The 57206-nt window shown below is 36.4% G+C and carries 60 protein-coding genes (1 of these 60 running past the window's edge); 45 read left to right on the forward strand and 15 right to left on the reverse strand.

The genetic code is table 11. The annotated features are described in order from the left end of the window. Together CCAL5182_RS04290 and CCAL5182_RS04295 are read right to left on the reverse strand one after the other, a co-directional pair. Positions 1 to 198, reverse strand: a 198-nt coding sequence (locus tag CCAL5182_RS04290) for a hypothetical protein (RefSeq protein WP_336610344.1), incomplete at its 3' end; no start/stop codon positions are given. Then, on the reverse strand, positions 198 to 419 hold the full coding sequence (locus CCAL5182_RS04295; RefSeq protein ID WP_059430464.1) for a hypothetical protein: 222 nt from the start codon (positions 417 to 419) through the stop codon (positions 198 to 200). The genes CCAL5182_RS04295 and CCAL5182_RS04290, both read right to left, overlap by 1 nt. 112 nt (positions 420 to 531) lie before the next feature. On the opposite strand from CCAL5182_RS04295, the gene CCAL5182_RS04300 reads away from it, so the two are divergent. After that, entirely contained in the window at positions 532 to 1101 is a 570-nt protein-coding gene (locus tag CCAL5182_RS04300) for a hypothetical protein (protein WP_336610345.1), read from the forward strand. Here the strand turns inward: CCAL5182_RS04300 and CCAL5182_RS04305 are convergent. Further along, positions 1090 to 1476 carry a hypothetical protein gene (locus tag CCAL5182_RS04305; RefSeq protein WP_336610346.1) on the reverse strand — a complete coding sequence of 129 codons (387 nt, stop codon included), beginning with the start codon at positions 1474 to 1476 and terminating at the stop codon, positions 1090 to 1092. The genes CCAL5182_RS04300 and CCAL5182_RS04305 overlap by 12 nt on opposite strands. 175 nt (positions 1477 to 1651) lie before the next feature. Here CCAL5182_RS04305 and CCAL5182_RS04310 point away from each other — a divergent pair, with 175 nt between their 5' ends. From CCAL5182_RS04310 to CCAL5182_RS04335, 6 genes are all read left to right on the forward strand, one after another. Beyond that, complete coding sequence (locus CCAL5182_RS04310; protein ID WP_336610347.1) at positions 1652 to 2293, forward strand: XRE family transcriptional regulator; 642 nt, start codon at positions 1652 to 1654, stop codon at positions 2291 to 2293. A gap of 577 nt (positions 2294 to 2870) precedes the next feature. After that, positions 2871 to 3842 carry an agmatine deiminase family protein gene (locus CCAL5182_RS04315; RefSeq protein WP_336610348.1) on the forward strand — a complete coding sequence of 324 codons (972 nt, stop codon included), beginning with the start codon at positions 2871 to 2873 and terminating at the stop codon, positions 3840 to 3842. Further along, positions 3839 to 4738, forward strand: a complete 900-nt coding sequence (locus CCAL5182_RS04320) for a cation diffusion facilitator family transporter (protein WP_169935549.1) — start codon at positions 3839 to 3841, stop codon at positions 4736 to 4738. The genes CCAL5182_RS04315 and CCAL5182_RS04320 overlap by 4 nt, the downstream gene beginning before the upstream one ends. Before the next feature lie 20 nt (positions 4739 to 4758). Further along, on the forward strand, positions 4759 to 5631 hold the full coding sequence (locus CCAL5182_RS04325) for a carbon-nitrogen hydrolase (protein WP_336610349.1): 873 nt from the start codon (positions 4759 to 4761) through the stop codon (positions 5629 to 5631). Positions 5632 to 5827: 196 nt separating this feature from the next. Further along, positions 5828 to 6766 carry a TAXI family TRAP transporter solute-binding subunit gene (locus CCAL5182_RS04330; RefSeq protein WP_336610350.1) on the forward strand — a complete coding sequence of 313 codons (939 nt, stop codon included), beginning with the start codon at positions 5828 to 5830 and terminating at the stop codon, positions 6764 to 6766. A 138-nt stretch (positions 6767 to 6904) separates the two neighbouring features. Continuing rightward, entirely contained in the window at positions 6905 to 8971 is a 2067-nt protein-coding gene (locus CCAL5182_RS04335; RefSeq protein WP_336610351.1) for a TRAP transporter permease, read from the forward strand. A gap of 60 nt (positions 8972 to 9031) precedes the next feature. On the opposite strand, the gene CCAL5182_RS04340 is transcribed toward CCAL5182_RS04335, so the two are convergent. Together CCAL5182_RS04340 and CCAL5182_RS04345 are read right to left on the reverse strand one after the other, a co-directional pair. Further along, positions 9032 to 9682, reverse strand: a complete 651-nt coding sequence (locus tag CCAL5182_RS04340; protein WP_170000016.1) for a M48 family metallopeptidase — start codon at positions 9680 to 9682, stop codon at positions 9032 to 9034. Continuing rightward, positions 9658 to 10977 carry an MATE family efflux transporter gene (locus tag CCAL5182_RS04345; RefSeq protein ID WP_336610352.1) on the reverse strand — a complete coding sequence of 440 codons (1320 nt, stop codon included), beginning with the start codon at positions 10975 to 10977 and terminating at the stop codon, positions 9658 to 9660. The genes CCAL5182_RS04340 and CCAL5182_RS04345 overlap by 25 nt, the downstream gene beginning before the upstream one ends. A gap of 217 nt (positions 10978 to 11194) precedes the next feature. Here CCAL5182_RS04345 and CCAL5182_RS04350 point away from each other — a divergent pair, with 217 nt between their 5' ends. Together CCAL5182_RS04350 and abc-f are read left to right on the forward strand one after the other, a co-directional pair. After that, entirely contained in the window at positions 11195 to 12508 is a 1314-nt protein-coding gene (locus tag CCAL5182_RS04350) for a sodium-dependent transporter (RefSeq protein WP_336610353.1), read from the forward strand. Between the two features lie 8 nt (positions 12509 to 12516). Beyond that, positions 12517 to 14457 carry a ribosomal protection-like ABC-F family protein gene (gene abc-f / locus CCAL5182_RS04355; protein ID WP_336610354.1) on the forward strand — a complete coding sequence of 647 codons (1941 nt, stop codon included), beginning with the start codon at positions 12517 to 12519 and terminating at the stop codon, positions 14455 to 14457. Positions 14458 to 14508: 51 nt separating this feature from the next. Here abc-f and CCAL5182_RS04360 read toward each other — a convergent pair whose 3' ends face one another. Then, complete coding sequence (locus CCAL5182_RS04360; RefSeq protein WP_169935565.1) at positions 14509 to 14847, reverse strand: hypothetical protein; 339 nt, start codon at positions 14845 to 14847, stop codon at positions 14509 to 14511. A gap of 184 nt (positions 14848 to 15031) precedes the next feature. Here CCAL5182_RS04360 and CCAL5182_RS04365 point away from each other — a divergent pair, with 184 nt between their 5' ends. From CCAL5182_RS04365 to CCAL5182_RS04410, 10 genes are all read left to right on the forward strand, one after another. Further along, on the forward strand, positions 15032 to 16501 hold the full coding sequence (locus CCAL5182_RS04365) for an NAD(P)/FAD-dependent oxidoreductase (protein ID WP_336610355.1): 1470 nt from the start codon (positions 15032 to 15034) through the stop codon (positions 16499 to 16501). Between the two features lie 24 nt (positions 16502 to 16525). Further along, on the forward strand, positions 16526 to 17734 hold the full coding sequence (locus CCAL5182_RS04370) for a rhodanese-like domain-containing protein (protein WP_336610356.1): 1209 nt from the start codon (positions 16526 to 16528) through the stop codon (positions 17732 to 17734). Positions 17735 to 17868: 134 nt separating this feature from the next. Beyond that, positions 17869 to 19815, forward strand: a complete 1947-nt coding sequence (locus tag CCAL5182_RS04375; RefSeq protein WP_336610357.1) for a BCCT family transporter — start codon at positions 17869 to 17871, stop codon at positions 19813 to 19815. Positions 19816 to 19935: 120 nt separating this feature from the next. After that, positions 19936 to 21312, forward strand: coding sequence for a sodium-dependent transporter (locus CCAL5182_RS04380; RefSeq protein WP_169971578.1), 1377 nt, complete (start codon positions 19936 to 19938; stop codon positions 21310 to 21312). Positions 21313 to 21317: 5 nt separating this feature from the next. Next, positions 21318 to 22517: a M48 family metallopeptidase gene (locus tag CCAL5182_RS04385; RefSeq protein WP_336610358.1), complete on the forward strand. Its 1200-nt coding sequence runs from the start codon at positions 21318 to 21320 to the stop codon at positions 22515 to 22517. Further along, positions 22507 to 23337: a peptide chain release factor N(5)-glutamine methyltransferase gene (gene prmC, locus CCAL5182_RS04390; protein ID WP_336610359.1), complete on the forward strand. Its 831-nt coding sequence runs from the start codon at positions 22507 to 22509 to the stop codon at positions 23335 to 23337. Before CCAL5182_RS04385 ends, prmC begins: the two co-directional genes overlap by 11 nt. After that, positions 23334 to 23810, forward strand: coding sequence for a DUF4149 domain-containing protein (locus CCAL5182_RS04395; RefSeq protein WP_336610360.1), 477 nt, complete (start codon positions 23334 to 23336; stop codon positions 23808 to 23810). The genes prmC and CCAL5182_RS04395 overlap by 4 nt, the downstream gene beginning before the upstream one ends. Further along, positions 23807 to 24589 carry a threonine/serine ThrE exporter family protein gene (locus CCAL5182_RS04400; RefSeq protein WP_169935579.1) on the forward strand — a complete coding sequence of 261 codons (783 nt, stop codon included), beginning with the start codon at positions 23807 to 23809 and terminating at the stop codon, positions 24587 to 24589. The genes CCAL5182_RS04395 and CCAL5182_RS04400 overlap by 4 nt, the downstream gene beginning before the upstream one ends. A 16-nt stretch (positions 24590 to 24605) precedes the next feature. Beyond that, positions 24606 to 25106: a threonine/serine exporter family protein gene (locus CCAL5182_RS04405; protein ID WP_194239002.1), complete on the forward strand. Its 501-nt coding sequence runs from the start codon at positions 24606 to 24608 to the stop codon at positions 25104 to 25106. A 515-nt stretch (positions 25107 to 25621) separates the two neighbouring features. Beyond that, entirely contained in the window at positions 25622 to 25882 is a 261-nt protein-coding gene (locus CCAL5182_RS04410) for a DUF4172 domain-containing protein (protein WP_336610361.1), read from the forward strand. A 169-nt stretch (positions 25883 to 26051) separates the two neighbouring features. Here the strand turns inward: CCAL5182_RS04410 and CCAL5182_RS04415 are convergent, their stop codons facing one another. Beyond that, positions 26052 to 26225, reverse strand: a complete 174-nt coding sequence (locus tag CCAL5182_RS04415; protein ID WP_171993356.1) for a hypothetical protein — start codon at positions 26223 to 26225, stop codon at positions 26052 to 26054. 461 nt (positions 26226 to 26686) lie between these two features. On the opposite strand from CCAL5182_RS04415, the gene CCAL5182_RS04420 reads away from it, so the two are divergent. Continuing rightward, the gene (locus CCAL5182_RS04420) at positions 26687 to 26959 is read left to right on the forward strand and encodes a helix-turn-helix domain-containing protein (RefSeq protein WP_336610362.1); all 273 of its coding nucleotides are present in this window, start codon (positions 26687 to 26689) and stop codon (positions 26957 to 26959) included. Between the two features lie 33 nt (positions 26960 to 26992). On the opposite strand, the gene CCAL5182_RS04425 is transcribed toward CCAL5182_RS04420, so the two are convergent. From CCAL5182_RS04425 to CCAL5182_RS04440, 4 genes are all read right to left on the reverse strand, one after another. Then, a complete protein-coding gene (locus CCAL5182_RS04425; protein WP_336610363.1) occupies positions 26993 to 27421 on the reverse strand; it encodes a hypothetical protein in 429 nt (142 codons plus the stop codon). Positions 27422 to 27531: 110 nt separating this feature from the next. Then, positions 27532 to 28404 carry a hypothetical protein gene (locus CCAL5182_RS04430; protein WP_336610364.1) on the reverse strand — a complete coding sequence of 291 codons (873 nt, stop codon included), beginning with the start codon at positions 28402 to 28404 and terminating at the stop codon, positions 27532 to 27534. A 1-nt stretch (position 28405) separates the two neighbouring features. Next, on the reverse strand, positions 28406 to 28873 hold the full coding sequence (locus CCAL5182_RS04435; protein ID WP_336610365.1) for a Panacea domain-containing protein: 468 nt from the start codon (positions 28871 to 28873) through the stop codon (positions 28406 to 28408). A 447-nt stretch (positions 28874 to 29320) separates the two neighbouring features. Then, a complete protein-coding gene (locus tag CCAL5182_RS04440) occupies positions 29321 to 29986 on the reverse strand; it encodes a S24 family peptidase (RefSeq protein WP_336610366.1) in 666 nt (221 codons plus the stop codon). A 343-nt stretch (positions 29987 to 30329) separates the two neighbouring features. On the opposite strand from CCAL5182_RS04440, the gene CCAL5182_RS04445 reads away from it, so the two are divergent. Further along, the gene (locus CCAL5182_RS04445) at positions 30330 to 30542 is read left to right on the forward strand and encodes a hypothetical protein (RefSeq protein WP_336610367.1); all 213 of its coding nucleotides are present in this window, start codon (positions 30330 to 30332) and stop codon (positions 30540 to 30542) included. Here CCAL5182_RS04445 and CCAL5182_RS04450 read toward each other — a convergent pair. Beyond that, positions 30511 to 30693 carry a hypothetical protein gene (locus tag CCAL5182_RS04450; protein WP_336610368.1) on the reverse strand — a complete coding sequence of 61 codons (183 nt, stop codon included), beginning with the start codon at positions 30691 to 30693 and terminating at the stop codon, positions 30511 to 30513. The genes CCAL5182_RS04445 and CCAL5182_RS04450 overlap by 32 nt on opposite strands. A gap of 183 nt (positions 30694 to 30876) precedes the next feature. On the opposite strand from CCAL5182_RS04450, the gene CCAL5182_RS04455 reads away from it, so the two are divergent. Both CCAL5182_RS04455 and CCAL5182_RS04460 read left to right on the forward strand, forming a co-directional pair. Next, positions 30877 to 31146, forward strand: coding sequence for a hypothetical protein (locus tag CCAL5182_RS04455; protein WP_336610369.1), 270 nt, complete (start codon positions 30877 to 30879; stop codon positions 31144 to 31146). Further along, positions 31146 to 31631 carry a replication initiator protein A gene (locus CCAL5182_RS04460; protein ID WP_336610370.1) on the forward strand — a complete coding sequence of 162 codons (486 nt, stop codon included), beginning with the start codon at positions 31146 to 31148 and terminating at the stop codon, positions 31629 to 31631. Before CCAL5182_RS04455 ends, CCAL5182_RS04460 begins: the two co-directional genes overlap by 1 nt. Positions 31632 to 31979: 348 nt before the next feature. On the opposite strand, the gene CCAL5182_RS04465 is transcribed toward CCAL5182_RS04460, so the two are convergent. Then, positions 31980 to 32657 carry a helix-turn-helix domain-containing protein gene (locus CCAL5182_RS04465; protein ID WP_041135298.1) on the reverse strand — a complete coding sequence of 226 codons (678 nt, stop codon included), beginning with the start codon at positions 32655 to 32657 and terminating at the stop codon, positions 31980 to 31982. Positions 32658 to 32849: 192 nt separating this feature from the next. On the opposite strand from CCAL5182_RS04465, the gene CCAL5182_RS04470 reads away from it, so the two are divergent. The 3 genes from CCAL5182_RS04470 to CCAL5182_RS04480 are packed head-to-tail and all read left to right on the forward strand — an operon-like array spanning position 32850 to position 34232. Then, the gene (locus CCAL5182_RS04470) at positions 32850 to 33299 is read left to right on the forward strand and encodes a hypothetical protein (protein WP_336610371.1); all 450 of its coding nucleotides are present in this window, start codon (positions 32850 to 32852) and stop codon (positions 33297 to 33299) included. Then, a complete protein-coding gene (locus CCAL5182_RS04475; RefSeq protein ID WP_336610372.1) occupies positions 33280 to 33804 on the forward strand; it encodes a tyrosine-type recombinase/integrase in 525 nt (174 codons plus the stop codon). The genes CCAL5182_RS04470 and CCAL5182_RS04475 overlap by 20 nt, the downstream gene beginning before the upstream one ends. 11 nt (positions 33805 to 33815) lie before the next feature. Further along, positions 33816 to 34232 carry a YbgC/FadM family acyl-CoA thioesterase gene (locus tag CCAL5182_RS04480; protein ID WP_336610373.1) on the forward strand — a complete coding sequence of 139 codons (417 nt, stop codon included), beginning with the start codon at positions 33816 to 33818 and terminating at the stop codon, positions 34230 to 34232. On the opposite strand, the gene CCAL5182_RS04485 is transcribed toward CCAL5182_RS04480, so the two are convergent. Both CCAL5182_RS04485 and CCAL5182_RS04490 read right to left on the reverse strand, forming a co-directional pair. Beyond that, a complete protein-coding gene (locus CCAL5182_RS04485; protein ID WP_336610374.1) occupies positions 34163 to 35395 on the reverse strand; it encodes a hypothetical protein in 1233 nt (410 codons plus the stop codon). The two genes, CCAL5182_RS04480 and CCAL5182_RS04485, sit on opposite strands and share 70 nt — an antisense overlap. Beyond that, entirely contained in the window at positions 35392 to 36063 is a 672-nt protein-coding gene (locus CCAL5182_RS04490; RefSeq protein WP_169971620.1) for a uracil-DNA glycosylase, read from the reverse strand. The genes CCAL5182_RS04485 and CCAL5182_RS04490 overlap by 4 nt, the downstream gene beginning before the upstream one ends. A 122-nt stretch (positions 36064 to 36185) precedes the next feature. Here CCAL5182_RS04490 and rpmH point away from each other — a divergent pair, with 122 nt between their 5' ends. The 19 genes from rpmH to CCAL5182_RS04585 all read left to right on the forward strand — a co-directional run. Beyond that, entirely contained in the window at positions 36186 to 36320 is a 135-nt protein-coding gene (gene rpmH, locus CCAL5182_RS04495) for a 50S ribosomal protein L34 (protein WP_002940373.1), read from the forward strand. Next, the gene (rnpA, locus tag CCAL5182_RS04500; protein WP_169936029.1) at positions 36308 to 36643 is read left to right on the forward strand and encodes a ribonuclease P protein component; all 336 of its coding nucleotides are present in this window, start codon (positions 36308 to 36310) and stop codon (positions 36641 to 36643) included. The genes rpmH and rnpA overlap by 13 nt, the downstream gene beginning before the upstream one ends. After that, on the forward strand, positions 36640 to 36981 hold the full coding sequence (gene yidD, locus CCAL5182_RS04505; protein WP_169935588.1) for a membrane protein insertion efficiency factor YidD: 342 nt from the start codon (positions 36640 to 36642) through the stop codon (positions 36979 to 36981). The genes rnpA and yidD overlap by 4 nt, the downstream gene beginning before the upstream one ends. Before the next feature lies 1 nt (position 36982). Then, the gene (gene yidC / locus CCAL5182_RS04510) at positions 36983 to 38539 is read left to right on the forward strand and encodes a membrane protein insertase YidC (protein ID WP_336610375.1); all 1557 of its coding nucleotides are present in this window, start codon (positions 36983 to 36985) and stop codon (positions 38537 to 38539) included. Next, complete coding sequence (locus CCAL5182_RS04515; protein ID WP_169935593.1) at positions 38539 to 39606, forward strand: Jag N-terminal domain-containing protein; 1068 nt, start codon at positions 38539 to 38541, stop codon at positions 39604 to 39606. The genes yidC and CCAL5182_RS04515 overlap by 1 nt, the downstream gene beginning before the upstream one ends. Then, entirely contained in the window at positions 39587 to 40924 is a 1338-nt protein-coding gene (gene mnmE / locus CCAL5182_RS04520) for a tRNA uridine-5-carboxymethylaminomethyl(34) synthesis GTPase MnmE (RefSeq protein WP_336610376.1), read from the forward strand. The genes CCAL5182_RS04515 and mnmE overlap by 20 nt, the downstream gene beginning before the upstream one ends. A 20-nt stretch (positions 40925 to 40944) precedes the next feature. Next, entirely contained in the window at positions 40945 to 41523 is a 579-nt protein-coding gene (locus tag CCAL5182_RS04525) for an NAD(P)H-dependent oxidoreductase (protein WP_336610377.1), read from the forward strand. 23 nt (positions 41524 to 41546) lie between these two features. Beyond that, positions 41547 to 42008 (forward strand): hypothetical protein, encoded by a 462-nt coding sequence (locus CCAL5182_RS04530; protein ID WP_336610378.1) that lies wholly within the window; start codon positions 41547 to 41549, stop codon positions 42006 to 42008. A gap of 105 nt (positions 42009 to 42113) precedes the next feature. Continuing rightward, entirely contained in the window at positions 42114 to 44309 is a 2196-nt protein-coding gene (purL, locus tag CCAL5182_RS04535; protein WP_169935601.1) for a phosphoribosylformylglycinamidine synthase subunit PurL, read from the forward strand. Between the two features lie 17 nt (positions 44310 to 44326). After that, a complete protein-coding gene (gene purH / locus CCAL5182_RS04540; protein WP_336610379.1) occupies positions 44327 to 45859 on the forward strand; it encodes a bifunctional phosphoribosylaminoimidazolecarboxamide formyltransferase/IMP cyclohydrolase in 1533 nt (510 codons plus the stop codon). Between the two features lie 181 nt (positions 45860 to 46040). Further along, positions 46041 to 46730, forward strand: coding sequence for a response regulator transcription factor (locus CCAL5182_RS04545; RefSeq protein WP_336610380.1), 690 nt, complete (start codon positions 46041 to 46043; stop codon positions 46728 to 46730). Beyond that, positions 46720 to 48144: a c-type heme family protein gene (locus CCAL5182_RS04550; RefSeq protein WP_169936031.1), complete on the forward strand. Its 1425-nt coding sequence runs from the start codon at positions 46720 to 46722 to the stop codon at positions 48142 to 48144. The genes CCAL5182_RS04545 and CCAL5182_RS04550 overlap by 11 nt, the downstream gene beginning before the upstream one ends. 104 nt (positions 48145 to 48248) lie before the next feature. Continuing rightward, positions 48249 to 50309 carry a cytochrome c3 family protein gene (locus CCAL5182_RS04555; RefSeq protein WP_169935607.1) on the forward strand — a complete coding sequence of 687 codons (2061 nt, stop codon included), beginning with the start codon at positions 48249 to 48251 and terminating at the stop codon, positions 50307 to 50309. A 63-nt stretch (positions 50310 to 50372) separates the two neighbouring features. After that, positions 50373 to 51143: an FKBP-type peptidyl-prolyl cis-trans isomerase gene (locus tag CCAL5182_RS04560; RefSeq protein WP_169971626.1), complete on the forward strand. Its 771-nt coding sequence runs from the start codon at positions 50373 to 50375 to the stop codon at positions 51141 to 51143. A gap of 27 nt (positions 51144 to 51170) precedes the next feature. Next, positions 51171 to 51845, forward strand: a complete 675-nt coding sequence (locus tag CCAL5182_RS04565) for a 4Fe-4S dicluster domain-containing protein (RefSeq protein WP_169971627.1) — start codon at positions 51171 to 51173, stop codon at positions 51843 to 51845. Position 51846: 1 nt separating this feature from the next. Continuing rightward, entirely contained in the window at positions 51847 to 52818 is a 972-nt protein-coding gene (gene nrfD / locus CCAL5182_RS04570) for an NrfD/PsrC family molybdoenzyme membrane anchor subunit (protein WP_169971628.1), read from the forward strand. 15 nt (positions 52819 to 52833) lie between these two features. Then, positions 52834 to 55506, forward strand: coding sequence for a cytochrome c biogenesis protein CcsA (ccsA, locus tag CCAL5182_RS04575; RefSeq protein ID WP_336610381.1), 2673 nt, complete (start codon positions 52834 to 52836; stop codon positions 55504 to 55506). Between the two features lie 11 nt (positions 55507 to 55517). Continuing rightward, entirely contained in the window at positions 55518 to 56351 is an 834-nt protein-coding gene (locus CCAL5182_RS04580; RefSeq protein ID WP_169971630.1) for a tetratricopeptide repeat protein, read from the forward strand. A gap of 10 nt (positions 56352 to 56361) precedes the next feature. Continuing rightward, positions 56362 to 57206 carry the 5' portion of a nitrous oxide reductase accessory protein NosL gene (locus CCAL5182_RS04585; RefSeq protein ID WP_228026724.1) on the forward strand. The gene runs 199 nt beyond the window's last position, so 845 of the gene's 1044 nt are visible here — the first part of the coding sequence; the start codon lies at positions 56362 to 56364; its stop codon lies off the right edge, out of view.

The following is a 57206-nucleotide window of genomic DNA, read 5'->3' on the forward strand; positions in this document are numbered from 1 at the left end:
TTTTTTAGCCCTTACGCAAGAGCTAATGTCGGCAATATCAACCTCAAATAGCAACATCGCACCGCCGCGACTTCTGGTGCCTGCACCATTTAAACGGATGAATGGGTATTTATCCGAACCCCTATTCGCAGAATTTGCCAAAGCTCGTGAATTCATATTAAAAATTTCAGCAGCCACGCCTGTTTTAACGTATAGCATTAGCTAGCCTTTTGACTCTCGTCGTCCTTAAAAGCACTAGGCATCTCATCTATGATGCCCTCGCTTAAAAGTGCCTCAAACACCTTTTTGCATTTTTCGGAATTCTTTGCTCCCACTACTTCGCCGCTTATGACGTAATAAGCCACGCGCTCGTTTAAGTCGTGCTTTTTTATCCACTGCCTGATACTTATGCAGTTATCGGTAAAGTATTGCTTTATCATTTTTTGCTCCTTTCTTTATTTATCATTGCTAATAAGACCCATAGTATTTTTTAAGCCCTTGTATGTAAAATTTGATAAGCAAACTTCAAAATTCACCGCAAGGACTTAAAAAATGCTATATTTCTGCTATAAAACTCACGGTCTTATAACTAATGGACATAAAGCGATAGATTTACAAAGCGATCTTGAAACGATGAAACATTTTAGACCTGATCTAGTAGATACCTATAAATATCTACACGGCAATATCATTAACTTAAATGCTTACGCTTCGTATTTTCAAAAAGCATACAAGATAGCCATTAACTACCACCCAAAATACCAGCTAATATCAGGCTCAACAGATTATGTCGGCATATTGGCTCACAGCAAAGACGGCAATATCGCCTCGCAGCTATCTTTATCGATAGAGATAAAAACTAAAGCCCTACTGATACCATTCTTAAATGAGGATTTTTTATTTATTCCTAAAATTCTCAAAGACAAGAAGATAAAGATAGAAAGCAAAAATAGCTTTCTATCCGATCCTGACGGCTCGCCGTTCTTAAAAAAGAACGTTCAAAATAGACTATTTTTTCCATTATTTAATGAAATCGATAGCCTTAACGCAAAACTGGACGAACTGGAAACTTTAGGAAAAATGCCTATGCTTTACGATGAACGCCGTAGGTTATCTTTTTGATAAAACTTCTTGGTAAAGGGCTCGTCTTGCAAATTCTCGTTTTTTGAGCTTTTTTGCTTTATCTTTTAAAATAGCATCAATAAACTTTTTAGGAATTTTCAAAGCTTTTAGATCTTCTTTTAGGTTTAAAAGCTCATTTTCAACGGCTTTATCTATGCGATCATAATCACGCTCGTCAAATTTGAAGTAATTAGATCCAATAGAGTAAAACTTATCAGCAAGCTTGCCTAGATCACTTAGGCGCGCACTTTTTATCTCAAGTCTAATACGAGCCAACTCCCTTTCAAACATTCTCTCAATATCTCTGCAGGTTGTCTCGGATTGACATGCCGGCTGGATATTAGAGCGAATTTCTTGTTTGTTACACTTTTTCATAGCGTCTCCTTTGGATAAGTCTTATTAACAATGATAAATAAAAGAACTATTTTTTCAAACCTTTGAAACTTTTAATCTTAAATGAGATATAATTTTTCGTAAGTTTGAAAGAATTATAGTGGATTTTTTCCACAAAGTCAATAGTTTAGTGTAAATTTCCCACAAAAGGTAAAATATGAATGCTGGTAGCAGGTTAAAAAAGATTAGAGAATATCTAGAAATCAGCTCTCAGGCTAAGTTTGCAGCAGAATTAGAGATTGAGCGTAGCAAGATTGCAGATATAGAAAGTGGCAGAACAAAAAATATATCATTTGATTTAATTGAAAAAATAGTGGATAAATTCCACATAAACGGCTGGTGGCTTTTTACTGGCAAGGGTAATATGATTGAAAAAAATATTCAAGAAAGCGATGCGTATGAAGTAGATGTTATTGATCTGAAAGCCAGTGCGGGATTTGGAATAATACCTTTTGAAGTCAAAGTTATAGGTAAATATATTTTAGATAAGATATTTTTTAAAACACCACCAGACATAGACAATGTAAAAATGATTCAGGTGGAAGGCGATAGTATGGAGCCAACTATTCAAGACGGCGCATTTGTTGTGATAGACGAAAGTAAAAATGATGCCATAGATGGTATATATGCTATTTTGCTTGACGATAAGGTATTTGTAAAACGCCTACAATTTAATTTAAATGGCACCATTACAATTATTAGTGATAATAGCAAATATCAAGATAAAATATACAATCCAAAAGAAAATCAATCATATTTCAAGGTTTTAGGTAAGAAAATGCTAACTATCCAAAAATAAATCAAAACTTAAAATGATGATTAATCAAAGAGTGATAATTTTTAAGTTTAAATGTGCGTTTATAACTATATTTCCTAATGATGATTAATTTTTTATCCCAAATATCGTAATCTTATCCAAATTAATCATCATTAAGTTTTATTAATCATCATTTTTTGTAAAATTTTGATGATTAATCGCCTAAATTTTAAAGCTATATTTTTATAATTTAATGTAGAGCTTTGTTATTTTTCTAAATTTTTCCGTCATTTTTCCAGTATTTAAAAGACTTTTAAATGGCGTTTATTTGGGCTTTATAAGCGTTTAAAGAAGTAGTGTTTTTCCATCACTTTCGGGACAAAACGGACGATTTGGGATTATAGGGATTTTTTATTTGAGAAATTTCTTGCATTACAACTGAGAGTGAAGCTCTTTAAATTACCTATTTTAGGCACTTTCATAAAATTATCACTCAAATTTTTTACTCTCATTTTCTTTACCCCCTCACAAAATTTATGATAAAATATCTGCTTTAATAACATAGTAAGTAAATTTTTGTGAGAATTTGTAATGTTGTCACATAAAAAGGAAATGATCAATGAAAGCTTATGCAGAATGGGAAAAACAAGAGAGTTTGCTTTTGTCTTTGCCGCATGAAAACAGCGACTGGGCGGAGTATCTGGAAGAAATTTTAAACTCATACGAAGAGCTTGTCGCAGCTGTTACGCCTTATCAAAAGTGTGTTTTAATCTGTCCTAATGATAAAATTTTAGATCGTTTTAGAAAGTTTCAAAACTGTGAGTTTTTGCGTATCGACACAAACGATACATGGATAAGAGATTACGGTATGATAGATGTTAAAAACGGCGATAAAATTTTAAGTTATAACTTTAAATTTAATGCTTGGGGCGGAAAATTTGATAGTAAAAAAGACGATCTTGTAAATAAAAGCCTAAATGCACATTTTGGCGGTATGATGCAAGATATAGACATGATACTTGAGGGTGGTAGCGTTGAATTTGACGGAGATAAAACGCTTTTGACGACTGAGCATTGCTTGTTGAATGACAATAGAAATAAAAATTTAAGTAAGGCGCAGATAGAAGAAAAACTTAGTGAATTATTTGGCTTAGAGCGTATAATTTGGCTAAAGCACGGCTTTATTAAAGGAGATGACACGGATCATCATATCGATACTTTAGCGCGTTTTATATCGCCAGATACGATAGCTTATGCTAGTTGCGATGATAAAAATGATGAGCATTACGAGGAGCTTAGTAGGATGAAGGCCGAGCTTGAAGCTACGGGGCTTAAGTTGCTCGCATTGCCGCTACCAAGTGCTAAATTTTACGACGGCAAAAGATTAGGTTGCACGTATACAAATTTTATATTTGTAAATAACGCGTTGATCGTGCCGACTTACGACGACAAAAACGACGAGTTGGTTTTAAGCTTACTTAGTAAAGCGTTGCCGAATTTAAAGATCGTCGGGGTAAATTCTTTGGTTTTTGTGCGCCAGAACGGCTCGCTTCACTGCTCTAGTCAAAATAGATTTGTAGGAAAAAGATGATGGACGCAAAAGACGATACAAAAATGTCTGTTAAAAAAACTCAACGAAATGCTGTTTTGATCGCCGGTTTTACGGCTTTTGTGTTGGCTGTTGTTAAATTTATAGCAGGTGTTTTTAGCGGTTCTGTTGCCGTGCTTAGCTCGGCGATCGACTCTATGCTTGACCTGCTTGTATCGGTCTTAAATTTTTTTGCAATTAGAAAATCCCAAGCCTCGCCAAACGCAAAATTTAACTTCGGCTATACAAAAGTAGAGGCATTGGCTGCATTGTTTGAGGGGATTTTTATCATTGGCATCGCGCTTTTTATCCTTTATGAAAGCATTATAAAGATAAGAGCGGACGAAGTTAGCATAAATGTTGATATTAGTATTTTGGTGATGTGTTTTTCGTTGGTTGTAACCGGCATTTTGGTAGCGTTTTTAAACAGAGTTGCAAAGCGAACCAATAACTTGATAATAAAAGCCGACGCGCTGCATTATAAGAGCGACCTTGTAACAAATTTAGCCGTTGTGGCAGCTCTTTTGATTATTAAATTTAGCGGATTTGTTATGATAGATGCTATTTTTGGTATTATAATTAGCGGTTATATAGCTGTGAGTGCGGTAAATTTAATGAAAGAAAGCGTAGGCGTGCTTTTAGACAAAGCACTTGATGAAAACGTAACAGATGCCATAAAAGAGATAATCTTGTCAAAACCGCAGGTTGCAGGCTTTCACGGGCTTACTAGCAGACAAAGCGCAAATATCTGCTACCTTGGGGTTCATTTGGTTTTTAACCGTGAAATTTCTCTCTTTGATGCTCATGAAATTTCAAATGAGATTGAAAGAGAGATAGCTCTTAAATTTAGCGAATTTGAATGGAATTTCACTACTCATCTTGACCCGTATGATGATTAAAATTAAAATAAAGGAAAATAATGAAAACAGCTTTGATCCAACAAAAATTTCACGGCTCAAAAGAAGAAACGATCAAAAAAACTTGTGACCTTATCAAAGAAGCAGCCAGCGGCGGCGCTAAATTAGTGGTGCTTCAGGAGCTTCACCAGACGCAATACTTTTGCCAAAGTGAAGATACGGCCTTTTTTGATCTTGCAAACGAGTGGGAGAGTGATGTTAAATTTTGGAGCGATGTAGCAAAACAAAACAACGTAGTTTTAGTAACTTCGCTATTTGAGAAGCGCACCGCCGGACTTTATCATAACACGGTTTTTGTGTTTGAGCGCGATGGAAGCATGGCTGGTAAATATAGAAAGATGCATATTCCCGATGATCCGCTTTTTTATGAGAAATTTTATTTCACGCCTGGAGACATTGGCTTTGAGCCGATACAAACAAGTGTTGGCAAACTAGGTGTTTTGGTGTGTTGGGATCAGTGGTATCCTGAGGCTGCAAGACTGATGGCTTTAAAGGGGGCTGAAATTTTAATTTATCCAACTGCGATCGGTTGGTTTGACGGTGATGGCGAAGATGAAAAGTCACGCCAGCTTGAAGCATGGGTAGCAGTGCAAAGGGGGCATGCCGTGGCAAACGGAGTGCCGGTAGTGGCTGTAAATCGCATTGGTTTTGAAACTGATAGCTCTGGAGTCGCAGACGGCATAAGATTTTGGGGTAATAGCTTTGTTTTTGGCTCACAAGGAGAGCAAATTTTTAGAGCCGATAGTGCCAGTGAGAAGTGTTTTTTAGTAGATATCGATATGAAAAGAAGCGAAGAAGTGCGTAGAATTTGGCCGTTCTTACGTGATCGCAGGGTAGAGTTCTATGGAAAATTAACAAAGAGATTTATCGACTAAGGGCGAAAAATATTTATAATTTTATAAATACAATAAAAAATAATATAAATTTTTTCTTAGTTATTAAAATTTTAAAGATAATTTCATTTTTACACATTTTTATAAAAAATGATAAATTTTTTACTAATTTCTTGCAAAAAAATTGTAAAAATGACAAAATAAGGTTGTCTATCGACAAAATCACAAAGGAGAAAATATGAAAAAAAGTTCATTGATACTTTCAGGCTTACTGCTTGCTTCTACTTTAGGCGCTAAAGAATTTGTAAGTATAGGCACTGGCGGCATGACAGGCACTTACTATCCTATAGGAGGCGCTATATGCAGACTTGTAAACAAAGATCCAAATATCAAATGTTCAGTTCAATCAACCGGCGGTTCTGTTTATAACGTTAATAACGTGCTTAAAAAAGAGCTTACATTTGGTTTTGTTCAAAGTGATGTGGTTTATGATAAATTTAACGGAACTGGCAAATTTGAAAAAATGGGTGATCAAAGATTGCGCTCGGTCGTATCTATATATCCTGAGCTTTTAGCGCTTGTTGTTACAAAGGATAGCGGTATAAAAAGCATTGAAGACTTAGCCGGTAAAAAATACAATGTAGGAAATCCTGGTAGTGGTAACGAAGTAACAACCCTAGCTGTGTTTAAAGCTAAGAAATTTGATGTTGCTAAGCTTGGATATCGTGGTGTTTTGACGGTGCAAGAGTGCCCTCATGCGCTAAAAGATAAAAAAATAGACGGCTATAGCTTTATGGTGGGACATCCTACAGCAAATATCACTGATGCGGCAAACTCAATGCCTATTGACATCTTGGATATTACTGGCGAAGACGTTGATAAGATGATAGCCGACTATCCGTATTTTGCAAAAGGTGTTATACCAAACGGTAGCTATGAAGGTATAAATAGAGATGTAAATAGCATAGGTGTTAAGGCTGTTTTGGTGGCTGATGAAAGTGCTAACAATGAGGCTGTTAGAGCTGTTGTTAAGTCAATACTTGATAATTTTGATGAGTATAAAACTTTACACCCTGCGCTAAAATCAGTAACAAAAGATAACTTAATCCAAGGTCTTTCAGCGCCTTTACACCCTGCGGCTGAGGCTGTATTTAAAGAAGCTGGGATTATAAAATAATTAAAATTTTCAGCAGATTTTTCTGCTGAAAATCACTTAAATTTTTAAAAAATCTATATTTTAAAACGCTAGCTAAGCAGTTAAAAATTTTTATTTTGATATAATCTAGGCTTTTTAAGATTTTAAGCAAGGAGAGGTATGGAGAATAAAACTCACGAGAACGAAGAGCAATTCGTTGAAGTCAAAACGAGAGAGATAAATAGTAATTTTTACAACTATTTTGTAGCTATTTTATGCTTTTCATGGTCTGTATTTCAGCTTTATATAGCGTATTTTCCTTTAAATACAAACATTGCAAGATCGGCACACCTTGCCTTTGCGATATCCCTTGTATTCTTACTTTATCCGGTTACTTTTCACAAAAAAGCACATACAAGCTTGCCATTTTATGATCTAATACTATGTGTTGTCGGTACCTTAGCCGTGCTTTATCCGGCTATTGAATTTTATAGTTTGGCTGAAAGACCGGGTGACTATTTACAAAGAGATGTAATTATCGCATTTATCGCGGTTATCGTGCTTATAGAAGCAGGCAGAAGAGTCATCGGTCCGGCACTTGGTATTATTTCGATTTTATTTTTATTGTATGATTATTTTGGGCGATATATGCCAGATATTATCGCGCATCAGGGTGCAAGTTTTGAGAAATTAGCCGGTCATATGTTTTTAACAACGGAGGGAATTTTTGGAGTTCCTATCGGTGTTAGTGTTAGTTTTATCTATCTTTTTGTGCTTTTTGGATCACTGCTTGAAAGAGCCGGAGCAGGGCAGTATTTTATAAATTTAGCCTTTTCTTTACTTGGTAAATTTAGAGGTGGTCCGGCAAAAGCTTCAGTTATAGCAAGTGGATTAACAGGCATGGTAAGCGGAAGCTCAACTGCAAACGTTGTGACTGTTGGAACTTTTACCATCCCACTTATGAAAAAAGCCGGTCTTAGTAGAACAAAAGCAGGCGCTATCGAAGTTGCGGCAGGAGTAAATGGTCAACTTATGCCTCCTATTATGGGTGCAGCTGCATTTATCATCGCTGAATTTTTAGGTATGACATATACAAATGTCATGATGGCGGCTGTTATACCAGCATTTGCATGTTATATCTCGTTATTTTTTATCGTGCATTTAGAAAGCTGTAAATTGGGATTAAAGGGGATAGAGCAAAGCGAATACCACTCAAGGCTTAAAATTTTCCTTAGCGGTATACATTATATCACGCCGATACTAGTCCTGCTTTATACGCTTTTGATTGCAAAAGAGTCTGCCATATCGGCAGCGTTTAATGCGATAGGATTTTTATTTTTGATAATGATATTTCAAGAGCCTGTAAAAAAACTAGCCCAAGGCGAAAAGATAAGCAAAGATGACGTTTTGGTCGGTTTTAGCGATATATTTTGGGCAATGGTTTCTGCGGCAAAAAGCATGACTACGATAGCTGTAGCAACAGGACTTGCGGGTATTATTGTCGGCTCTATATCGCTAACGGGACTTGGTCAAGTGCTTTCAGAGATAGTCGAGCAAGTCGCCGGAAATAATATAATCTTAATCCTACTTCTTACCGCTGTTATGTCGCTGGTGCTTGGTATGGGGCTTCCTACTACGGCAAACTACATAGTTGTTTCAAGCTTGGTCGCGCCTGTTATACTGCTTCTAGCGTATAAAAACGGCTTTTTAGTGCCGGCTATAGCTGCACATATGTTTGTGTTTTATTTTGGAATTTTAGCCGACGATACACCGCCTGTTGGTATCGCTGCATATGCGGCAGCAGGTATTGCCAAGGCAAATCCAGTCATAGTCGGACTTCAAGGATTTTTATATGATCTTAGAACTGCGATCTTGCCGTTTGCATTTTTCTTTAATAACAAACTTATGCTAATCGAAAGCGTAAACCCAGATGATCCGCTTGATACAAAAGGGATAGTTTGGATGAGTAATCCTTTTGAAATACTACTTGTTTTTGCAATGACAGTAATTGGTATGTTTGCATTTTCGAGTGTGTTGCAAGGGTATTTTGTGACAAAAGTCAGAATTTGGGAAAGGGTGCTTTTGGTATCAGTTGTGCCTTTGATGCTTGTGCCAAACATCTGTGCTAAATACTCTGTTGTGCCAAACGAATACGCCGCTTATGCGATAGGATTTGGTATATATATGTTTGTATTTGCTACTCAGTGGATGAAAAATAAACGAGAAAAATCCCTAGCCACTGCTTAAGATTAAATTCCCGATGTTTAGGTTTTAAATTTGAACATCGGTTTTTTTAATTTAAATTTCCTATACGATCTTGCCGTTTAGTCTTTTCTCTCTCTTTCTAAAGTCAGGCATTATACGCTCGATAAAGTTATAAAAACTCTTTTGATGATGCGGATATATAAGATGTGTTAGTTCGTGAAGAACGACGTATTTTATGAGCTCTTCGTCTTTTTCTATCAAATTTATATTTAAATTTATATATCCTTTGCGAGAGTTGCAACTCCCCCATCTAGTTTGCATATTTCTTACGGTGATGCGATTAACCTCACGATTTATAAGTGGCTTAAATTCCATTATAGCTTTGCTAAAAATTTCCTTTGCTCTGGTTTTTTTAAATTTTTCAAGCAAGTTTTTATCTTTTACTAAAATTTCATTGTCATCGATTACAGGTATCTTGTAAATTTCATCGAATTTTATTTTATAAATTTTGCCAAGCAGGATAAACTCACCATCTTTTGGCATGTTTTTTAAAATTCTCTCATGTGTATTTATAAGCCACTCTTTGTTTTTTTCTAAAAAATCTATGGCTTGTTTTTGAGTTGCACGAAATGGTAGCGTCATCGAAATTTGCGCGTTTTTAGCTACTCTTAAATGAGTGTTTTTAACGCGCGGTTTGAAATTTAGCTTGACTTGTAGGTTATAAAAATTTATACAAGCCGTTTTGACTGCCATTTTTTACTCTTCCAGCGCCAAGTATTAACAAGTCCTCTTAGCCATTCATCAGCCGTAAATCCTATCCAAACGCCAAGTATTCCCCAGCCAAGATAAATTCCTAAAAAATACCCAAGCGGAAGACTTACACCCCACATAAAAACTAAGCCCGTCATCAATGGAAATCTAGCATCGCCGCTAGCACGAAGAGCATTTACGATAACGATATTAAATGTCCTGCCGATCTCAAGCACGATAGATAGCGTAAAAAGTGGCAACATAACATCTTTTAACTCTTGTGTTAAATTTAACTCATGCATGATAAGGTCTTTTAACGCAAACATTATAAGCACAACAACAACGGTTGCAATAACGCCGTATCTTAATGCCCTAAAAGTACGGAGATAAGCCTCTTCAAACTGCTTAGCGCCAACCAAATGCCCGACTATAACTTCGTTTGCTATGCTTATGCTTGCCCCGCACAGAAGTATTAAAAGTGTTATTTGAAAGTAAATCGTTTGCACCGACAAACTTGCTTCTCCCATACTTGCAACAAAGCCAAAGGCGACCATGTATTGAGCCATCCAAAGCAGGTTTTCTCCGGCGCTTGGAAGCCCGACATGCAAAATTTTACGCAAGACGTTAAATGGTAAGCTAAATAGTCTTTTAATGAAAATTCTAACTTTTGCAAGGCGGATAAGCATAATGGCAAGCACGATAAGTCCGACAAATCGTCCTGCTATGGTTGATATAGCAACCCCGTATAGTCCGTAACTTGGCAAGCCAAACCAATCAAAAAGCATGATGGCGTTACCTGCAACGGTTATAATGTTCATTAAAAACGAAACAAACATAACCTCGGTAGCATATCCATAAACGCGCAAAATCGCAGCAAGCACCATGCCGATACCGTCAAACATGAGTGCAAAACCAAGCATATGTAAGTAGGTATAGCTTTCTTGTTGTAAATTTGCCGGGACTTTTAGAAGCTCTAAAATTTCATATCCGTAAAAAAAGATAAATGTCGCAGACAAAAGCCCTACGATAGAGTTAAATGTTATACTTGCGTGAATGACGCGTTTTACAAGTTTTTTGTTCTTAGCACCTAAGGCTTGTGCCACTACGATAGAGCAACCCACGCTTAAAAAGCCAAATATCGTCATAAATAGGTCCATGACTTGGTTTCCTGCGCCCATAGCTCCGACTAGATGAACGCTTACCTTTGTCACCATATATGTGTTTATGATGAGTGTTATAAAGTGCAAAAACATATCCAAAAATATAGGTATGGTAAGTTTTTTGAGAGATAAATTCATAAAATTTTCCTTATAAAAGTGCTGATTTTACCTAAAATGATAGAAATTTTAGTTTAAAACTTGTAAATTTTACACACTTTGGCTTTTGGACGCATTATTGTTTCTTACAAATAAAAGATATATACTTAAAACAATAAGTATGGGTAATCTTTAAAAAGGTATCTTACAAGATTTTTTAAGTATAATCATACAAAAACTAAATTTTAACGGATAAAAAATGGAAAAGAAAAATTTTACCTCTAGGTGGGCCTTTATTATCGCGTGTGTCGGCTCTGCCGTTGGCATGGCGAATGTCTGGGGCTTTCCGTATAAGGTCGGCGCAAACGGTGGTGGTGCTTTTTTGATCATCTATCTAATGTTTATCGCGCTTTTTTCTTATGTTGCGCTAAGTGCGGAGTATGCCATCGGCAGAAGGGCTAAGACGGGAACTCTTGGCTCATACGAATACGCCTTTGCAACAAGAGGACTCGGCGGAGTTGGTAAAATTTTAGGCTGGATACCGCTTGCAGGCTCTATGTGTATAGCTATCGGCTACGCGGTAATCATAGCTTATGTTTTAAAGGCTTTAACGCAAGCGCTTAGTGGCTCTTTAATGAGTGTTGATGCAAATACCTGGTTTGAGTCCTTCGCTCTTACGCCGTATTCGGTTGTGCCTTTTCATATTATCGTTGTGGTTGGCACTTTGCTTACGTTATTTTTTGGAGCAAAAAGTATCGAAAAAACAAACAAGATCATGATGCCGTTATTTTTTATACTTTTTACTATTTTGGCGGTGCGTGTTGCTATGCTTGATGGTGCTTTTGAGGGGTATAAATTTATATTTAAGGCTGATTTTTCAAAGCTTAGCGATCCTATGGTTTGGGTTGCGGCTATGGGACAGGCGTTTTTCTCGCTTTCCATTACGGGTTCTGGCATGATAGTTTATGGTGCGTATTTGCCAAAGACTGAAGACGTGGTTGACTCTGCAAGAAAGACGGCGATATTTGATACCATAGCGGCTACTGTGGCGGCATTTGTTATGATACCTGCCGTATTTGCCTACTCTATGGATCCTGCTGCTGGACCAAAACTTCTTTTTGTGACCTTGCCTAAAATTTTACAAGATATGCCAGGTGGGCAAAATTTTGCGATCATACTTTTTACGGCTGTTATTTTTGGCGGAATTTCATCTTTGCAAAACATGTTTGAGGCTGTAGCCGAGTCGATACTTCATAAATTTCCAAAACTAAAACGAACTCACGTGCTTGTAGCTCTTTGTGTTATATGTTTAGGAGTTGGTATAAACATGGAGATGATCTCAAGTTGGGGACCGTGGATGGATCTTGTTAGTATATATATCATTCCTATCGGTGCAGTTATCGGCGCTCTTTCTTGGTTTTGGGTGATAAAAAAAGAGGAGATAATGGACGAGATAAACACTGGAGCAGCCAAAAAGCACGGCGACTTATGGTATAACATCGGAAGATATGTTTATGTTCCTCTTGCCTTTGTGCTTTGCGTCATTGCCCTAAGTATGGGAATTTCATTTTAGGTTTAAAAATGGCGCTAATAGATCTTATCGAAGTTAGTAAAAAATTTGGTCCAAATGAAATTTTAAATGAAGTCAGCCTAAGTATAAACGAGCGCGAGAGAATCGCCATAATCGGCAAAAACGGCGGTGGTAAAAGCACATTGATGAAGATTATCTGTGGTGCTTATGATGTTGATAGCGGACGTGTTGTAACACAAAACAATATAAGCGTGCAAATGCTCTCTCAAGCCCCAAAATACGATGATGATTTAAGTGTTAAAGGTGTTTTAAATTTAGAGCTTAAAGAAATTTTTGAAGCACGTGAAGAGTATGCAAAAGTGGTTGAAATTCTCGCTCATGAGCCTGAAAATACCGCCATACACGCAAGAGCCGATGAGCTTATTAAATTTATAGAGAGTAAAGACGGCTGGGATATAGAGCGAAGCATAGAGCAAGTGCTTGTTCAATTTAGTCTAAAAGAGTATGAAAATCGCCTAGTAAACAGCCTAAGCGGAGGAGAGATCAGGCGTGTTGCACTGGGTGCACTTATCCTTAAAAAGCCTGATGTTTTACTGCTTGATGAGCCTACAAACCATCTTGATGTTTATATGGTTAGATTTTTAGAGGATATGCTTAAAAACTCAAAGCAAACCATTATATTTATAAGTCACGATCGCTATTTTATAGATGCTATCGCAACTAGAAGCATAGAGATAGAAGAGGCGAAAATAAGGTCATTTGACGGCGGATATGCGTATTATTTGGCTAAAAAACAAGAAATTTTAGAGAGTATGGCTAAAACCCATGAGACGCTTTTAAAAAATTTAAAAAGCGAAGAGGAGTGGCTAAGACGCGGTGTTAAAGCAAGGCTAAAGCGTAATGAAGGACGTAAAGAACGTGTGCTGGCTATGCGCGAAGAAGCCAAGAAAAACCCAGGCGTGATAAGACGCGTAAAGCTAGAACTGGAACGCGCAAGTAAAAATTTCAACCAAACCCACTCGACTAATCGTAAAAAAATGCTTTTTGAGGTAAAAGACCTGACGCTAAAAATGGGCGATAAAGAGCTGTTAAAGGACTTTAACGCAAGAATTCTTCAAGGTGAACGTATAGCGATAGTAGGGCGAAACGGAAGTGGTAAAAGCACGCTTTTAAAAGCTCTTTTGGGCAAAATCCCGCCATTTAAAGGCAAGATAGAGCGTGGAGAAGTGAGGGTTGGATACTTTGATCAAAATCGAAGCGAACTAAACGATGATAAAAATTTAATAGAAATTTTTTGCCCAAATGGCGGTGATCACGTGATGGTGCGCGGACGAAATATGCACGTTTACGGATATCTTAAAAATTTTTTATTTCCAAAAGAGTATCTTGATAAGCCAGTAGGTGTTTTAAGCGGTGGTGAAAAAAACCGCGTCGCACTTGCACTTCTTTTTACTAAAGAGTATGATATTTTGGTTCTTGACGAGCCGACAAATGACCTTGATATCGCTACTATAAACATCCTTGAAGAGTATCTGCAAAGCTTTATGGGAGCGATTATCTTTGTAAGTCATGACAGGTATTTTGTTGATAAAATTTCAAATAAACTTTGGGCATTTGAGGGTCAAAATATCGAGGTTGTGCATAATGAATACAGCGCGTATTTGGAGCTAAAAGATGAGCTTGGCGAGATAGATGAGTTTGAAAACGAGTTAATAAAAAACCAAACCACAACCGTTCAAAAGCAAAAAAGCGGATCAAAGTTAAGTTACAAACAAAATAAAATTTTAAATGAAAATCCGGCTTTGATAGAAAGTTTAGAGGCTAAAATTTTAGAGCTTGAAACAGCTTTAAGCGATCCGCAAATTTATCAAGAGATTGGTATTAATAAAATTTACGACGAACTTGAAAGTAAAAAAGCCGAGCTTGAAAAATTAGAAAATGAATATTTTGAAGTGCTTGAAATTTCAGAAAATTTAGAGAATTTAGTGTAGAAAGTAAAATTTTCACTCCTAAATTTTAAAATTCAGGAGTGAATAAGGTTTTTAGCAAGAAGGAACGTTGCCGCTATCTTTTGCGTAATGGATCACAAAGTCACAAATGTCAGGTTGAAATTTCTTAAATTGTGCTCCACTTAAAAAATCATTTGCACTTGGAAACTTCGATGACATCGCCTTTATAAAGCCTTCACCTTCGTTTTCACACATGCCTTTCCACTCTGCTATTGTGTGTTGTGCCGCAAAAGCATCACCTTTTATGCCTGTAGCATCTTTCATAAACTTAAGATATAGCTTTTGACCTCTTGCATAGTCGGCAAATGCCGTAGTACTGGCTATTGAAAGCCCCATCATTGCTATTAAAGCGCATGAGATTATTTTTTTCATTTCTACTCCTTTTGGTATGTTTAAAATTTTGTTTTAACACTGTAATCATAGCTTAATGTCAGTCTAAAATAATGTAACTTTGTTACAAAATAAATTTTTAGATGATGATACAATTGCTGTGTTCCTTAAAAGAACAATGTAACTTTAAAATTTAAAAATATGATTTTATATAAAGGAGTATTTTATGAGCCAAGACAAGATTATCAATGAAGTTCTTGATGAGCTTGAAAAAAATGGTTATAAGCTTTCTCGTAGAGAGGCAATGAAACTTATAGCTATCTCACCTTTAGCGGCGGGAGTGTTGTCAAATGCAGCTGCGCCTGTATCAGCCAAAGCTGCCTCTTCGGCTACTGGCAGGATAGTCATCGTTGGAGGCGGTTTGTCCGGTGTTGCGACTGCGGCAAAACTTTGCAAAAGACTAAGAAACCCAGATATAACCGTGATCGAGCCAAATCCTATATCTGTTTCATATCAGGCCGGTCAGACTCTTATAGCCGCAGGTGTATATAAGAAAGAAGATATTATTTATCAAACAAGTGACTTCATGCCAAAAGAGGTCAATTGGATACAAAAAGCAGCTAAAAATTTCGATCCTGAAAATAACAAAGTGATACTTGAAGACGGCACCGAGGTTGGTTACGACTATCTTGTGGTTGCTATGGGTGTTACTTTAAATTATGGAGCCATAAAAGGTCTTGAGGGTGAGATAACCACTCTTGGAAATTGCGACGAAGTGCGTAAAAAAGTCGGCAAAAACGGTGTTTATTCGCTTTATTTTGCAGAAGGTTCCGTTGATACTTATGATGGTATACAAGAGATAATAAAAAAGGCTAAAAATTTAAAAGGTAACGAAAAACTCCAACTTATCTTTACAGACTCACCTACTGCTGTAAAATGCGGTGGCGCACCTAAAAAGGTAATGTATATCGCAAACGATCTAATTAAAAAAGCAGGCGTAAGAGATAAGGTTGAAATTTTATTTTACACAAATAGCGACAAGCTTTTTGGAGTGCCCGAATATGCAAAAGCTATAGAAGAGCAGTTTAGCAAGCGCGATTTTAAATGGGAATTTAAAACACGTTTGGTAGCGGTAGATACTCAAAATCAAGTTGCAACTTTTGAAAAAACATGGGTCGAAAAAGGCGAGTGGGATAAAGACCTAGAAGAGTATGAGATGATAACCAAAAAGGAAACATTTGAGAAAAAATTTGACTTTTTACATGTTGTTCCACCTCAAAAAGCACCAGATGCTGTAGGTAAATCACCTCTTGGCTCGCCTGCTAGCTGGGTGCCGGCTAATAAAGAAACGCTTCAACATACAGCCTATCCGAATGTCTTTGCTATAGGTGACTGTGCTGCCGTGCCTCTTGGAAAAACCGGCGGAAGCTCTAGAAAACAGTATCACGTGCTTGTGGATAACCTAATCGCCGTAATGGAGAAAAAAGATAAGCTGCCTGCTAAATACGACGGATATACAGTTTGTCCGTTTATCACAAGTATCGGCACCGTAATGTTTGCCGAGTTTGACTGGTCTGGCAAGCCTGCGCCGTCTTTCCCTCTTGATCCGACTAAAGAGCGATGGAGTATGTGGTTGCTTAAGGTATATATGATGAAACCTATAATTTTCCACGGAATGCTACCTGGAAGAATTTAAACCATTTTTACAAAAGGAGAAACTATGCAATTGAAATTTATTAGCGCTATTGCGCTTACAACGGCTTTGATGTTTAGCGGTTGCGCTACGTCAAATACTTCTGCTGCAGCGGCACAAGCTATAGCTACAAAACCGTCCGACTCAGTTAAGTCGTTAATCGAAAAAGGCAAGCTTGAGGTTGTAGACTTTTCTTATGCAAGAAGCAAGCTTGGAAGCGGTATGAGGGGTAACTCGGAAGCGTTATTTATAGACGCAAGACCTGATAGACATTATAATGCAGGAACTATCCCGTCAAGTATCCAAATTCATGATACGGACTTTAAAGATCATGTAAAAAGGATAGACGGCACGCCAAAAGATAAAGAGATTATCGTTTTTTGTCAAGGTTGGGACTGTGCAAAAAGTCCAAAAGTAGCCATCATGCTTAAAGAGCTAGGCTATAAAAACGTAAAATTATACCAAGCAGGCTATCCTGAATGGTCTAAAAAAGACTATATCGAAGTTGGTACCCCAACTGTTAAAAATGCATTTGACGCCAACTCGGCATTTATGATAGATGCTAGACCTTATGCTAAATTTCTAGCAGAAAGCATCCCTGGAGCGATATCTATAACAGATACCGAGCTTGATAAACTTAGCGGTAGATTTCCAAGTGCCAAAGATACGCAGATTATTACGTTTTGCCAAGGTTATGACTGCAAAAAGTCACACATAGTAGCTCAAAAGCTAGTCTCTCTTGGTTATACTAAAGTTGCAAACTACTCAGCGGGAGTTCCTGCATGGAAAGAAGCGGGGCTAAAAACAACTAAAGGTGGAAGCGAAGCCGCAGCAAGCGGAGCCGTTACAAAACTTAGCACACCGTTTATGGGGCCGATCAAAAAAGGGCTTGATATGGGTTCTGTTGACGGCGAATGGTTTTTGGCAAATTATAAAAAATTACCGGCAGGCGTAACTATAGTTGACGTAAGAAGAAGCGATGAGAGAGCGACAGGTTTTGTTCCTGGTTCACTTCATATATCTATTGAAGAAAATGACGAAAAGACATTTTTATCAAAACTTCCTGACACTTATGTAATCTTTCACTGCGCAGCCGGCGGTCGTGCTTTAGAAGCACAGTCTAAGGCTAAAAAAGGTGGCTTTACAAAAGGTGTTTATATAGATGCAGCTGTAAAATGCAAAGGTAGCGAATGCACTTTTACGCCTAACGAGCCACTCGATCCAAGTGATTGGTAAGTGATATCTAGCCGTGTTTTACGGCTAGAGCTTTGTTTATTTGTAAATTTTTTAATGAGAGTTTGCTCTTGTTTGTTTTTAGACATTTACTTTTTTGTGTTATTTTTGATACAAATACAGTTTAAAGGTGACAAATGAGAGTAAAAAAGAGTAAATTTAATCCAAAAGTATTTTATCCTTCGATCATAGTTATATTTTTAATAACAATTTTCTCGCTTATTTTTCCTGAAAGTTCAAAACAAATTTTTAAAGGTGCGCAGGATTTAGTAGCTGATAAATTTGGTTGGTTTTATGTTTTATCTATCGCAATTATAGTCTTAAGCGTATTTGTGCTTGGATTTTCGCGTTTTGGAGAGATAAAGCTAGGTGCGGATCACTCCATACCGGAATACACAAATATCTCATGGTTTGCCATGCTTTTTGCAGCAGGCATGGGGATAGGGCTTGTATTTTTTGGAGTAGGTGAACCGCTTATGCACTTTTTAACTCCTCCCATTGGAGAGGGTAAAAGCGTTGAAGCAGCAAGGCTTGCTATGAATATCACGTTTTTTCATTGGGGTATAAGTGCTTGGTCTGTATATGCTATAGTTGCACTGATCTTGGCGTTTTTTGCGTATAGACACAACTTACCGCTTACGCTTCGTTCGGCGTTTTATCCGCTTATAGGTGATAAAATTTACGGCAGGTTGGGAGATGTTATAGATATTTTTGCTGTTATAGCTACGCTTTTTGGTGTGGCTACTTCGCTGGGATACGGCGTTATTCAGGTAAATGCAGGACTTAGTTATGTGTTTAAGATGCCCGATATTAATATAACCTTGCTTGTTATACTCTGTCTTTGTGCAACAGCTTCGGCGGCACTTGGGGTTGATAAAGGGATAAAAATATTATCAAATTTAAACATCATAACGGCTATTGTTTTTATGAGTTTGATTCTGTTTTTAGGAGAAACCACCGGTCTTTTAAGGGCTTTGGTACAAAATAGTGGCGAATACATCGCGGCTCTTACCGCAAATACCTTTAACCTAAATGCTTATGGAAAGATGAGTGACGGTTGGCTTGGCGGCTGGACACTGCTTTACTGGGCTTGGTGGCTTTCATGGTCGCCTTTTGTGGGGCTTTTTATAGCTAAAATTTCAAAAGGTAGAAGCATAAAAGAATTTGTCATCGGTGCGCTTTTTGTCCCGACGGGATTTACTTTTATGTGGATGACCTTTTTTGGCAATAGCGCTATAAATTTAGTAAACGGCGGTGATGTTACTTTGGCAAACGCCGTTGTTAGCGACGTAGCAACTGCTCTTTTTGTTTTTTTAGAAAATTTCGCACTATCAAAGATATTATGTATTATCGCGATTTTAATGGTAGTTGTATTTTTTATAACATCAGCCGACTCTGCTGCGATGGTGATAAATATGCTTTGTTCAAACGGCTCTGATAATACGCCCATTTGGCAGAAAATTTTTTGGGGACTAGCTATAGGTTTAGTCGCGGCATCGCTTATGCTGGGAGGAGGTTTGGCTTCGCTTCAAGCTATGACTATAGTTGCGGCTTTACCATTTACTCTAGCTCTTATGTTTGCGATTTTTGGACTATTTAAAGCTTTAAGGATCGATCATATTAAAAGTAAAATGCAAAATTTTTCAAATATGCCTATTGGCGAGTTGTCAAAAAGTTGGCAGGAGCGTTTAAAGACTATCATTGAACTACCAAATAAAAAAGATGCGTATAAATTTATGCAAAGTGTTGTTTTTGACGCATTTTCAGAGCTAAAAGATGAATTTGACAAAAACGGCTTAAGCTCAAAAATAGAGCAAAACTCTGGCGGAAATTTTATAAAATTAAGCGTGAGCTTGGAGGACGAACAAGACTTTAGCTACGGCATAAAACTTGTAAAAAGAAATAGCCCAGGCTACACTCAAGCCCTTAACGGCGATGATTTGTATTATAGAGCAGAGGTATTTTTAAACGAAGGCGGGCAGGATTATGACGTGCTTGGCTGGAGTGAAGCGACTTTGATAAACGATGTTGTTGAACAGTATAGAAAGCACATGCAGTTTTTACACACCGTAAGAAACGCTTGAAGACTTTAAAAATTTGTGATATTTTTGTAAGACAAACAAATAAATTCATATCTTTTTATTAAAAAAATAAGCATTTTTTCGTTAAAATCTTTGCTTTAAAATTTATAGACGGAACAAGAAATGAAAAAGAGGCAAAACTGGAGTTCAAAACTCACATATATCTTAGCTGTTGCAGGTGCTACCGTTGGATTTGGTGCAACGTGGAGGTTTCCTTATTTGGTTGGACAAAACGGCGGAGGAGCGTATGTGCTCACATTTGTTGTGGCGATGATAGTGATAGGAATTCCCATGATATTGGTTGAAAATGCTATCGGCAGACGTCTAAAGGTCAATGCGGTTGATGCATTTAGCGGTATGGCAAACGGCAAGCGTATCGCTAAATACTGGAAGATAGTAGGCTGGATGGGACTACTTGGTGCGTTTGGCATTATGTCTTATTATATGGTTATCGGTGGTTGGGTTTTAAGCTATATCGGGCAGATCATCTTTGGATTATTTGACTTATCAAATATCATAACTATCACGCAAACAACAGAATTTTATAATCAAAATATCATAAACAACCCAATGACTATCAGTTTTGCAACCCTTGTTTTTGTTCTTATAAACTACGTTATCTTGGTGCAAGGAGCGGTTGAAGGTATAGAAAAGGCAGCAAAATATCTAATGCCGATTTTGTTTTTACTTATGCTAACAATGGTTGCTAAAAACATAACTCTTGATGGAGCTGCGCAAGGCATTAAATTTTATCTTACGCCAGATTTTTCTAAGATAAATATGAAGCTGTTTATCGACGTTTTGGGACAGGTATTTTTTGCTTTATCACTTGGTTTTGGCGTGATGATAACACTTTCTAGCTTTGTAAAAAAAGACGAAGGTCTTGTTAAAATTTCAGTGATAACTGGCATTTTAAACACGGCTATCGCCGTGCTTGCTGGCTTTATAATATTTCCTTCTCTCTTTAGTTTTGGTATCGAGCCAAACAGCGGTCCAAGTCTTGTCTTTAAAAGTTTACCGATAGTCTTCTCTCATATGCCGTTTGGTAGCCTTATCGCGACGGCGTTTTTTACGCTTTTAATGATAGCGGCACTTACAACATCGCTTCCGATTTATGAGGTTATGATAACAACCTTACAGGAAAAATTTAAAGTAAGCCGTAAAAAGGCGATATTTATAGTTCTTGGAGGAATTTTTGTTTTGGGCAATATCCCTAGTCTAATGGCTACAAATTTACTTTCTCATATTACAATCTTTGGTAAAAATATATTTGATGCCTATGACGCGATAAGTGCGACGATATTTTTCGTTCTTACTTCGCTTGGATGCGCCTTGTTTGTAGGCTGGGTATTAGGCGATGAAGCGAAAGCTGAAATTTTAAAAGGTAGTGAAAAGTGCGTTAAGATCGTTAATTTTTGGCACTGGTATGTTAAATTTATAATTCCTTTTATTATTTTAATCGTATTCATCAGTTCATTTTATGATAATTTTATAAAGTAGGTTAAATGCTTGGTTTTTTTGTAGTTTTATTCGTTTTTTATGCTGCCTTTAAGGCTTATGTTTCGTTTTTGCAGATTAAATTTATCAAACAAGAGAGTTTAAAGCCTGCCGTTGTTTTAGAAGAAGCCGAGTATAAAAACGCGGCTAAAATTGCCATAGATAATCAAAAATTTGAACTTGCCTCTCTTATTTTTGGTACTTTTGTTAGTATTGTTTGGCTTGTTTTTGGTCTTAGAATTTTATTTGAAGCTACTGTCAAAACAGCCTCAAATACCGAATACATCGTTTTTGTAATGAGTTTTTTGATCATAAATTCTTTATTTGATTTGCCATTTAATGTCTATGAAAAATTTATAAAAGACAAAAAGCACGGTTTTTCAAACGTAACAGCTAAAATTTTTATCATAGACACGATAAAATCGCTCGCGTTAACGCTTGTTTTTGGCTCGGCGTTTGTTTGGCTGCTTCTGTTTTGTCTTGAGGCACTTGGCGAACTTTGGTGGTTTTGGGCATTTTTGATAAGCTTTGGCATCATTTTGATAATAAACATCATTTATCCAACCGTTATAGCTCCTATTTTTAACAAAGTAACTCCGCTTGAAGACGGCGAACTAAAGTCAAATATCGAAAATTTACTAACCTCTCTTGGCTTTAAAAGTAGTGGTGTTTTTGTGATAGATGCAAGTAAACGCGATAATCGTCTAAATGCCTACTTTGGAGGACTTGGTGCTACAAAACGCGTGGTTCTTTTTGATACGCTTATCAAAAAACTAAGCGTGGATGAGATCATAGCTGTTTTAGGACATGAGTTGGGGCATTTTAAACATAAGGATATTTTAAAAATGATAGCTTTAAGTTCGCTTATGTTGTTTTGTCTTTTTGGAGTATTTGGTAATATTAATAAAGGCGCTTATGACGCGCTAGGTATGAGCGGTGGTGGTGCCGTGATAGTGTTTTTGCTTTTATTTAGTCCTATATTTAGTCCTATATTTAGCCCATTTATCTCATATATAAGTCGTAAAAATGAGTTTAATGCAGATAAATTTGGTGCAAAAACAAAAGATAGGCAAAGTATGATAAATGCGCTTAAAAAGTTAGGCAGTCAAAACAAAGCTTTCCCGCTTGCACATCCGCTTTATGCGATACTATATCACTCGCATCCAAGTCTTGTTGAACGTATAAATGAGCTTGAAAATGAGGATTGAAGAGGCTTTAGTAAAGGCTAGAAGCGAGCTTAAGATCCACGAAAGCGGTGCAAACGTAGCAAGAAATTTAATGCTATTTCACCTTAAGGTAAGCCAGAACGAGCTTTTTTTAAATTTAAAAAACGAACTGCAAGACGAGAGCGGATATTTTGCTTTGATAGAGCGTTTTAAAGATGGCGAACCTCTTGAATACATAACGGGTCTTGTCTCGTTTTACTCGCTTGAATTTGACGTGCTTAGCGGAGTTTTAGTCCCTAGACCAGAGACTGAAATTTTAGTTGAAAAAGTGCTTGAGCTATCAAAGGAATTTGATAATCCAAAAATCGCTGAGATCGGCACAGGAAGTGGGATAATAAGCGTTTGTTTGGCTTTAAATTTAGACACAAGTATAGTTGCAACCGATATCAGTGAAATAGCGCTAAAAAATGCAAAGCAAAATGCGTTAAAATTTAACGTAGCGGATAAAATAAAATTTGTAAAAACCGAGTTTTTAAACACAGTGGATGAGAAGTTTGATATCATAGTTTCAAATCCACCCTACATCGCAAATGATTACAAGCTTGACAAATGGGTTTTAAACGAGCCTAAAACCGCACTTTTTGGCGGTGAAAAAGGCGATGAAATTTTAAAAGATATAGTAAGGATCGCAAGTCAAAAAGGTGTTAGATATCTTGCTTGTGAGATGGGATATGACCAAAAAAAAGCGATGGGTGAGTGTTTGAAATTTTATGGATTTAGTGCGGAGTTTTATACGGATCTAGCCGGATTTGACCGCGGATTTATTGCAAAAAATTTAAATAAAACTAAAGGGAAAGTATGAAAAACGTGTATTTGTTTTTATTGGCTGGACTTATTGGTGTGGAGCTTGCTCTTGGTGTATTTGTAGCTCCTGCGATATTTTATCCGCAAAGATATATGGGAGAAAGCCCGCTTACTCACTTTGAAAGTGGAGTGATAATGACGCAAATTTTTATCAAGTATAATTACGCTTTGCTTTTTGTGAGTGCATTTGCATTGTTATTTGAGCTATTTGGTCCAAAAGGAAAAACAAGCTTTTATATTAAAATTTCAAGCTTTGCATTGGCGTTTATAAATTTATCGCTCGCTCTTGCTTTTGTGTTTTATTTTACGGATTTTATCATCGCTGCACAAGCTATGGGGGAAGAGATGACGATGGGCAATGCCGAGTTTGACGCTATGCATAAAGCAAGCGAATACGTAATGAAGTTAATGCTTATGGCACAGACTTTACTATTTTTTATAAGTGCGATAAAACCTAAAAGTCAGGCATGAAAGAAAAACCTCATATCCAAGCCGTTACCGACTTTTTGATCGAATACGCTACAAAAATGCTAAGTATCGGCACGTATACCGCAAGGATCGATCGTTGTGTTGGTCGTATAGCAAGGGCTTATGGTTATGATGTTAGTTTAACGATATTTGTTAGAAATTTTACCATTAGCGTTATGGACCCGCTTGATAACTCTATTAGGCGGACTTATGTTAAAAGCACCGCGACTTCTGTTGTAAATTTTAGACTTATCTCGGAACTTAGCGCACTTAGTTGGCAGATATATGATGATAGATTTAGTCTTGAAGTAGCAAAGGAGCATTTTGCCGATATCATAACTCATCAAAATAACTCTTTTGCTAAAACGCTCATTTTTATAACGCTTGCAAATTCGGCTTTTTGTAAGCTTTTTGGTGGTGATTTGGGGGCTGTGATCTCTGTGTTTGTGGCTACATTTATAGGGTTTTATTGTAGATTTTTGCTTGCTAAATTTAGCGTAAATTTAAAACTTCAATACATAATCGTCTCATTCATATCGTCATTTATAGCATATTTGGGAGTTCATTTTGGATTTTCCACGACGCCTGATGTCGCCATAGGTTCTAGTATCTTGTTTATGATGCCTGGAATTTTTATGATAAATTCGATATTTGATATTTTAAACGAAAATATACTTGTCGGCATAAGTCGCGCCTTTAGCACGGGTATACTCATCTTATGTATAGCCATCGGTGTTTATATGACGCTTTCTATCTCAAATATAGGACTAATTGGTGTTTGAACTATTTTTAGCAACCATGATAGATGCTTTGTTTGCAGCTGTTGCGGGACTAGGCTTTGCATATGCGAGTTCGCCTCCTGCTAAAACGTTGGCATTTTCCGCACTCATCGCCGCGATATCACATGCTAGTCGATTTTTGATACTTCAGATGCAAATTCTTAACATCACGGTGGCGACTTTGATAGCGTCGTTTTTAGCAGGGATACTTGGTATGTTTTTTGCAAAAAGGCTTAAGGTGCCGGCTGAGATTATCGCATTTCCGGCGCTTTTGCCGATGGTTCCAGGAATTTACGCGTATAAAAGTATACTTGCGCTTTTTTCGTTTATAAAAAGCGATGATGCAAGCGAAAAGACAAATTTGCTTATAATATTTTTTGATAACGCACTTACGACCGCAGGTGTGGCGATAGCTATGGGAGTTGGTGTTTCTATAACTCTTTTGCTTTTTTACGAGCAGTCTTTAATGATAACTCGCGGCGCAAGGTGTGATATAAAAACTAGAAAAGAGGTAAGATAGTGAGAGTTAAAATTTATTACGAAAACTCTTCTTTCTCTAAATTTCCGTAAAGATACTTTAAAAACAGGGCTTTCTAATTTTCTATTTCGTAAAAAAAGTTAAATTTTGAGAACTTTTTGGAGCGAATTTGGAGCGATTTTTAAGCCCAAGATGCCATTTTGAAATGTCATTTTTTTAATGACCTATCCGAAAGAAAAATCACTTATCTGAAAATAAACTCTTCTTCCTTAATAACCATAAATAGGACTTATCCGAGCTAAAATGACTTATCTGACTTATCTTGGTTTAGGTATTAAGGGAAGAAGTAGTGCCTGTATCTTCAACTGTACAAATCAATAATTTAGAAATAATCATCTTGAGTAAAAATTGATGCAAATTCAAAAAATGAGTAACGAAAATAGCATATATATAGAAAGTAACGATTTATTTTGGTGAGTAACGAAAAGCCTATATACCTCTAAAGAGGTTGGTAAAAATTTAAAATTTTAATGAATTTGAGTAACGAAAACAACCTATTGTTAATAGATATTGCTTATGAACAAGGCAAATTAAAATCCTTTATGCTTTTGATGGATAAAGAGAGTTCAAAACATTCAATAGCAAAAGCTTTAGAAAATGAGATCATAGCAAGTTGTGAAATAGAGGGTGAGATACTTAATCGACAAAGTGTTCGTTCATCTATCAAGCAAAAGTTAGGGTTAGAATCACAGCAACACTATAAAGCTTTGAAAAAAGAGGATAATTATGTAGATATCCTTATTGATGCTAACACTTAAACAAGCAAGGACAAAACTATAACGAATTACACGAAGCCATTAAAAGGCTAGGCAGTTGGTGGCATTGCCTAGACTCTACTTGGCTAATAAAAACAAACTATTCTAGCGTTCAAGTTAGGGATTATTTGAAAACGTATATGGACGCTAACGATACCTTGCTTGTTGTTGCTTACGGAAGCGGCGCCGCCTGGTCCGGTTTTGGCAAAGAATGCTCCGACTGGCTAAAGGCTAATTTGTAGTTCTCATAAGTTCCCGATACTTTAGTATCTTGCACTAATTCAAACGGCAACCCTTTTATCTTGATTATCGTGCCTTTTTTGATTACAAACTTCTGTTCTTTCATTGTATCTCCTTTGTCAATAAATTTATATCTCTTTACATATTAAAATTTGCACGGATTTTTCTACCCCTGAACGTGCAACTATCAGGGCTGGTACTTGGTCGTTTTTTTGTTAAAACGGCAGGTGCAATCATTGGCTTTTTGCCTCCGAATGCTCGCACCTTCTGCTGTGGTGCTTCCGATTAAAACCAGATTTGAAACTTTCTCGTTTCAGGCTCTGTCGGTCAAGAGGTCGATACAATCTCGCTCATCCGGCCTTATCCTTGTTTGGATAGTGAAAGTGTAATATAATTCCACTTAAATACATCTTAAAAAGTGGATAAAAAATACACTTATAAAAATATTTCTACATTTTAGTTTTAAATTCTCATAGGTTGGCATTTATAACATATATGCTATAACGTGTCTAAGAATAAAAGAAAGGTGCTAAATGTGGCGCGTGGAGTTTGCTAAGGAATTTAAAAATGGCAACAATTAATTTTAGAGAAGTTTTAAACGAGGAGTTAAAAAACCCTGAGTTTAAACGCGGATATGATGCGCTAGAAGATGAGTTTAAAGCCATAGATGCTTTAATAGAGGCTAGAAGTAAGGCAGGGCTAACTCAAGCGCAAATAGCAAAAAAGATGGGCGTAAGCCAGCCTGTTATCGCACGGATAGAGAGTGGAGCGTATAATATCAAGTATAAGACATTTCTAAACTACATTAAGGCGTGTGGTAAAAGAGTAGCGATAGTGTGAGAGTATCGCTACCTTACGTCTCTATAACTTTTTTTATTGTGATAGTTGCGTTTTGGCTATTTCTTTTTTACAAGTTTCTAAATCAACAAGGCTAAGTTTTGGATGACCTACAAAAAAGCCAATACCTAAACCGCCTTTTACGCAGTAGATTTCTTTAGCTTTTGGCGTAATAGTCAAAGTCTCTTTAGCTTCTGTCTTAGCCCATATTTCTGTTTTAATATTTGGCTCTATAACAGCCTCTAGATAACCACCGTGTTTTAAAGTACCTATCGTTGTATTTGTGTCTTGTGTGTCTACGTGAATATCATAAAAAACGCCACCACCAGCCAAAACGCTTTCTCTGTAAACATAAAGTAGAGATTTATCAGCCTCCACTTGTTTAAATTCTGTAAATTGCGGCCCCTTAGCTCCACACCCCACAAAAAACACAGCCATTAATACTAACAATAATAAATTTCTCATAATACCCCCTTAAAAAATATCCAAAATTATATCAAAACTCGTCAAGATAGTCCACTCTTTTTTGTGGTGTTAGCACGGTAATGGTATCGCCGTCGGAAATTTTGATGATTTTAGCGGGGTGGGCTAAGACTGATACCGGGGATATTAAGGTTAATATTAGTATCTTTGCTAGTATTGTTTTCATACGGATGAAATAAGTACCATGTAAAAGCTGTTAATATTATAATTACTAACATTATAATATTAAACCACTTAGTAAAATTAAAATTAGTAGCTTTATTGATTTTGCCATAATGTATCTGTCTGACAAAAGAATACAATGAGTTTAGAATGTTTACTATAAAAACCGCCAATATGCAAATAATGCCGATTAGTCTATAAATACTTACTTTATCTATATTATTTAATACAGAAGTGGAAAAAGTAAATGCTCCAACGAAAGCAATTATGATTGAAGCAAATATACCTAAAATTGTTATGTAATGAGATTGGGTTTTGTTAAGCTTGCTCTGTATTTTATTAAACTCTCTTTTTGTATTATTGATTGCCTCCTTTGATTTTTCGGTTGCTTCTTTTGCTTGATCTAATGCTTCTTTTGCCTTGTGTGTCGTAAAGTATATTCTATTTCTTTCTAAGTTTATATGGTCAAATAATTTAAATATTTTTTTGCTAAATTCGTCCTCTTTATTATTGCTATGTTCCCTTGATACTATCTTGTTTATTTCTGAGATATTATTTGCCATTAGGTCTAGTAAAACCAAGTTGCCATTTGAAATATCCATTAACTGCTGATTTATTTTTGAATAACTATGCCTAAAGTCGTTTGTATAAATTTCTTTTAGTTCGTTTATTAAATTTGTATATTGGCTCTCATGCTCAAGCTCTTTTGCTATTTCTCCTAAAAAAGACAACAATCTCTCGTCCGTGGTCTCTTTATTGCTGACAACTTCTTTTTTATCGTTTTCATCATCAAAAGAGAACACATCACTCTTTGACGCCATTAATTTCTCTCTTTTTTCTTATAGTTTCGGCATATTCAAATAATAAACTATTGTCTATTATTTCGTGATTTCCTTGCCCCTCTTTGTATGTTTTTTTCCAAGGGGAATCTGATTTATGGCTTAGTTCCACAAGTCTCCATACATCAGTATTGGCAAGATTGTCAATTTTGGCGTTTATTCTTTGTAGATCATCCTGTGGGAAATCTTCATTCGGATCTTGCCTTATGTTTATAAAATTTGCTGCATACGGAGAATATCTATCATAAACTTCCTCTATAACAGGACCATATTGCCAAGCTTCAAAGTTGTCATCTATAAGCCGTCGATGTCTATTAATCAAGTACGTTATATCAAGAAAATACATGATTTTTTGTAACTTTAAATTACTTATAGGAGTTCCCATATCAATGCAACGATTTATAATATGAGCGGCCACGTCTAACGCTTTCATTTTTGCTCCTTTCAAGTTTTTCTTTATTTTATTTATTTTTTAAGACAATTTATGCCCTAAAAGTGCAGTTTTTTAAAAGAACTTCCCAAAAAATTTTCCGAATTGTAGCAGAAAATGCCAATTTTTTGCTAGTTTTTACACAAATTGTATCAAATTTTTACCAAAAGTTCCATAATTTTTATAACTTTCTATTGATTTTAATAAACTTCAATGGGTTTCAATTGTCTTTATCTTTTAATCCCCACCCATCTACTCAAGCCCCAAAATTCTTAAGCGTTGTTTGCGGTTAAAATCTCTTCGAATTTATAGAGTATGAGCCGACGGGGCGACCGATGATGTCAGCCTCCCATTAATTTATAATAATTTACTAAGAAAAAAACTTAACATTCATATTAAATTTGCATCTAACAATCCCTACAATTACCAAGCTATCTAACTCGTCGCCTTTTAAAACCCTAATGCCCTAAGCCTAGCTTTTCGGTTATTCCTTACTGACCTTTGTATGTCTGTTACTTTTATCATACGAATTTCCATTTTTATATCAAATCTTTTAGCTTCAAAATCTTGGTTTGCTGGGATAAAAACATGCTGTTTGTTTTTGGTATCTTTTTTGTAAATTTTAATAGCACTCTCTCCATTAACCTGATAATGCACTAAGTCGCCGTCCATAATATCAAGAGCTGGATCGCAAATCACTTGATCGCCATCCTCTATCATAGGGCTCATACTGTCGCCATTGGCAATAACGGCATACATTTCACCGTTCCAGTCTTTGGCTAGAGTGTATGTGTATATGTCCGTTTCTTGGAGTGCGTTTGCGTCAGGTATGCCACAACTAGCACTTCCTACGATAGGGATTTGTTTTACTGGGATAACGTCATCAAAACCTAAAATCATCTGATTAGCATCTAATTTTAAAAATTCTCCTATCAACTTTATTCTAGGTATTTCAGGCACAGCCCTGCGGCTGTCATCACTCCTAAACCACGATTTAACGGTGTCAATAGGCGTTACAATCCCCCTGCTAGTCAAAAAATCAGCTAAATCTTGCTGTGTTATCTCAAGTTTTTTCATAGTTTGTTTTACCAACAAAAAGTTAAAATTTTTACTCATGATATTTTCCTTAATAGTGGATTATATATCCACTATTATATAATATTTTCATTTGAAATTAAGAGTATCTAAATACCACTTTTTAAATTTATTTTAAGTGGAATTATAATACACTTCACTTTATGAAAAAAGTTATTACATATAAAATTTTAAAAGATTTTTTACTCGGATTTTACAAATATGAAACAGTGAAGCAGATACTAAGACCAAATTTTAGGCTACAACCAAGGTATGAAATAATGAAAAATGCCTGGGCTGAGTTGGGCGTACCATTTGAAGCCTGGGAAAACATACGTGCTTGGCTATCCGAACAAGAAGCTAAGCAAACAAAAAAGGTTAAAAAATGAATAACGAAATTTCACGGGGAAAAGAGTTGAGCGCCAAAGAAAGAATTAAGCGCTTTGACAAGATGTTTATAAAAATATCTAAAAAATTAAGAAAGCTCAACGAGAGCGACCAAACAAAGATGATTGGGCTCATCATAAGCAGATTTAATTACGATGAGCGGCTAAAGCGCCGAAAATTTATTCTTGATCGTGAATTTGGGCGTAAATAGTATTGTAAATATCTGCAAGCTCTTTTGCAACATCTACTTTGGGAATTTCATTGTAGTCGTTGTCATGCTCGCGAATATCGGTATGAGTTTTTAATCTTGTATGGTTTACGACAATTTTTGTTAGTTCTAGTGCAATTTCTTTGTCTGTCATATAAGTCCTTTAAGTTAGATTTCTTGGCTTGGTCGCTTTGCAATTTTACTAAAGGGCTTATGTGAAAGTCAAATTTATTTTACAGAAATATTGCTTCCTAAGCACTACGTTTATTTTAACAACCGTCCAAATTCTCCCTTCCTCCAAAGGGCGGTTTTTAAAGTAAATTTTAAAGGGGAGAGAATGATCGCACAAACTTCAAGAGAGGCATACAAAGCAATAAATCCAGAGCTAGGGGAAAAACAAAGAAAGATACTTGAAATGTTTGCCAAATACCCCAATGGGGCTACAAGGCAAGAAATATCGCGTGCAAATAACGAGCCTATAAATAGCGTAACTGGACGGTCTAATGAGCTATTAAAAAAAGGGCGTCTAATGGTAATTGGCACAAAGATAGACAAAATAAGCAGACACAGAAACGAAGTATTAAAAGTCGTAGAAAGGATAGCATAATGCAACCTGACCTAAGCACAGCCCTAACACTGCAAGACCTAGAAAACTCAAAATTTGATGTACTTTACAGATGGGTATATGAGATAAACGGACTAAGTGATGGGGCTATCATACTTTACACTATGGCGCGTAATATGTGGGAGCTTTCAAAACAAAACAAATGGGTGGATGAAGCTGGACGTATATACTTCTACCTAACGCGTAAAAGCATACAAGAAAAACGCAACGCGTGGAGCTTGGATAAAATCTCAAGGCTAATAAATGAGCTTGATGTTAATATCCCAGATAATGAAAAAGTAATTGATATAAAAAATAGCGGACAGTGCTTTTATGCTATTTGTGAAAAAGAAAATGGCAAAAAAAGAGTGTATGGTTGGGGAGCAAATAATCAAGGCAGCTTAAAACAATCCACAGATATACACACGCCTTTTGTGCTTTGTGATGATATAGATGATTTTGATGTTAATAACTGCCAACAGCACTAGCAGTAGATATTATTGATACAACCATAACATATTTTTTTACAGGATGTGCTTTATACTATTTAGTTTAAATCAGAGTCTAACTAAACAGTTAACTATAGCTAATGACCAAGTAGCTACATATATCCTTAAAAATACTCTTAATGAAACTAATCTGGCTTTATGTAATAGTAAGATAGATGAACAAAATTCAAAAATTAAAGAGCTTGAAGCAAAAATGTAAAAACTGGTGCAAGTTTAAGAAGTATTTGGAAAATATTAAGTTCTAAAATGCCAGATGATGTTCAGATAAGCTATGTAGGTTTTTATAGATACTGTAAGAGAAAAGGGCTGAAATAGCCCTTTGAAAATTTAGTAAGTAATCTTATTTAGAAAATCAAGATTACTTTTTAATATGTCTATAGACTTGGCAATATCATCAAGGATGATTTTGCATTCATTTTCCGTCAAGCTTTCAGCTAGTGAAATGAGCTTGTTTTTATCCCATTTTGTAAAAGCGTGACCAATATTTTGAATACCAAGCAGATCAAAGTTCTCAATTTTGGATATTAAAAACTCTTTATATTGCTCGTTTTTTATTTCTATACTGTCTTGCTCAATATATTTTAATACTCTGTATAAAAAGAGGATTAACCTTTCTGTTTTTGGAAAGATGATACTTATCATTTGACCAATAAAATTTTCACTTTCTGGGAACATCTTAGCAATGATTTTTTCTTTTGTAAATTGCTTTAAACAATTTTCAATCTCTTGCTCATTTTCTGCAATAGATAGTGCTTCTGTAAAATAAGGGGATACTTGTAGTTGCTCATTTAGAACCTTATACATCAATCCATCACCGAAAAACATCCAATCTAAATTGATATGAAAATTTTCAGCAATATCTTTTAGTACTGGAAATGGTACTGCTTCTACTTTTCCTTGCTCATATGTTTGTAATGTTCTAAGAGATATATTTACTTTACTTGCAAAATCTTTTTGAGATAACTTGTGAGCTTCTCTTATGATTTTAATTCTTTCTCCAATCATAACTAATCCTCTTTAATGATATAAGACGAAAAATATTATACATAAATAACTATAAATATACATTAAAATGTGCCTATTTGCATTTAAAGTATGTATTATATTGATTATAACAACATTTAATTAAGTGAAATTTTATATTTACTAATGTAATATTTTGTTACAAGAAACATTATTGTGCTTATGGAGGAGATTATGATTTCAAAAGAAATTTATCCTTTGCTTTTTGCAAAGAGGTGGCCAGATCCAATCACTTTTGTAGAAGATGTTGCATCAAAGATTGAAAATCCTTTTTGGGGTAGTGGTGGTGCTGCAAGAGAGTATGCAAAAGAGATTTTAAAAATTGACAATCAATGGCAATGGTTAGCATACAGAGTAGATGATTTTGCATCTTTGGTAGAAAACAATATGCGGTTAAAACTGAATAAATGGCTTTTTAGAGCTTTACTTGGATGCGGAGGACTAGCTTCAAGGATTTGTTCTACGGAAGAAGCTACTAGGTGGCTTATGGATAGATATATTTCAGAGCTTAAGAACCTATTTGATCCAAGATACAAAAATTATATTGATCTGAAGAATACGATAGTAACAAGATATGACGAGGAGATGAGAATGGAGGAAGAAGATGGATTTGAGTGTCGATAAAATAAAACAAGATTTAGCTTCTATAAAAGCACTCAAAAAAGAGATGGACGATTTAAGAGGCTTATTACTTGATGAATATATCACTCAGGATGCAGAAAATGTAATTAGAAGTGAAATAATTAAACTAGAAAGTGCACTTTCTAAATATAAGGTGCAGCAGCTAGGAGAAATTGATCAAGATTTTTTGAACTCTATTAACACAAAAAAGCCATTTTATTCCCATGACATCATCAATTTAAGGCTAAAAAAGGTTTTAAAAGCAAATAAGATCCAGGTTAGAAAACTGTATAATCTTAGGCATACATTTGCTTCACAGCTTATAGCAGCTGGTGAAGATATAACTTGGGTAAGTAGAACATTGGGGCATAAAGATACTCAAACAACTTTGATGTATTACACTAAGTTTATTAAAAAAGGCGAAGACGAAAGACTTGAAAAAATATCCAAAATTGGAGCAAATTTTGGAGCGAATATTTTTGATAGTGGCTCAAAAGCCGATAAATAGGGGAATATAGAGTGAAATTGAGAGTTTATTATGAAGATACCGATGCAGGTGGGATAGTATATCATGCAAATTATATTAAATTTTGTGAACGAGCAAGGAGCGACTTGTTTTTTACGGCAGGTAGAAAATTCTTCTTGCCAAGTAGCCATTTTGTAGTATCTTCGCTAGAGGCTAAATTTATAAAGCCATCTGTTTTGGGTGATCTGCTAGAGATTAAAACAAGTGTTTTAGAGATCAAAAAGGCTTCGCTTGTTTTACGCCAAGAAATTTTTAGAATAGGCGATATAAACGGCGAAACAAAGCTAGAGTCGGTATTTGCCATGAACGTAACTCTTGCCTTTTTAAAGGACGGCAAGCCTCAAAGGCTAAGTGAGGAATTGTTGTCTTTTATCTCTTCTTCCATGAGTTTGACTGGCGAAAATTTATAGCCCTTTGCTTCATAAATTTTTATATCGTATCCGACTTGTGAGCTTTGTATGCTTTCATGAAAGACCCTTTTTTTGGCAGTGTCTATAAAATTTGTATAGATGTATTCAAGTCCGATATTTGAAGAGTAGGCTATCCAGTTAAAATTTAAATTCACGCCAAAGAGCGCGGTTGTGGCTAAAAGTTCATCATTGATCTCGCTTATGGAGTTTGCAATATATAAATTTTGCCTATTTTTTTCATCTATGGAGTTAAAGATATGCGGAGTGTAGTTTATTTGTGTACTAAGAAGAGCGTGTGGAGCGATCTCGTAACCTCTTGCTTGCGTAGCTATCAAAGAAGCCTTGATAGTTGGTAAATTTAAAAACATGCTTGTGTTGTTGTATTTGGTTTTGTTATTTAGGTATTCGTCTAAATTTAACTCTTTTGAGTCGATTTGTACATCGTAAAATTCACCATTGCTCGATTGTCTCGTATAGTCGTTTAGTAAATTTCCAAGATAGCTTGTATCGCTAAAAGCAGTAATTTTATCATTTGCCATACTCATTAAAACTCTTATTTGAGCTTCGTAGTCTATACCGCCAAAGACGATGTTTGGCGCTGTTTCTCCATTTGCTCTAACATTAATAGTCGGTATAAATGCAAACTCTTTTTGCTCTAAATTTTTCTTTAAAATTTTAAAACCGTTTTTCGTAAAAGGAGCTATAAAGTAGCTGATGTTGCGTGCTCTTGCTTGGTCTAGAGCACTTGATACCGAGCTTTCGCTCTCATCCCCGCAAAAGATAAATTCGATTTGAATTTTTGCATTTGTTTGCGCTGCATAGGAGACTATCGCGTCAGTTATTACGTTTGTATATGATTTTATGATTTTTTGTGGGATGATGACAGCTATTTTATTTGATCCGTCAGCGACAAACGGGATGTTTCCACCAAGGCTTGCATACATCATGCTTAAGTTTTGATCCTTTATAACGCTTGGCTCAAATCTAGCCATAAAACTAGCTAACATATCACTTTCTAAAAGCTCGTTTAGACAGGCTATATCGCAAAAATCCGGCTCTAAATTTATATATTGGATACTTGCTGGAGTGATATTTGGCATAATGTGGGTTTTGGCAAAAGCACAAAAATAAATCGCCGTAAGAGCTATAATAATTTTTTTCATATCATACCTTTTATCTTTTTTAAATCAGCACAAAAAACATCTTCAAAACTAGGGTTTTTCATAAGCCACATTACCGAATACGTAGGCATTAAGAGGGTGTTTTGAAATTTTAAAACACTTCCTCTAAGGCTCTTGAAATTTGTATTTGCAATATTTTGCCCATAAAGCTTAAAAAACGCCTCTTCTCCAAGAGTTATGATTATGCTTGGTTTTATGAGCTCTATTTCTTCCATTAGGTAAGGTCTGCAAAGTTCAAAACACTCATCATTTGCCATATCTTTGCCTTCTAAATTTAGATTTTTACATCTTAAGATAGAACTTACATAAAACTCATCTTTGTTAAGATTTAGCGAGTTAAAGACCAGTTCGCTAAATTTTGCGCCAAGCATCCCAGAAACCAACTCTGCGTTTTTATCGGCATTTGGACTTGGAGCAAGGCAGACGAACATTATCTTGCTTTGCTTGTTGCCATATCCTAGTAAGGCCGTATTTGCGGACTTTCTAAGGTGGCATAAATTGCATTGTGAAATTTGATGATTTAGTTCGTCCACATCGGCAAATTCGGATATTTTTTGCGAAAAAATAAAATTTTCATTTATAAATTTATATCCGATAGCTTTTAAAAAATATAACTTTTTTAGTGTTTCGTTTTTTTGCGAAATTTCCATTTTGGTATTATATTTTAATTTGCTTAAAATTTTAATACTTGTGTCTGATTTTAGTTATATTCAAAGGAATTTAAGTATTTTTTTGATAACATCACGCTTTTATATTAATTTTAAGGAAAGAGATGAAAAGGACTTATCAGCCTCACAAAACCCCTAAAAAACGCACTCACGGTTTTCGTTTAAGAATGAAAACTAAAAATGGTCGTAAAGTTATAAATGCTAGACGTGCTAAAGGTAGAAAAAGATTGGCAGCTTAGCAAACTTTGAGTCTTTAAGCGACTCAAAAGAATTCTCATCGGTTTATAAAGATGCAAAAAGATGGCACAGTGAAGTCTGTGTCCTTTTTTATAAACCTTCAATCCAGAACAAATTAGCAGTAGTAGCTAGTAAAAAAGTAGGAAAAGCGGTCGTCCGCAATAGGGCGAAAAGATTGTTACGTGCAGTTTTTTTAGAAGTTTGTGACGAACTTGAAAGCGGCATTTACGTCATAGTAGCAAAAAATGGGCTTAATGAGTTTAGGTTTGATAAAATTCAAAAAAATGTGCGTTGGTCGCTTAAGAAATTAGGATGCCTGAAATGAATAAATTTGCGATTTTGTGTATTAAATTTTACCAAAACTACATTTCTAAAATTCTTCCTAAATCCTGTCGCTATTATCCTTCTTGCTCGGAATACGCCGTTTGGCAATTTAAAAATAATAATATTTTTTTAGCTTCTTTTGCTGTCCTTATGAGAATTCTAAGGTGCAATCAACTATTTAAAGGTGGTATAGATTACCCTGTTGTAGGCAAAAAATTTACATCCATTTCACTATCAAAGCAGGATAAAGTTGCAGATATTGAATTTTGGTTGGTTCCTTGTAAAAATAGTAAATTTTATGTTATAAAAGTTTTAGATTCATTAAGAGGAAAACATTAAAATGAATAACCTATCGACACAAAAAAGGGTGCTTATCGCAACTCTTTTATCCTTTGTCTTTTTTATCGTTTATGATTATTTTTTTATCCCAAAGACGCTTCCAAATGAACAAAATCAAACCGTTCAAGCGCAAACATCAGTTTCAAATTCAGCTCCCGTATCTCAAAACGGCTCTTTAACTCCAAAAACATCAAGTACAAATAGCGATAAAACGCTAGTTGTTGTTAAGGCTAAAGATTATGAAGCTCATATCGATGAGCTAGGTCGTATCAGTAAATTTTATCTTAACGAAGAAAAATATAAAACAGAAGATGGAGAAAGAACTCAGCTAACGGCAATGTCTCCTTTGCCTCTTGAACTTAGATTTAGCGACACAACTATAAACAACCAAGCCTTTAATGTAAACTATAGCGCTGATGTAAATGAGATTAGTGTTGATGGCACTAGTAGGAGTGTAAATTTAACTCAAAATTTAGACGGTCTTACTATAACTAAAAAGATAACCTTTAGACCAGATGGAAGTTATGATGTTGATGTTGATTTAAGCCGCGAAGTCGAATACTTTGTAACCCCTGGTTTTAGACCAAATGTTTCGGTTGATAGCTATACGGTCCACGGTGTTCTTTTAAGACATGCAGATGAGAAACTTACTATACTTGAAGATGATGATTTAGATGGCGGAGAGTCATTTAGTGACGTAAATATAGCTGCTGCTTCGGATAGATACTATACAACCTTGCTTTACTCTTTTGACAAGCCTTTAAATGTTGTTACTAGCGTAGACCCACAAAATAATGCAATAGCATTTATTAAACAAAATGGAAATTTTAAAGGCAGTGGATATATCGGCGCTAAAGAGTATAGGGCGTTAAAAGCGATAGATATACGCCTAACCGATGTTGTAGAATATGGTTGGTTTAGCTTTATAGCAAAACCAATGTTTGCATTTTTGAGCTTTCTTTATTCGCATATAGGCAACTGGGGTTGGGCAATAGTTGTTCTTACACTGGTGATTAGGATAGTATTGTTCCCTCTAACATACAAAGGCATGTTGTCAATGAACAAGCTAAAAGAACTATCTCCTAAGCTAAAAGAGCTTCAAGCAAAATATAAAGGCGATCCGCAAAAGCTAAACGCACATATGATGGAGCTTTATAAAAAGCACGGTGCAAACCCAATGGGTGGATGTCTGCCGATACTACTTCAAATTCCTGTATTTTTCGCGATTTATAGGGTTTTATTAAATGCGATCGAGCTTAAAGGCGCTGAGTGGATACTGTGGATACATGACCTTTCTGTGATGGATCCATACTTTATCTTGCCTATCTTAATGGGTGTAACTATGTTTTTACAGCAAAGACTTACACCAACAACATTTAGCGACCCTATGCAAGAAAAGATAATGAAATTTTTACCGCTAATATTTACATTTTTCTTTGTGACCTTCCCTGCGGGCCTTACACTTTACTGGTTTATAAACAACGTTTGTTCTGTTATTCAGCAAATTTTTGTTAATAAACTTTTTGCAAAACAGAAAAAAGCGGAGGTAAAAGCATAATGCGTATCGAAGCTTCAAATTTACAAGAGGCCTTTCAAAAAGCGGCTACGGAGCTAAAATGCTCTGTGACCGAACTTGATATTAAAGTTATCCAACATCCAAGTTCCGGTTTTTTGGGTTTTTTTAAAAAAAATGCCATTATTGAAGCCGATATAGAAAAAAAGTCAAATCACAGACAAAATGATCGTCATGATGAGCGTAAAAAAGAGCAAAAACACGAAAAACGCGAGCATAATTTAGACAAAAAACATATCGAAAATAAAAAAGAAGACGGTAGAGCCGACAAAAAAGAGGACAAACCAAAAGAGGAACGCAGGCGTAACGGAAAAAATAAAAAAAATAAACACTCTGCACAAAATGGAGCAAAGAAAAGCTTAAGTGACAAAAATAACGCATTGGCACAGGATGCTTTTGGTGTGGATAGCAGTGAAAGTAAAGAGGAAAAACCAGAATACATCATAAAACGTATCGACACTCCTGAAGTAAAGCCTCAAAAACGAGAGCAAAAAGATATCCTTGATACCTCTATAATTGATAATTTCAATACAGATAGTAATGAAGCCAAGGTTGATGAAAAAGAGGATAAAAGACAAAAAAATAGTATAAATTTCGATGAAATTTTACCGATAATCAAAAATGATCTAACAAGACTTTTAAATGCTAGTTGCTTTAGTATAAGCAAGATAGAGGTTTCAAAATTTAGTGACGAATGTCTTCTTATCGAGCTTGACGGAGATGACGCAGCTCTACTTATCGGCAAAGAGGGTTATAGATACAAGGCTATATCATACTTGCTTCATAATTGGTTAAATACCAAATATAACTTATCTATCCGTCTTGAGATAGCTGAATTTTTGAAAAACCAAGAGGCTATGATAGATCAATACCTAACGTCGATAATAGAACGTGTGCAAAATACCGGCAAGGCTCAGACAAAGCCACTTGACGGCGTGTTGGTTAAGATAGCACTTGAGAAACTGCGCGCTACTTTCCCTGAAAAATATGTTGGAATAAAATCAAACGGTAGTGATAAATTTGTAGTTGTAAATGATTTCTTTAAAAAATGAAACTATCGCCGCGATAGCAACGGCAAACGGTATCGGCTCAATAGGTGTGATCCGCTTAAGTGGAGCCGATGCGCTTAATATCTCTCTAAAACTTACTAAAAAATCAGAACTTATGCCTCGCATGGCAACATTGTGTAAAATTTACTCGCTTGATGGTGAATTTTTAGACGAAGCTATAATGATTTATTTTAAAGCTCCAGCTAGCTTTACTGGCGAAGACGTGGTTGAATTTCAAATGCATGGCGGATATATGGTTGTTCGCATGATCTTAAACGAGCTTTTGTCTGCCGGAGCTAGACTTGCTAGAGGCGGAGAATTTAGCCATAGGGCGTTTCTAAACGACAAGATGGATCTTGCTAAAGCAAATGCTATACAGTCGTTAATAAATGCAAAAAGTGAAGGCGCTGTTAAAATTCTTGCTCGTCAAATGAGAGGTGATCTGAGCAAATATGCAAATGAGCTTAGAGCAGAGCTCGTAAAAACTTTAGCATTTGTTGAGACAAGTATTGATTATGCCGATGATGATTTACCAAGTGATTTGATGAGTCAAATTTCAGAGATGTTAAGTCAAAATCACGCAAAATTAGAACGTATCGTTGCTCTTAGCAAAAGTCGTCAAGGCTTGATAGAGGGTTTTAAAATAGCAATAGTTGGCAAGCCAAATGTTGGCAAGAGCTCTATCTTAAATGCGCTCTTAAGCTATGAAAGAGCCATAATATCAGATGAGGCTGGCACTACTCGCGATAGGATAGAAGAAAATCTAAATATCGGAACGCATTTGGTGCGTATAATAGACACGGCAGGTATTCGTAAAAATGCCGGTAATGTCGAAAACATTGGCATTAGTTACTCTTTAAAGGCGATCGAAGAAGCGGATATCGTCTTGGCTGTTTTTGACGGGTCAAATTTTAAAGACGAGCAAGATGAGAGAATTTTAGAACTTGTCAGTGACTTAAATAAAAAAGTCTTTTTTGTTTTAAATAAAAGCGATTTAGATATTAAATTTGAGCTTGAGTTGCCAGATGTCTTAAAAATTTCAGCCAAAAATAGCACAGAGCTTCTTGTAAGCGAGATAGAACAATACTTAAACTCTCAAGATAGCGATGAAATAATACTAAGTTCAAGCATGCAAATAAACTCCTGTATGGATGCTTCTAATGCTATAAAAAGAGCATTAGAGTTGCTTAATGAGAGCGAACTTGAACTCTTTGCTTATGAGATAAATTCTGCCATAAAACACATAAGCATGATAACAAAACCTTTTGAGCGAAATGAAATTTTAGATGAAATGTTTAGTAATTTTTGCTTAGGAAAATAAATTTTAAAAATAGGAATAATATGAAAATCTTACTTATAAACGGTGGAAAAAAATTTGGTCATTCAGAGGGTAGGCTTAACCAGACTTTGCATGAGGCAGCCAAAGAGTATTTAAGCGCGATGGGACATGAGATAAAAGAGTGTGTGATCGACGCAGGTTATAATATAGAAGAAGAGATCGAGAAATTTTTATGGATGGATGTTGTGATCTGGCAGATGCCAGGCTGGTGGATGGGTGAGCCTTGGATAGTTAAAAAATACATGGATGATGTTTTCACAGCTGGTCATGGCAAATTGTATGCAAGTGATGGTCGTCATCGCACTGCGCCTACGAAGGATTACGGAACGGGCGGACTTTTAAACGGCAAAAAACACATGCTATCTCTTACTTGGAATGCACCGATTGAAGCCTTTACGGATAAAAATGAATTCTTTGAGGGAGTTGGAGTAGATGGCGTTTATCTGCATTTTAGAAAAGCAAATGAATTTTTAGGTATTAAACCTCTTGTGTCTTTTATCTGTAACGATGTTATCAAAATGCCTGATGTGCCAAAATTTATAAACGACTACAAAAGCCATCTAAGTAAAATTTTTGGTTAAATTTAAAATTTGATCGGATAAAAATGGGAAGCTTAAAGAATTTAAAAAGTAGAATTTTAGAGTTAGGCGATGAGTTTAGTTATGTGGACGCTGCTGAAAATGCAGCCGATCTGATGTCCGTAAATGACTTTGAGCAGCATTGTGGATTTAGACTTTGCGATGATTTGGTTGAGTTTGTCTGCGCACTTGGCATGATAGCTATAAAGATAAACCCCGAAGTTTTATCAAATTTAAAAGAAAATGATAGCCTAATTAATGAAATTTATGTTTACGGCATAAGCAAGGGAAAAACTCCTGAATGGATGAAGCTAAAATATTTCAACGCAGAGTCTGTTTGCTTTTTTGAGCAGGGCGGAAGCAAAGCGTATGTGGATATAGATGGAGTAGTTTTTACTGACGAAGGTAAATTTGACGGCGATATGTATGATTTTATCATTTCTAAAATAGACGAACTTGAAGAAAAATACAGCCGACTTATACCTTAAAATGCACAAATTTGATACAAATTCATAGGCTTAATAAAGCGGTTATTTTACCCTTTTTTTAGCCTTGTTAGAGTAAAATAGACTAAAATCTCACAAAGGGCAAAAATGGATAAGGCTACGATAAAAGCTCATAAAATAAGCGACGGTGAATATGAAAATATTCTTAAGATTTTAGGACGTGAGCCAAATTTACTTGAGCTTGGTGTCTTTTCTGCGATGTGGAGCGAACACTGCTCATATAAATCAAGTAAAAAATACCTAAACGGTTTTCCGACAAAAGCACCTTGGGTGATACAAGGACCTGGTGAAAATGCCGGAGTTATAGATGTCGGCGACGGATATGCGGCTGTGTTTAAAATGGAAAGCCACAACCACCCTAGCTTTATCGAGCCATATCAGGGTGCAGCCACTGGAGTTGGCGGAATTTTACGCGATGTATTTACCATGGGTGCAAGAGTCGTAGCTAACATGAACTCGCTTAGATTTGGAAATTTCTTAGGATCTGATAAAGTTGCTCGCTATCAACGCCACCTTATCAAAGGTTCGGTAGCTGGTATCGGACACTATGGAAACTGTATGGGCATACCGACTATCGGCGGCGAAGTAAGTTTTGATGAGAGCTTTAATGGCAATATCCTAGTAAATGCCTTTGCTTTGGGTCTTTGCAAAAGCGATGAAATTTTTTACGCAAAAGCTGAAGGTGTTGGCAACCCTGTGATATATGTCGGCTCAAAGACAGGTCGTGACGGTCTTGGTGGTGCGGTTATGGCAAGTGATAGCTTTAATGATGAAAACAAATCGCTTCGTCCTACTGTTCAAGTAGGAGATCCGTTTGCCGAAAAGCTACTTATGGAAGCTTGTTTGGAACTATTTAAGACTGATTATATTATAGGTATCCAAGATATGGGCGCTGCGGGACTTACGAGTTCAAGCTTTGAGATGGCAGGACGTAGCGGTAGTGGTTTAAAAATGCATCTTGATAAAGTTCCTATGAGAGAAGAAGGCATGACACCGTATGAGCTTATGCTTAGTGAAAGCCAAGAGCGTATGCTAATATGTGCCAAAAAAGGCTATGAAGAGAAGATAAGAGCGATTTTTAATAAATACGATCTTGATGCGGAAGTTATCGGAGAGGTAACTAGTAGCGGTAAGATGGAGCTTTACTGGCATAACGAGTTGGTTGGAGAGATACCTATCGAACCTTTAAGTGAAGCAGCTCCGGTGCTCGATCGTCCGACTGCCAAAGCTAAGTATCTTGATGAGATAAAAAATGTAACGATAAACGACTATAAGGCCGTTAGCAACGATGAAGCCTTTGACAAACTGCTTCGCGACCCACACGTGCTAAATAAATCATTTATCTATGACCAATACGATGCAAATATCCAAACAAATACAATAAAACAACCGGGCTTTTTGGGAGCAGGTGTAATAAGAGTAAAAGAGACCGGTAGAGCTGTAGCTATGGGTATGGAGTGCTCTCCAAGACATAACTATGTAAATCCTAAAATAGGAGCTGCCATGGCTGTTGCGGCAAGTGGACGTAAGGTAGCTATGAGTGGTGCCGTGCCTCTTGCTATAACAGACTGCCTAAACTATGGAAATCCCGAAAATCCTGAAGTTATGTGGCAATTTGCACAAGGTTGCGAGGGTATCAAGGAGGCTTGTCGCGAGCTAAACACTCCTGTTGTAAGCGGCAACGTAAGTCTTTATAATGATACGGATGGAGTTAGTGTGTATCCAACTCCTGCGATCGTTAATGTCGGTGTAAATGAAGATGCTAATAAAAATTTACCAAGCATATTTAAAGGCGAAAATACAGCCATTTATCTTCTTGGCGAGACAAGCGGAGAATTTGCCGGAAGTTTATATATGAAAACACTTTTTAACGTCGTAGCAGGTGAGTTAAAAGACGTTGATTATAAACAAGAAAGAGCATTATGGGATCTTGTGATAGAGGCAAATAAAAACGACATTCTTGAATTTGCAAATTCTATTGGCACAGGCGGAGTTGCTATGACTTTGGCTAAGATGGCTTGCATGAGCGGTATCGGTGCTACTTGTAGTTGCGACTTTGAGGATAAAAGATGGGTATTTGACGAAAGCTTTTCTCGTGCGATAGTTGGAGTAAAAGATGAAGATAAATTTAAATCTTTAGCACAAAAATACGGCGTAAAGGCTGTGAAGATAGGTGTTACCGGAAGTAATAAATTTGAAATAAACGACATTAAAAGAGATTTAAAGCAAATTAAAGAGATATATCTAAACGAGTTTACAAGACTTGTTAAGCAAGACGACTAAAACTAAAAGGAGAAGAAGTGAGAGCGTTAATTAGCGTAAGCGACAAAGAGGGTATTGTTGAGTTTGCAAAAGGACTTGTAGAGCTTGGTTGGGAAGTGATATCTACAGGCGGAACTCATAAGATGCTAAATGAAAACGGAGTAAAAGCTCTTGAAGTAGCAGAAGTCACTAAAAGTCCGGAAATGTTTGAAGGTCGCGTAAAGACTTTACATCCTAAAATTCACGGCGGAATTTTACACAAAAGAGATGATGCGGCGCATGTGGCTCAAGCAAAAGAAAACGCAGTTGAGGGTATTGACCTTGTTTGTGTAAATTTATATCCGTTTAAACAAACTACTATTCGCACTGATGATTTTGATGAGATCATCGAAAATATCGACATCGGCGGTCCTGCTATGGTTAGAAGTGCGGCTAAAAATTTCAAGGATGTTTTGATAGTTACAGATGTTCTTGACTATGACGAAATTTTAGTAAGACTTAGAGAAAAACGTGACGATATCGAATTTAGAAGAAGCTTGATGATAAAAGCTTACGAGCATACGGCAGCATATGACTCAATGATAGCAAACTATATGAACGATAGATTTAACGGAGGATTTGGCGCGTCTAAATTTATCGTCGGAAATAAAGTTTTTGATACAAGGTATGGTGAAAATCCACATCAAAAAGGTGCGCTTTATGAATTTGAATACTTCTTTAGCAACAACTTCCGCGCACTAAAGGGCGAAGTTAGCTTTAACAACCTAACAGACATAAACGGCGCTTTAATGCTTGCGACAAGCTTCAATGAAGCTCCTGCCGTGGCGATTATCAAACATGCTAACCCATGCGGTTTTGCAGTAAAGTCAAATTTGCTTGAGAGTTATGTTGAGGCACTAAAGTGTGATCCGGTGTCTGCTTATGGCGGAGTAGTGGCGATAAACGGCACACTTGATAAAGAGCTGGCACAAAAGATCAATGAAATTTATGTTGAAGTAATTATCGCTGCAAATGTAGATGAAGATGCGCTTGCTGTTTTTGAAAGTAAAAAGCGTATTAAAATTTTCACGCAAGATAACAAATTCTTAGTTCGTGCAAACGACAAATACGACTTTAAACGCGTTGATGGTGGTTTTGTTTATCAAGAAAGAGATGACGTTAAAGATGCGGAACTTGAAAATATGAAACTAATGAGCAAAAGAGCCGCCAGTAAGGCAGAGCTATCGGACGCTGATGTTGCTTGGAAAGTTGCCGCTCTTACAAAAAGCAACTGTGTAGTTTATGTAAAAGATAGCGCTGTTGTAGCTATTGGCATGGGTATGACAAGTCGTGTGGATGCGGCTCGTGCTGCAGTTGCCAAAGCAAAAGATATGGGGATTAATCTAAATGGTTGCACACTTGCTAGTGAGGCGTTTTTCCCGTTTAGAGATAGTATAGATATAGCTCATAAAGTAGGTGTAAAATGTATAGTAGAGCCTGGAGGTAGCATAAGAGATGATGAAGTTATCGAAGCTGCAAACGAATACGGTATGGCGCTTTACTTTACGGGCATTCGCCACTTCTTGCATTAATATCTCACAAAAAGACCGTTAAATTTAACTAGCGGTCTTTTTAAATTTACTTAATCAAATTATCTTCTTTAATAATAAAATATTTAAATATTAGTAAAAGTAAATTTTTAATTTGAGCTTTTAAATTTAAGCCTTGTTTTGATAATATGCAAATTATCGTTGAAAATTTAAAGGGAAATTTGTGCCAAATAGCAGTATTTTAGAAATTTTATCGGATAAAAAAGTTCTTTGTTTAGAGGACGAAGTTGGAATTTTAAAAAATTTAACCGAAACTTTAGAGCTGTTTTTTGGCGAAGTTATGGGTATAGAAGATGGACTTGAGGCACTTGATCTAGCCACAAGCGGTTTTTATGATGTGCTTGTTTTTGATATAACGGTTCCTCATATGGACGGGCTTGAGGTGATAAAGAGAGTTCGTCAAAATAATCAAAACATACCCATCATCATACTTTCAAGTCATACTGAGCAAGAGTATTTATGGAGGGCGGTAGAGCTTAAGATAACTAGGTTTTTACCAAAGCCTTATGATAAAGATGCTTTTATAGCCGCATTAAAAGATATAGCTCGTGAGCTTGGGGGCGATAGACAAATTGTAAATATCAACACCCAAGCAAGATATGACTTTGCTAAAAAGATAATTTACATAAAAGATACCGCCTGTCACCTTGCAAAAAGCGAGAGTCGCTTACTTGAGTATTTTTTGAAAAACAAAAACAAGGCAGTCACTTATGAAGAGTTATTTGACTATCTTTGGGAATTTGACCAGCCAAGCAAAGAAGCGATAAAAACCATAGTTAAAGAGCTTCGTAAAAAGCTTGGCAAAGATACGATTAGAAATTTATACGGGGTTGGTTACATCTGTGAAATATAGATTTCGTTTTGTGGTGGCTATCTTTACTATCCTTTATATAATCATCATGGGACTTGTCTTTAGCTTTTATAGACAGCTTGCGTTAAAAGACGCTAAGCAAGAGGCATTTTATGTGCTTGATACGATGAATGCGGTGCGGGATTATATCTCGATAGTGCAGCGTCCTTTGATAGACGAGCTTAAGGTGGAAGGCGTTATAAAAGATGATTTTTTCGACCCAAGACTTCAGTCGTCATCATATATCACACGTGAAATTTATAATATCCAACTTTCAAAAAATAAGATAAATTACGACTATAAGCTTGTCGCGACCAATCCTTTAAACCCAGAGCATGAGGGAGATGAGTTTGAGAATGAAATTTTAGAAGGCTTTAAAGAGAAAAGATATGAGGAATTCTCGCAGGTAATCAAAGACGGCAACACCTCTTACATATATGTGGGACTTCCTGTTAAAAACTCTCAAGCCTCATGTGCGGTTTGCCATAACATAAATTCGGTTCCTAAAAAGATGATGGAGCAATACGGCAGTTCAAAGGACTTTGAGGGTAAGGTCGGCGATACGATAGCGATGATATCCTTTAAAATTCCCATCAAAAACATCCTTGCGTATCACGCAAATGAGCTTATAACAAGCAGTGTGGCACTTTTTGTAGTTTTTGTGCTTCTTGTATTTTTAGTATACAAGATACATGAAAAAATGGCAAAGATCAAAGAGCAAAACGAACAACTTATGATACATCAAAGTCGCCTTGCTTCAATGGGAGAGATGATAGGCAACATCTCGCATCAGTGGAAGCAACCCTTGGCACAAATAAGCTCAACGCTTATAAATTTAGAGCTTTATAATGAAAAAGGAAAATTAACAAAAGAAAAATTAAATGAGAAGATTAAGGATGTAGATGAGCAGGTTAAATTTATGTCTCAAACTATAAACGACTTTAAAAACTTTTTCAATCCAAATTCTATAAAGCGCGAATTTACCAGTGCTGAAGCGATAGAACAGGCTCAAAAAATTTTAAAATCAGCTCTTAAAAATCATGTTATAAAACTAGATGTAGAAATTAAGGAAAATTTCTCTCATTTTGGAAATATTAATGAAATAATACAAATTTTAATAAACATTATAAGTAACGCCAAAGAGGCTTTTGAGCAGTCGCATCCAGGTGAAAAAAGGGTTAAAATTTGCTCTTTTAAGAACTCTTTATCGCGTATGATAACCATAGAAAATAACGCTGGAAATATCGATGAAAGCGTGATAAAAAAGATATTTAACCCAAATTTTACCACTAAAGAAAAAGGTAGTGGTCTGGGATTATACATGAGTCAGGTTATAATGAAAAAAAATAACGGTTTTATAACAGTGCAAAACACAAAAGACGGTGTTATATTTACAATTTTATTTTTAAATTCATAAAATATTAACTTTCCCCCTCTTTTTACCCCTTTTTATTGTTAGTATTATCAATACGAAATCTTCTTGATTTTTGAAATTTGAAAAATTCTTCGAAGGAGGAAAGTATGAAAGGTCTGGATAGAGCACTCCTTGGGTTGCTTACCGGTATTAGCATATTTGCTTCATCTGCCTGTGCGCACGATATGCAAATGACCGGCGCAGCTCGAGGCGTTATCGCTGATCCTAAGGGAACCCTTAAGGATAGAGGTGTCGTATCTTTACAGGATTACATCGTTGAAGAAAAAGAGATGTATGACTGGTTGTTTAAAAATCACCCGATTTTTACAAAGTACGGCGGAAAAGTTGACGGCAAGATAAATGTCGTAGATAGGGGCCACGAATGGCTAGAGGAGGGGCACGGTAAGGATTTGTCAAAAGCAAGCAAACGTGAACAAGGACAAGGCTATAGTTCTATGATGTATAGAATTCCTGCCGGTTCATCACTAGCTTTTCCTAATAAATTTATAGGTTCTGAAAAATGCGGTGAGTGTCACCCTGCACAATACGAAGCATGGAGTAGATCTCGTCACTCAACTACTATTCGCTTCCCTGGCGAACACCCTGAGGTTAATAACAACCTAACAGAGCCGGTATTTACAGAAGATACCGCATCAATCCTACCAAAAGGTATTACTCCTGATGTTATCTTTGCAACCGTAGGTCACCTTAGAACTAAATTTGGTTTCGTTGATGCTTGGATGTTAAGAGGAACTTACCATGTTGATGGTGGTTTGTTAAGAGATGGTACTGGTACTATCACTCCGGGTTCAAACCAATGGCAAAGAACTTGGGCTCTTAACCTAACTCCAGAAACTGTTAAGAAGATCAAAAAATGGGTGCCGGAATTCCCCGAAACGCTTGAAGAATACGGTCTAAATACAGGCTATGTTCGCGGTCTTGCATCTTATGCTGCAAAATACAAACACACTATGAACTTCCAAGCTAATGCTTCATACTGTGAGGTTTGCCACCCATTCAAATTTGACTTCAAGAGCAAACAAGAGTTTTATGCAGCACTTGGTAATGCTAAAGAGCTACAAAAACACACTATATCAAAAGGTGTAAGTTGCGAAGAGTGTCACGGGGCAGGCGGACACCTTGACGGAGCTACAAACTTTAGAACTTCTAACTGTGAACGTTGTCACCAAAGATTTAACTGGAGCCCTGATCTTTACAAAGCTCATCCGCTTGGTAAAATCGCTCCTGACTTAGCACTAAGCTCTAAATTTAAATCAATGGGACCAGGATGTGGTTCAGAGGGTTCTCAATCATACTTTACAGCTCACTATGAAAAAGGTATGAGATGCGTTACTTGCCACGATCCACACGATAATACAGGTTTTGTTACGGGTGATAAGAATGTCAAAGGACTTAACTATAACTCAGAACAAGCTTATCTAAGCTCATTCTATTCAAAACCAAAAATTAGAAAAACTTGCGCGGATTGTCACCAAGAGCAAGCTTATATAGCAGCAAGAGCCGATACACACAAAGATAACTCTTGTGCATCTTGCCATATGCCGTTTATGATGAGTTGTGAGAACTTCTATGCTATCCAGTTCCAAGACAATGCGGGATTTGATACTCAAAGAAGATCACACATCTGGAAAATCGATGTTAGCCCTGATAAAAAATCATTCGTTGCAGGTGCTGCTTCAAAAGAAGCAAGAGACGGTAAGGATTGGCATTTCCAAAGAAATGAAGATGGTAGAAACTTTGTTGACTTGATGTGGGCTTGTGCTAGAACATCTTGGGCGGATCTTGATATGGTTGAAAACAAAGGTTGCCACAGCCCTGTTGTATCAGAGCTAAAAGAGACCCTACACTTCAAAAATCAAAAACAAGCTTATGATGAAGTTATGGGATGGCAAACTCCTATCAAAAACGACTATACTCAAGTTAAGATCGGCATTGAGGGAATGTATAAGATCCTAGAAACCAAAAAACTTGATCCAAGTAACAAATCAAGAGTTTACGAGCTAATTGAAAAAGCTCAAGACACTGTTGATCTACTTGAAAAAGACGGTTCATGGGGTATGCATGGCTTTAAATATACTAAACAAAGACTTGACGCTGCTAAAGGTTATGTAGAAGAAGCGCAAAGAATTTTGAATAGTAAAATGTAAAAAATAGGGGCTACTTTATGTAGCCCTTTTAATTTATAAAATTTTTTAATTAAGGGTAAAACGATGCAAAAAGTTATATTAAAAAGCTTAATTCCTATCTTTTGTTTGTCAAGCTGTGTATTTGGCGCTCAGCTGTCGACAACTGAAGAAAAAGAGTCTTATGCTATAGGTGCATCAACGGGAAGTTATATATCAAACCAGCTTCACAACCAAATGCAAATGGGTGTAAAGTCTGATGTTAATATCGTAATAGAAGGTCTTATAGACGCTCTAAAAAAACAGACAAAAATGAAAGACGAAGATATAATCTCTTTGTTAAATGAAAGAGCTGATAGGCTAAATAAAATAACTGAAGAAAATAAAAAAATACAACTTGCTAATAATAAAAAAATCGGTAAAGAATTTATGGCTAAAAATGCCAAGAATAAAAATGTAAAAACAACAAAATCAGGTTTGCAATATGAAATGCTAGTGCTAGGCGGAGGAGATAAGCCAAAACCGGAAAGTATTGTTGAGGTGCATTACAAAGGGTATTTGCCAAACGGCGAAGTCTTTGAAAACACATACGATAACAAAACGTCTATGCACTTGTCTTTGATAAATGTTATAGAGGGTTTTAAAGAGGGTCTTTTGCTTATGAATGCCGGTTCAAAATACAAATTTGTCATACCTAGCGAGCTTGCGTATGCGGATGAAGAGCTAGAAACTATCCCTGCGGGATCTACCGTGGTGTTTGAAGTTGAGCTTTTAAAGGTATTAAAGCCGGGAGAGTATTCTAAGATAGTAAAAGACATGAGTGAACAAGAAATAAAAAATATACATCAAACAAAGTAAATTCTTTGCCCAAAAATGGAGGAGAATATGGACACAAATTTAAAACGACGAGCATTTGTTAAATACCTTGCTCTTGGTTCGGCTTCTATCACGGCGGCATCTTACGGAGCCGTAAATGATAAGCCAAAAGCGCAAACTAAAAAACCAAATTTCGGCATGATATTTGATCAAAACAAATGCGTCGGGTGTACTGACTGTGAAAGAGCTTGTGTGAAAGTAAATCTAGTCCCTAAAGGACAGATGAGGCTTTTTGTAGAGGATAAAACAGATCCAAATAACAGGATGCAAAAACGATATGTGCGCGTTAGCTGCCAACAATGTGTGGAAGCACCGTGTGCTAGTGTTTGCCCAACAAACGCCTGTCATAAGGACTTGCTAACAGGTATAACTACAACAAATGCCGATGACTGCATAGCATGTAAATACTGCATAGTAGCCTGTCCTTATGATGTGCGCTTTATAAATAGCGAAAATCATGCCGCAGAAAGCTGTAACTTCTGCTTAGATACAAATTTGGCAGAGGGCAAAGAGCCTGCCTGTGTCGAAGCATGCAGATACGACGCTTTAGTTTTTGGCGATCTAAACGATGAAGAGTCGCATATAAGCAAGCTTCTTTGTATAAAAGATAGCTTAAGAATGCGTCCCGAGTGTGGCACAAAACCTAGTTTGCGCTATATACCTGCGGTAAAAATGGGGGTGTGAAATGAATGGTGCGATAAATTATACTCATACTTTTTCAAGCGGAGTCGTGTGGCATTGGCCTATCGCTGTGTATCTTTTGCTAGCGGGCATGAGCGGTGGAGCGCTTATCGTTGCACTTCTTATAAGGTATTATAAAAAGCAAACTGGTGTTACGCCTTTGTTTAAGGGTGCTTCTTTGCTTTCTCTTGTTACTATTTTACTAGGTATGGTTTGCTTGGTTGCCGACCTTGATAAGCCGCTTTATTTTTGGAAAATTTTGATAAATTATAACTTTACTTCGGTTATGTCTATAGGTGTTTTAGCACTTTGTATCTACATACCGCTTAGCTTTGTTATGGTTTTATATGCTTTTGAGAAGGAATTAAATGCATTTTTTGCAAACCATTTTACGTTCTTAAAGGCATTTTTTGGACTAATAATGAACATTTTAAATTTTATTCGTCCGCTTATGTTTGTTTTAACGCTTATTTTTGCTGTTGCGATATGCGCTTATACCGGCTTTCTTATCTCTGTTTTGGTAAGATTTCCTATACTAAATACATCTGTGCTTCCGGCTCTTTTTGTAGCTTCTGGATTAAGTGCGGGCATAGCAGGTTCCGGGCTTATTGCTGCAATGTTTTTTAGAGAAGATACGCATTCGAGCGATCTTAAAATTTTACACGCTATAGAGTGGCCTGTAATGGCTGCAGAAATTTTGCTTATCGGTATGATTTTTGTTTCGCTTATCATAGGAAGCGATGTTCAAAAAGCGGCAAGCGTGGCATTTTTTAGTGGAGAATATGCTAAAATGTTTTGGATAGGAGTCGTTGGTATAGGCTTTGTTATACCTATCGTATTTAACTTCTTATTAGGCAAAACATTTGCACATACTCGTTTTGCTTTTTACGTGAGTGCTCTTGCAAGTATCATAGGTGTTTTGATGCTTCGTATGTTTATACTTTATGCGGGACAAACTTACAGTATTTTTATTTGATTTTTTGGAGATAGCATGAGGTTGTTTGGTTTTTTTTCGTCATATAAATTTGTTATTTTCATGCTATCCGTTTTAGCTACTGGAGCTGGGGTGGCTACTTTTTTAGAGAGTATTTACGACACGCAGACGGCTAAAATTTTAGTTTATGACGCCAGATGGTATGAGATCGTTATGCTTTTGCTAACGATCTCGCTAGGCGCTATCATCATAAAGACAAAAATGTGGCGCCGTCTTGGTGCTTTTGTGGTGCATTTTGCTTTTATCGTGATAGCTTTGGGTGCTTTTTTGACTAGGTATTGCGGTGAAGAGGGGGTGCTTCACGTAAGAGAGGGCGAACACTCAAACGAAATGGTAAGCGTCAAGCCTTATTTGCAGATCATAACAGAAGATAAAACATTCGAATTCTTCTTAAATTTATCACAACTGGGTGATAATAGCTTTTCTATCTCACAAGCCATAGACGACAAAATTTTTAACGTAAATTTTAGCTCTTATCAAGCTTTTCCAAAAGGCAAAAGAAGCGTTTTAAATGTAAAAGCAGGCTTTGACGACAAAGAGCAAAAAGAAGTAAGTCTTAGGGGTGGAGTAGGCTGGCTTGGAGAACCACAAGTTATCGAGCAAGATGGCAAGCAAATAATGCTTGCATGGGGATCAAAACTAGTGACATTGCCGTTTTCCGTAAAGCTTAACGACTTTGAGCTAGAGCGCTACCCAGGATCACAAAGTGCGTCGTCTTACTCAAGCAGTGTTGAGGTTTTGCAAGACGATAAAAAAGTAATGGACTATAAAATTTTTATGAATAGCCCTTTAAATTTTAGCGGTTATAAGCTTTTTCAATCCTCGTATGACAAAGACGAGCAGGGAACTGTTTTGGAGGTAAATAAAGACCCTGGTAAAATTCCTACTTATGTAGGGTATTTCTTGCTTTGTTTTGGTTTTGTAGCTAACTTTTTTACCAAAAATTCACGCTTTATGAAACTTGCAAAATTTATAAAAAATAACGCCACTTTATTTATCTTTGCTCTTGTTTTTGTGACCAATTCAAATTTATATGCAAATGATGATCTAAAACAGTTTGGTAAATTTACAAGATCTCATGCAAACGGTGTTTTTGCAGAGCTTTTAGTGCAAGACTTCATGGGGCGCATAAAGCCGATGAGCACGGAAGCTAATGAGATAGTAAGTAAATTTGCAGGTCAAAATTCTTTATTTGGTTTAAGCGCAGAGCAAATAATTTTGGGCATGAGTATAAACCCTACGCTCTGGCAGGATCTAAAGATCATAAAGATTAAAAATAGCGATATTAAAAAAGTTCTAAATTTAAACGAGAGTGAAAATTTTGTTAGTTTTAGTTTTATGTTTGATGAAAAGGGCGAATATAAGCTAATGAGTCAAAGCGATGAGGCAAATGCCAAACCAGCCTCGCAACGTTCTAAATTTGATAACGAAATGGTCAAATTTGATGAGCGTATAAATGTTGCATACTTAGCTCTTAAAGGTGTATTTTTTAAATTTATACCGATACCAAACGATCAGAGCGATAGATGGCTTTCTTCAAACGATGCATTTGCTAATCCCGGCGTAGCCAAAGAGGTGAAAATGCTTTTAAATGACTATATCTCTTCTCTTGGAGAGGGTATTTATAAAAACGACTGGACAAAGGCAAATTTTGCGCTTTCACAGCTTAAAAACTACCAAAGAGAAGTATCGGCACACATCTTACCGAGTGAATTTCAGATAAAAGCCGAGGTTGCTTATAATAAACTTGAAATTTTTAAAAAGCTTGTTTATTTTTATATGGTATTTGGCGGAATTTTACTTATTTTGGCATTATCCGAGATACTTACGGGCGGGAATTATAAAGGTATTAAAAAAATATCTTTTTGGCTATTTGTTTTTGGATTTGCAGCTCATACTTTTGGTCTAGCTCTTCGTTGGTATATCGCAGGACATGCGCCATGGAGCGATAGTTATGAGAGCATGATTTATATAGGTTGGTCGGCTGCACTAGCCGGAGTGGTGTTTTTTAGAAGCTCGCTTCTTACGCTCTGTGCTGCGTCGCTACTTGCAAGTGTTGTGATGCTTGTGGCGCACATGAGTTTTGTTAACCCTCAAATAACAAATTTAGTTCCGGTGTTAAAGTCTTATTGGCTAAGCATACATGTTTCGATTATTACGGCGAGTTACGGCTTTTTGGGTCTTGGGTGTTTGCTTGGAATTTTATCTCTTGTATTAATGATATTAAAAAATGGCAAAAACAAAGAACGTTTAAATGATCAAATTCGCTACATCACAGCTATAAATGAGATAAGCTTGATAGTTGGACTTTCTATGCTTACGGTTGGAAATTTCTTTGGTGGAATTTGGGCTAATGAGAGCTGGGGCCGCTACTGGGGATGGGATAGTAAAGAGACTTGGTCGTTTGTTTCCATTGTTGTTTATGCTATCGTTTTGCATTTGAGGTTTATTTCTAAATTTAATAACATATATACTTTTTGCGTATCTTCGATGATATCTTACGCTAGTATCGTGATGACGTATTTTGGTGTGAATTTTTATTTAACGGGCATGCATTCATATGCTAGCGGTGATGCTATGGGAGTGCCTAAATTTATATATTTTATTTTGACATTTGTGATCTTACTCGCTGTTTTTGCTTATAGAGGGCGAGAAGTAAAAGCTATATAAAAGGAGAGAAGGTGAAGAAGCTTGTTTTGGTATTGATCTTGGCGGTATTGGCAAATGCCGGTTTTATAAAAAAGGGCATTGAGGCGCAGCAAAGCGGAGATCATAAAAAATTAGTAGAAATTTATGAAAAAGCTTGCGAAGAGGATAAAAAGGCATCTGGGTGTTATAACCTTGCGGTTGTGTATTATGAGGGAACAGGTGGCGTAGCAAAGGACTTTGTCAAAGCTGTAAATTTATACGATAGAGCTTGTAAGATGAATTTTGCTTTAGCTTGCAACAACCTTGCATATATGCATGAAAGCGGTCAAGGTGTTGACCAAAACTTTACAAAAGCAGCGCAGTTTTACGACAAAGCTTGTAAAGATAACGAAGGATGCACCTCGCTTGGGCTGCTTTATGCAAATGGTGCAGGAGTGGAGCGTGATTTTAAAAAGGCGATCGAACTATACACTAAAGCTTGTAATTACGAAGATATGATGGGATGTAATAACCTTGGCTATCTTTATAACCAAGGAAACGGCGTAGAAAAAGACTACAAAAAGGCAAAAAGCTTTTACGAAAAGGCATGCAACGGAGGTATCGGTATGGCATGTGATAACCTTGGCTACTTGTATGCGCTAGCTCAAGGCACAAGTCAAAACTACGAGCAAGCAGCAAAGAGCTTTGAAAAGTCTTGTAATCTAGGCTATGCAAAAGGTTGTAATGATATTGCCATAATGTATGCTGAGGGCAAAGGTGTAAAAGCCGATAACGAAAAGGCTAAAAACTTTTTTAAGAAAAGTTGTGACGGCGGGCTTGTAGAAGCTTGTGAGAATGCAAAAATTTTAGAACAACTTATGAAATAAAGGAGTTGGTATGAAAAAATTTATGATACTTGCTTGTATCGTTGGAGCGTTGCAAGCGGCAATGTTTCAAAGTGTAGAGCCTGATAAATCAACTCTTATCATGCAGGGAAATGCAAAAGAGTATTGTCCTAATTGCGGGATGGATTTGGCTAAATTTTATAAAACAAATCATACTCACAACGGTAAACAATACTGCTCAATGCACTGTCTTCATGAGGCCACAAAGGGAACTATGCCAAAAGATGTCATGGTTGTTGATACAAAGAATTTAAATTTTATCGATGCCAGCAAGGCTTACTATGTTGTCGGTAGTCGAATGAAAGGAACGATGACGCAAAACAGTAAATACTCATTTTTAACCGAAGATGATGCTAAAGAGTTTCAAGCTAGAAACGGTGGCGAGATAATGAGTTTTGAAAAGGCTTATGAGGTAGCAGGAAAAGACTTTGTAAGTGACATGAAGATGATAAAAGCAAAACGCGAGGGCGGAGTTTATGCAAAAGGTAAAGAAATTTATGAAACCAAATGCACAAAAGTCGATAAAAACATTTATGAAAGTATCGCGCTTTTAAAAGACGACCTCAAAAAGTTCTGTCAAATTTCAGCCGATGGCGACTTACAAGCGGCAGCACTTTATATCTGGGATGAACCAAAAAATGTAAATGTGGTTAAAAAAGCTGAAAAGATCGTCGTTCCAAAAGATGCAAGATGTCCGATATGTGGGATGTTTGTAGCTAAAAACCCACAATGGGCTGCGATGATAGAAGCAGATAGCGAAAAGTTTTATTTTGACGGTGTTAAAGACATGATGAAGTATTACTTTAAAAACAATAAAAATTTCAATAAATTATTTGT

It is taken from the genome of Campylobacter sp. 7477a, assembly GCF_014892335.1.
Taxonomy (GTDB): domain Bacteria; phylum Campylobacterota; class Campylobacteria; order Campylobacterales; family Campylobacteraceae; genus Campylobacter_A; species Campylobacter_A californiensis.

Excerpts from the sequence above, each read along its gene's own strand:
- CCAL5182_RS04295 (WP_059430464.1), bottom strand. The coding sequence starts at position 419 with ATGATAAAGCAATACTTTACCGATAACTGCATAAGTATCAGGCAGTGG.
- CCAL5182_RS04300 (WP_336610345.1), top strand. The coding sequence starts at position 532 with ATGCTATATTTCTGCTATAAAACTCACGGTCTTATAACTAATGGACAT.
- CCAL5182_RS04305 (WP_336610346.1), bottom strand. The coding sequence starts at position 1,476 with ATGAAAAAGTGTAACAAACAAGAAATTCGCTCTAATATCCAGCCGGCA.
- CCAL5182_RS04310 (WP_336610347.1), top strand. The coding sequence starts at position 1,652 with ATGAATGCTGGTAGCAGGTTAAAAAAGATTAGAGAATATCTAGAAATC.
- CCAL5182_RS04315 (WP_336610348.1), top strand. The coding sequence starts at position 2,871 with ATGAAAGCTTATGCAGAATGGGAAAAACAAGAGAGTTTGCTTTTGTCT.
- CCAL5182_RS04320 (WP_169935549.1), top strand. The coding sequence starts at position 3,839 with ATGATGGACGCAAAAGACGATACAAAAATGTCTGTTAAAAAAACTCAA.
- CCAL5182_RS04325 (WP_336610349.1), top strand. The coding sequence starts at position 4,759 with ATGAAAACAGCTTTGATCCAACAAAAATTTCACGGCTCAAAAGAAGAA.
- CCAL5182_RS04330 (WP_336610350.1), top strand. The coding sequence starts at position 5,828 with ATGAAAAAAAGTTCATTGATACTTTCAGGCTTACTGCTTGCTTCTACT.
- CCAL5182_RS04335 (WP_336610351.1), top strand. The coding sequence starts at position 6,905 with ATGGAGAATAAAACTCACGAGAACGAAGAGCAATTCGTTGAAGTCAAA.
- CCAL5182_RS04340 (WP_170000016.1), bottom strand. The coding sequence starts at position 9,682 with ATGGCAGTCAAAACGGCTTGTATAAATTTTTATAACCTACAAGTCAAG.
- CCAL5182_RS04345 (WP_336610352.1), bottom strand. The coding sequence starts at position 10,977 with ATGAATTTATCTCTCAAAAAACTTACCATACCTATATTTTTGGATATG.
- CCAL5182_RS04350 (WP_336610353.1), top strand. The coding sequence starts at position 11,195 with ATGGAAAAGAAAAATTTTACCTCTAGGTGGGCCTTTATTATCGCGTGT.
- abc-f (WP_336610354.1), top strand. The coding sequence starts at position 12,517 with ATGGCGCTAATAGATCTTATCGAAGTTAGTAAAAAATTTGGTCCAAAT.
- CCAL5182_RS04360 (WP_169935565.1), bottom strand. The coding sequence starts at position 14,847 with ATGAAAAAAATAATCTCATGCGCTTTAATAGCAATGATGGGGCTTTCA.
- CCAL5182_RS04365 (WP_336610355.1), top strand. The coding sequence starts at position 15,032 with ATGAGCCAAGACAAGATTATCAATGAAGTTCTTGATGAGCTTGAAAAA.
- CCAL5182_RS04370 (WP_336610356.1), top strand. The coding sequence starts at position 16,526 with ATGCAATTGAAATTTATTAGCGCTATTGCGCTTACAACGGCTTTGATG.
- CCAL5182_RS04375 (WP_336610357.1), top strand. The coding sequence starts at position 17,869 with ATGAGAGTAAAAAAGAGTAAATTTAATCCAAAAGTATTTTATCCTTCG.
- CCAL5182_RS04380 (WP_169971578.1), top strand. The coding sequence starts at position 19,936 with ATGAAAAAGAGGCAAAACTGGAGTTCAAAACTCACATATATCTTAGCT.
- CCAL5182_RS04385 (WP_336610358.1), top strand. The coding sequence starts at position 21,318 with ATGCTTGGTTTTTTTGTAGTTTTATTCGTTTTTTATGCTGCCTTTAAG.
- prmC (WP_336610359.1), top strand. The coding sequence starts at position 22,507 with ATGAGGATTGAAGAGGCTTTAGTAAAGGCTAGAAGCGAGCTTAAGATC.
- CCAL5182_RS04395 (WP_336610360.1), top strand. The coding sequence starts at position 23,334 with ATGAAAAACGTGTATTTGTTTTTATTGGCTGGACTTATTGGTGTGGAG.
- CCAL5182_RS04400 (WP_169935579.1), top strand. The coding sequence starts at position 23,807 with ATGAAAGAAAAACCTCATATCCAAGCCGTTACCGACTTTTTGATCGAA.
- CCAL5182_RS04405 (WP_194239002.1), top strand. The coding sequence starts at position 24,606 with ATGATAGATGCTTTGTTTGCAGCTGTTGCGGGACTAGGCTTTGCATAT.
- CCAL5182_RS04415 (WP_171993356.1), bottom strand. The coding sequence starts at position 26,225 with ATGAAAGAACAGAAGTTTGTAATCAAAAAAGGCACGATAATCAAGATA.
- CCAL5182_RS04420 (WP_336610362.1), top strand. The coding sequence starts at position 26,687 with ATGGCAACAATTAATTTTAGAGAAGTTTTAAACGAGGAGTTAAAAAAC.
- CCAL5182_RS04425 (WP_336610363.1), bottom strand. The coding sequence starts at position 27,421 with ATGAGAAATTTATTATTGTTAGTATTAATGGCTGTGTTTTTTGTGGGG.
- CCAL5182_RS04435 (WP_336610365.1), bottom strand. The coding sequence starts at position 28,873 with ATGAAAGCGTTAGACGTGGCCGCTCATATTATAAATCGTTGCATTGAT.
- CCAL5182_RS04440 (WP_336610366.1), bottom strand. The coding sequence starts at position 29,986 with ATGAGTAAAAATTTTAACTTTTTGTTGGTAAAACAAACTATGAAAAAA.
- CCAL5182_RS04445 (WP_336610367.1), top strand. The coding sequence starts at position 30,330 with ATGAATAACGAAATTTCACGGGGAAAAGAGTTGAGCGCCAAAGAAAGA.
- CCAL5182_RS04450 (WP_336610368.1), bottom strand. The coding sequence starts at position 30,693 with ATGACAGACAAAGAAATTGCACTAGAACTAACAAAAATTGTCGTAAAC.
- CCAL5182_RS04455 (WP_336610369.1), top strand. The coding sequence starts at position 30,877 with ATGATCGCACAAACTTCAAGAGAGGCATACAAAGCAATAAATCCAGAG.
- CCAL5182_RS04460 (WP_336610370.1), top strand. The coding sequence starts at position 31,146 with ATGCAACCTGACCTAAGCACAGCCCTAACACTGCAAGACCTAGAAAAC.
- CCAL5182_RS04465 (WP_041135298.1), bottom strand. The coding sequence starts at position 32,657 with ATGATTGGAGAAAGAATTAAAATCATAAGAGAAGCTCACAAGTTATCT.
- CCAL5182_RS04470 (WP_336610371.1), top strand. The coding sequence starts at position 32,850 with ATGATTTCAAAAGAAATTTATCCTTTGCTTTTTGCAAAGAGGTGGCCA.
- CCAL5182_RS04475 (WP_336610372.1), top strand. The coding sequence starts at position 33,280 with ATGGATTTGAGTGTCGATAAAATAAAACAAGATTTAGCTTCTATAAAA.
- CCAL5182_RS04485 (WP_336610374.1), bottom strand. The coding sequence starts at position 35,395 with ATGAAAAAAATTATTATAGCTCTTACGGCGATTTATTTTTGTGCTTTT.
- CCAL5182_RS04490 (WP_169971620.1), bottom strand. The coding sequence starts at position 36,063 with ATGGAAATTTCGCAAAAAAACGAAACACTAAAAAAGTTATATTTTTTA.
- rpmH (WP_002940373.1), top strand. The coding sequence starts at position 36,186 with ATGAAAAGGACTTATCAGCCTCACAAAACCCCTAAAAAACGCACTCAC.
- yidD (WP_169935588.1), top strand. The coding sequence starts at position 36,640 with ATGAATAAATTTGCGATTTTGTGTATTAAATTTTACCAAAACTACATT.
- yidC (WP_336610375.1), top strand. The coding sequence starts at position 36,983 with ATGAATAACCTATCGACACAAAAAAGGGTGCTTATCGCAACTCTTTTA.
- CCAL5182_RS04515 (WP_169935593.1), top strand. The coding sequence starts at position 38,539 with ATGCGTATCGAAGCTTCAAATTTACAAGAGGCCTTTCAAAAAGCGGCT.
- mnmE (WP_336610376.1), top strand. The coding sequence starts at position 39,587 with ATGATTTCTTTAAAAAATGAAACTATCGCCGCGATAGCAACGGCAAAC.
- CCAL5182_RS04525 (WP_336610377.1), top strand. The coding sequence starts at position 40,945 with ATGAAAATCTTACTTATAAACGGTGGAAAAAAATTTGGTCATTCAGAG.
- CCAL5182_RS04530 (WP_336610378.1), top strand. The coding sequence starts at position 41,547 with ATGGGAAGCTTAAAGAATTTAAAAAGTAGAATTTTAGAGTTAGGCGAT.
- purL (WP_169935601.1), top strand. The coding sequence starts at position 42,114 with ATGGATAAGGCTACGATAAAAGCTCATAAAATAAGCGACGGTGAATAT.
- CCAL5182_RS04555 (WP_169935607.1), top strand. The coding sequence starts at position 48,249 with ATGAAAGGTCTGGATAGAGCACTCCTTGGGTTGCTTACCGGTATTAGC.
- CCAL5182_RS04560 (WP_169971626.1), top strand. The coding sequence starts at position 50,373 with ATGCAAAAAGTTATATTAAAAAGCTTAATTCCTATCTTTTGTTTGTCA.
- CCAL5182_RS04565 (WP_169971627.1), top strand. The coding sequence starts at position 51,171 with ATGGACACAAATTTAAAACGACGAGCATTTGTTAAATACCTTGCTCTT.
- nrfD (WP_169971628.1), top strand. The coding sequence starts at position 51,847 with ATGAATGGTGCGATAAATTATACTCATACTTTTTCAAGCGGAGTCGTG.
- ccsA (WP_336610381.1), top strand. The coding sequence starts at position 52,834 with ATGAGGTTGTTTGGTTTTTTTTCGTCATATAAATTTGTTATTTTCATG.